This window comes from Mycobacterium sp. 4858, from assembly GCF_900240975.1.
Classification (GTDB): Bacteria; Actinomycetota; Actinomycetes; order Mycobacteriales; family Mycobacteriaceae; genus Mycobacterium.
Genome location: NZ_LT968776.1, coordinates 171,024 through 227,717, shown reverse-complemented (window position 1 = coordinate 227,717; position 56,694 = coordinate 171,024). Strand labels below are relative to the sequence as shown.

General features: G+C 69.1%; 55 protein-coding genes and 4 pseudogenes (2 of these 59 running past the window's edge). 37 read left to right on the top strand and 22 right to left on the bottom strand.

What is annotated here, in order from left to right; all coding sequences use genetic code 11:
* Both C1737_RS09250 and C1737_RS09245 read left to right on the top strand, forming a co-directional pair.
* On the top strand, positions 1-847 hold the 3' portion of the coding sequence (locus tag C1737_RS09250; protein ID WP_068097161.1) for a wax ester/triacylglycerol synthase family O-acyltransferase. It extends 554 nt beyond the left edge of the window; the window shows 847 of its 1,401 coding nt (coding positions 555-1,401); the start codon falls outside the window, past its left edge; its stop codon occupies positions 845-847.
* Between the two features lie 154 nt (positions 848-1,001).
* On the top strand, positions 1,002-2,672 hold the full coding sequence (locus C1737_RS09245) for an HAD-IIB family hydrolase (protein WP_233214727.1): 1,671 nt from the start codon (positions 1,002-1,004) through the stop codon (positions 2,670-2,672).
* Positions 2,673-2,712: 40 nt separating this feature from the next.
* Here C1737_RS09245 and C1737_RS09240 read toward each other — a convergent pair whose 3' ends face one another.
* Together C1737_RS09240 and C1737_RS09235 are read right to left on the bottom strand one after the other, a co-directional pair.
* Positions 2,713-2,928: a hypothetical protein gene (locus C1737_RS09240; protein WP_197509063.1), complete on the bottom strand. Its 216-nt coding sequence runs from the start codon at positions 2,926-2,928 to the stop codon at positions 2,713-2,715.
* 198 nt (positions 2,929-3,126) lie between these two features.
* Positions 3,127-3,549: an Hsp20/alpha crystallin family protein gene (locus C1737_RS09235; protein ID WP_067918629.1), complete on the bottom strand. Its 423-nt coding sequence runs from the start codon at positions 3,547-3,549 to the stop codon at positions 3,127-3,129.
* Positions 3,550-3,699: 150 nt separating this feature from the next.
* Here C1737_RS09235 and C1737_RS09230 point away from each other — a divergent pair, with 150 nt between their 5' ends.
* From C1737_RS09230 to C1737_RS09200, 7 genes are all read left to right on the top strand, one after another.
* Positions 3,700-5,805, top strand: a complete 2,106-nt coding sequence (locus tag C1737_RS09230; RefSeq protein WP_102419871.1) for an adenosylcobalamin-dependent ribonucleoside-diphosphate reductase — start codon at positions 3,700-3,702, stop codon at positions 5,803-5,805.
* 132 nt (positions 5,806-5,937) lie between these two features.
* Positions 5,938-7,098 (top strand): site-2 protease family protein, encoded by a 1,161-nt coding sequence (locus tag C1737_RS09225; RefSeq protein ID WP_102417932.1) that lies wholly within the window; start codon positions 5,938-5,940, stop codon positions 7,096-7,098.
* Positions 7,099-7,174: 76 nt separating this feature from the next.
* On the top strand, positions 7,175-7,531 hold the full coding sequence (fdxA, locus tag C1737_RS09220; protein ID WP_067918625.1) for a ferredoxin: 357 nt from the start codon (positions 7,175-7,177) through the stop codon (positions 7,529-7,531).
* 7 nt (positions 7,532-7,538) lie between these two features.
* Complete coding sequence (locus C1737_RS09215; RefSeq protein WP_067918623.1) at positions 7,539-8,219, top strand: metalloregulator ArsR/SmtB family transcription factor; 681 nt, start codon at positions 7,539-7,541, stop codon at positions 8,217-8,219.
* Positions 8,216-8,641, top strand: coding sequence for a hypothetical protein (locus tag C1737_RS09210; RefSeq protein ID WP_067918621.1), 426 nt, complete (start codon positions 8,216-8,218; stop codon positions 8,639-8,641). The genes C1737_RS09215 and C1737_RS09210 overlap by 4 nt, the downstream gene beginning before the upstream one ends.
* Before the next feature lie 31 nt (positions 8,642-8,672).
* A complete protein-coding gene (locus C1737_RS09205; RefSeq protein WP_067918620.1) occupies positions 8,673-9,017 on the top strand; it encodes a cupin domain-containing protein in 345 nt (114 codons plus the stop codon).
* Between the two features lie 3 nt (positions 9,018-9,020).
* Positions 9,021-9,962, top strand: coding sequence for a nitronate monooxygenase family protein (locus C1737_RS09200; protein WP_067918618.1), 942 nt, complete (start codon positions 9,021-9,023; stop codon positions 9,960-9,962).
* Positions 9,963-9,969: 7 nt separating this feature from the next.
* Here C1737_RS09200 and C1737_RS09195 read toward each other — a convergent pair.
* Positions 9,970-10,071, bottom strand: a pseudogene (locus tag C1737_RS09195) (transcriptional regulator); the annotation flags it as partial.
* A 4-nt stretch (positions 10,072-10,075) separates the two neighbouring features.
* A complete protein-coding gene (locus tag C1737_RS09190) occupies positions 10,076-10,576 on the bottom strand; it encodes a DUF1990 family protein (protein WP_067918616.1) in 501 nt (166 codons plus the stop codon).
* A 57-nt stretch (positions 10,577-10,633) separates the two neighbouring features.
* On the opposite strand from C1737_RS09190, the gene C1737_RS09185 reads away from it, so the two are divergent.
* Complete coding sequence (locus tag C1737_RS09185) at positions 10,634-11,518, top strand: aldo/keto reductase (protein WP_068097145.1); 885 nt, start codon at positions 10,634-10,636, stop codon at positions 11,516-11,518.
* Between the two features lie 94 nt (positions 11,519-11,612).
* Positions 11,613-12,236 carry a PaaI family thioesterase gene (locus C1737_RS09180; protein WP_102417931.1) on the top strand — a complete coding sequence of 208 codons (624 nt, stop codon included), beginning with the start codon at positions 11,613-11,615 and terminating at the stop codon, positions 12,234-12,236.
* Here C1737_RS09180 and C1737_RS09175 read toward each other — a convergent pair.
* Positions 12,227-13,807 (bottom strand): MmgE/PrpD family protein, encoded by a 1,581-nt coding sequence (locus C1737_RS09175; RefSeq protein WP_158243961.1) that lies wholly within the window; start codon positions 13,805-13,807, stop codon positions 12,227-12,229. The genes C1737_RS09180 and C1737_RS09175 overlap by 10 nt on opposite strands.
* A 130-nt stretch (positions 13,808-13,937) precedes the next feature.
* Between C1737_RS09175 and thrS the strand changes: the two genes are divergently transcribed.
* Genes thrS through C1737_RS09145 form a run of 6 tightly spaced genes read left to right on the top strand, consistent with a single transcriptional unit; the run spans position 13,938 to position 20,393 of the window.
* Positions 13,938-16,121 (top strand): threonine--tRNA ligase, encoded by a 2,184-nt coding sequence (gene thrS / locus C1737_RS09170; protein WP_102417929.1) that lies wholly within the window; start codon positions 13,938-13,940, stop codon positions 16,119-16,121.
* On the top strand, positions 16,114-16,680 hold the full coding sequence (locus tag C1737_RS09165) for an HIT domain-containing protein (protein ID WP_067918606.1): 567 nt from the start codon (positions 16,114-16,116) through the stop codon (positions 16,678-16,680). The genes thrS and C1737_RS09165 overlap by 8 nt, the downstream gene beginning before the upstream one ends.
* Complete coding sequence (pgsA, locus tag C1737_RS09160; protein WP_067918604.1) at positions 16,677-17,324, top strand: phosphatidylinositol phosphate synthase; 648 nt, start codon at positions 16,677-16,679, stop codon at positions 17,322-17,324. Before C1737_RS09165 ends, pgsA begins: the two co-directional genes overlap by 4 nt.
* Entirely contained in the window at positions 17,321-18,235 is a 915-nt protein-coding gene (locus C1737_RS09155) for a phosphatidylinositol mannoside acyltransferase (RefSeq protein ID WP_102419870.1), read from the top strand. The genes pgsA and C1737_RS09155 overlap by 4 nt, the downstream gene beginning before the upstream one ends.
* Positions 18,235-19,359: a glycosyltransferase family 4 protein gene (locus C1737_RS09150; protein WP_102417928.1), complete on the top strand. Its 1,125-nt coding sequence runs from the start codon at positions 18,235-18,237 to the stop codon at positions 19,357-19,359. The genes C1737_RS09155 and C1737_RS09150 overlap by 1 nt, the downstream gene beginning before the upstream one ends.
* A complete protein-coding gene (locus C1737_RS09145) occupies positions 19,359-20,393 on the top strand; it encodes an NUDIX domain-containing protein (protein ID WP_067918601.1) in 1,035 nt (344 codons plus the stop codon). The genes C1737_RS09150 and C1737_RS09145 overlap by 1 nt, the downstream gene beginning before the upstream one ends.
* Before the next feature lie 3 nt (positions 20,394-20,396).
* On the opposite strand, the gene C1737_RS09140 is transcribed toward C1737_RS09145, so the two are convergent.
* On the bottom strand, positions 20,397-21,716 hold the full coding sequence (locus C1737_RS09140) for a PE-PPE domain-containing protein (RefSeq protein WP_067918599.1): 1,320 nt from the start codon (positions 21,714-21,716) through the stop codon (positions 20,397-20,399).
* Between the two features lie 15 nt (positions 21,717-21,731).
* Positions 21,732-22,871, bottom strand: coding sequence for a PPE family protein (locus C1737_RS09135; RefSeq protein ID WP_102417927.1), 1,140 nt, complete (start codon positions 22,869-22,871; stop codon positions 21,732-21,734).
* A 285-nt stretch (positions 22,872-23,156) separates the two neighbouring features.
* Here C1737_RS09135 and pdxS point away from each other — a divergent pair, with 285 nt between their 5' ends.
* From pdxS to C1737_RS09115, 4 genes are all read left to right on the top strand, one after another.
* Positions 23,157-24,005, top strand: a complete 849-nt coding sequence (gene pdxS / locus C1737_RS09130) for a pyridoxal 5'-phosphate synthase lyase subunit PdxS (RefSeq protein WP_231980461.1) — start codon at positions 23,157-23,159, stop codon at positions 24,003-24,005.
* Positions 24,006-24,014: 9 nt separating this feature from the next.
* Entirely contained in the window at positions 24,015-24,851 is an 837-nt protein-coding gene (gene tesB, locus C1737_RS09125) for an acyl-CoA thioesterase II (protein WP_102417926.1), read from the top strand.
* Positions 24,848-25,444, top strand: coding sequence for a pyridoxal 5'-phosphate synthase glutaminase subunit PdxT (gene pdxT, locus C1737_RS09120; protein WP_067918591.1), 597 nt, complete (start codon positions 24,848-24,850; stop codon positions 25,442-25,444). Before tesB ends, pdxT begins: the two co-directional genes overlap by 4 nt.
* Positions 25,445-25,578: 134 nt before the next feature.
* Positions 25,579-26,334: a YebC/PmpR family DNA-binding transcriptional regulator gene (locus C1737_RS09115; protein ID WP_067751758.1), complete on the top strand. Its 756-nt coding sequence runs from the start codon at positions 25,579-25,581 to the stop codon at positions 26,332-26,334.
* Between the two features lie 20 nt (positions 26,335-26,354).
* On the opposite strand, the gene C1737_RS09110 is transcribed toward C1737_RS09115, so the two are convergent.
* The 7 genes from C1737_RS09110 to C1737_RS09080 form a co-directional block, all read right to left on the bottom strand.
* Positions 26,355-27,389 carry a hypothetical protein gene (locus C1737_RS09110; RefSeq protein WP_102417925.1) on the bottom strand — a complete coding sequence of 345 codons (1,035 nt, stop codon included), beginning with the start codon at positions 27,387-27,389 and terminating at the stop codon, positions 26,355-26,357.
* A gap of 28 nt (positions 27,390-27,417) precedes the next feature.
* On the bottom strand, positions 27,418-27,816 hold the full coding sequence (locus C1737_RS09105; RefSeq protein WP_067918587.1) for a hypothetical protein: 399 nt from the start codon (positions 27,814-27,816) through the stop codon (positions 27,418-27,420).
* 170 nt (positions 27,817-27,986) lie between these two features.
* Positions 27,987-29,585: a polyamine aminopropyltransferase gene (locus C1737_RS09100; RefSeq protein ID WP_102419869.1), complete on the bottom strand. Its 1,599-nt coding sequence runs from the start codon at positions 29,583-29,585 to the stop codon at positions 27,987-27,989.
* Positions 29,582-30,037 carry a DUF350 domain-containing protein gene (locus tag C1737_RS09095; protein WP_067918866.1) on the bottom strand — a complete coding sequence of 152 codons (456 nt, stop codon included), beginning with the start codon at positions 30,035-30,037 and terminating at the stop codon, positions 29,582-29,584. The genes C1737_RS09100 and C1737_RS09095 overlap by 4 nt, the downstream gene beginning before the upstream one ends.
* Positions 30,038-30,064: 27 nt before the next feature.
* Positions 30,065-30,496, bottom strand: coding sequence for a DUF4247 domain-containing protein (locus C1737_RS09090; protein WP_102417923.1), 432 nt, complete (start codon positions 30,494-30,496; stop codon positions 30,065-30,067).
* Entirely contained in the window at positions 30,493-31,005 is a 513-nt protein-coding gene (locus C1737_RS09085; RefSeq protein WP_067918868.1) for a DUF2617 family protein, read from the bottom strand. The genes C1737_RS09090 and C1737_RS09085 overlap by 4 nt, the downstream gene beginning before the upstream one ends.
* 50 nt (positions 31,006-31,055) lie before the next feature.
* Positions 31,056-31,670 (bottom strand): DUF4178 domain-containing protein, encoded by a 615-nt coding sequence (locus C1737_RS09080; RefSeq protein WP_067918869.1) that lies wholly within the window; start codon positions 31,668-31,670, stop codon positions 31,056-31,058.
* Between the two features lie 181 nt (positions 31,671-31,851).
* Here C1737_RS09080 and ruvC point away from each other — a divergent pair, with 181 nt between their 5' ends.
* The 6 genes from ruvC (at position 31,852) to C1737_RS09050 (ending at position 36,312) form a co-directional block, all read left to right on the top strand.
* Positions 31,852-32,406: a crossover junction endodeoxyribonuclease RuvC gene (gene ruvC / locus C1737_RS09075; protein WP_067918870.1), complete on the top strand. Its 555-nt coding sequence runs from the start codon at positions 31,852-31,854 to the stop codon at positions 32,404-32,406.
* A complete protein-coding gene (gene ruvA / locus C1737_RS09070; RefSeq protein WP_067918871.1) occupies positions 32,403-32,999 on the top strand; it encodes a Holliday junction branch migration protein RuvA in 597 nt (198 codons plus the stop codon). The genes ruvC and ruvA overlap by 4 nt, the downstream gene beginning before the upstream one ends.
* Positions 32,996-34,042: a Holliday junction branch migration DNA helicase RuvB gene (ruvB, locus tag C1737_RS09065; RefSeq protein ID WP_068097099.1), complete on the top strand. Its 1,047-nt coding sequence runs from the start codon at positions 32,996-32,998 to the stop codon at positions 34,040-34,042. The genes ruvA and ruvB overlap by 4 nt, the downstream gene beginning before the upstream one ends.
* Before the next feature lie 236 nt (positions 34,043-34,278).
* Positions 34,279-34,950 carry a hypothetical protein gene (locus C1737_RS09060; protein ID WP_102419868.1) on the top strand — a complete coding sequence of 224 codons (672 nt, stop codon included), beginning with the start codon at positions 34,279-34,281 and terminating at the stop codon, positions 34,948-34,950.
* Between the two features lie 160 nt (positions 34,951-35,110).
* Complete coding sequence (locus tag C1737_RS09055) at positions 35,111-35,494, top strand: DUF1304 domain-containing protein (protein ID WP_067918873.1); 384 nt, start codon at positions 35,111-35,113, stop codon at positions 35,492-35,494.
* A 131-nt stretch (positions 35,495-35,625) separates the two neighbouring features.
* Positions 35,626-36,312 (top strand): hypothetical protein, encoded by a 687-nt coding sequence (locus C1737_RS09050; RefSeq protein WP_067918874.1) that lies wholly within the window; start codon positions 35,626-35,628, stop codon positions 36,310-36,312.
* Positions 36,313-36,372: 60 nt separating this feature from the next.
* Here C1737_RS09050 and car read toward each other — a convergent pair whose 3' ends face one another.
* A complete protein-coding gene (gene car / locus C1737_RS09045) occupies positions 36,373-39,906 on the bottom strand; it encodes a carboxylic acid reductase (protein ID WP_102417922.1) in 3,534 nt (1,177 codons plus the stop codon).
* Positions 39,907-40,055: 149 nt separating this feature from the next.
* On the bottom strand, positions 40,056-41,396 hold the full coding sequence (gabT, locus tag C1737_RS09040) for a 4-aminobutyrate--2-oxoglutarate transaminase (RefSeq protein WP_068097089.1): 1,341 nt from the start codon (positions 41,394-41,396) through the stop codon (positions 40,056-40,058).
* A gap of 198 nt (positions 41,397-41,594) precedes the next feature.
* Here gabT and yajC point away from each other — a divergent pair, with 198 nt between their 5' ends.
* From yajC to C1737_RS09010, 6 genes are all read left to right on the top strand, one after another.
* Positions 41,595-41,936: a preprotein translocase subunit YajC gene (yajC, locus tag C1737_RS09035; protein WP_068097086.1), complete on the top strand. Its 342-nt coding sequence runs from the start codon at positions 41,595-41,597 to the stop codon at positions 41,934-41,936.
* Positions 41,937-42,046: 110 nt separating this feature from the next.
* Positions 42,047-43,708, top strand: a complete 1,662-nt coding sequence (gene secD / locus C1737_RS09030; protein WP_102417921.1) for a protein translocase subunit SecD — start codon at positions 42,047-42,049, stop codon at positions 43,706-43,708.
* A complete protein-coding gene (gene secF, locus C1737_RS09025; protein ID WP_068094003.1) occupies positions 43,708-44,982 on the top strand; it encodes a protein translocase subunit SecF in 1,275 nt (424 codons plus the stop codon). The genes secD and secF overlap by 1 nt, the downstream gene beginning before the upstream one ends.
* Before the next feature lie 5 nt (positions 44,983-44,987).
* A complete protein-coding gene (locus C1737_RS09020) occupies positions 44,988-46,637 on the top strand; it encodes an ABC transporter substrate-binding protein (RefSeq protein ID WP_102417920.1) in 1,650 nt (549 codons plus the stop codon).
* A 7-nt stretch (positions 46,638-46,644) separates the two neighbouring features.
* Positions 46,645-47,187 (top strand): adenine phosphoribosyltransferase, encoded by a 543-nt coding sequence (locus tag C1737_RS09015; protein WP_067923471.1) that lies wholly within the window; start codon positions 46,645-46,647, stop codon positions 47,185-47,187.
* Between the two features lie 43 nt (positions 47,188-47,230).
* The gene (locus C1737_RS09010; RefSeq protein ID WP_067923491.1) at positions 47,231-49,624 is read left to right on the top strand and encodes a bifunctional (p)ppGpp synthetase/guanosine-3',5'-bis(diphosphate) 3'-pyrophosphohydrolase; all 2,394 of its coding nucleotides are present in this window, start codon (positions 47,231-47,233) and stop codon (positions 49,622-49,624) included.
* Between the two features lie 30 nt (positions 49,625-49,654).
* Here C1737_RS09010 and C1737_RS09005 read toward each other — a convergent pair whose 3' ends face one another.
* Positions 49,655-50,380: a peptidylprolyl isomerase gene (locus tag C1737_RS09005; RefSeq protein WP_102419867.1), complete on the bottom strand. Its 726-nt coding sequence runs from the start codon at positions 50,378-50,380 to the stop codon at positions 49,655-49,657.
* Here C1737_RS09005 and C1737_RS09000 point away from each other — a divergent pair.
* Positions 50,271-50,873, top strand: a pseudogene (locus tag C1737_RS09000) (peptidylprolyl isomerase); the annotation flags it as partial. The gene C1737_RS09005 and the pseudogene C1737_RS09000 overlap by 110 nt on opposite strands.
* Positions 50,874-50,999: 126 nt before the next feature.
* Positions 51,000-51,653 (top strand): annotated as a pseudogene (locus tag C1737_RS08995) (serine/threonine-protein kinase); the annotation flags it as partial.
* A gap of 62 nt (positions 51,654-51,715) precedes the next feature.
* Here the strand turns inward: C1737_RS08995 and C1737_RS08990 are convergent.
* Both C1737_RS08990 and C1737_RS08985 read right to left on the bottom strand, forming a co-directional pair.
* A pseudogene (locus C1737_RS08990) lies at positions 51,716-52,552 on the bottom strand (serine/threonine-protein kinase); the annotation flags it as partial.
* A gap of 126 nt (positions 52,553-52,678) precedes the next feature.
* On the bottom strand, positions 52,679-53,578 hold the full coding sequence (locus C1737_RS08985) for a peptidylprolyl isomerase (RefSeq protein ID WP_102417919.1): 900 nt from the start codon (positions 53,576-53,578) through the stop codon (positions 52,679-52,681).
* A 117-nt stretch (positions 53,579-53,695) separates the two neighbouring features.
* Here C1737_RS08985 and C1737_RS08980 point away from each other — a divergent pair, with 117 nt between their 5' ends.
* Positions 53,696-54,370: an MBL fold metallo-hydrolase gene (locus tag C1737_RS08980; RefSeq protein ID WP_067923464.1), complete on the top strand. Its 675-nt coding sequence runs from the start codon at positions 53,696-53,698 to the stop codon at positions 54,368-54,370.
* Positions 54,367-55,638, top strand: coding sequence for a histidine--tRNA ligase (gene hisS / locus C1737_RS08975; RefSeq protein ID WP_102417918.1), 1,272 nt, complete (start codon positions 54,367-54,369; stop codon positions 55,636-55,638). Before C1737_RS08980 ends, hisS begins: the two co-directional genes overlap by 4 nt.
* Positions 55,639-55,681: 43 nt before the next feature.
* Here hisS and C1737_RS08970 read toward each other — a convergent pair whose 3' ends face one another.
* From C1737_RS08970 to C1737_RS08960, 3 genes are all read right to left on the bottom strand, one after another.
* Entirely contained in the window at positions 55,682-55,981 is a 300-nt protein-coding gene (locus C1737_RS08970; protein ID WP_068094016.1) for a hypothetical protein, read from the bottom strand.
* A 57-nt stretch (positions 55,982-56,038) separates the two neighbouring features.
* On the bottom strand, positions 56,039-56,266 hold the full coding sequence (locus C1737_RS08965; RefSeq protein ID WP_067923458.1) for a deoxyribodipyrimidine photolyase: 228 nt from the start codon (positions 56,264-56,266) through the stop codon (positions 56,039-56,041).
* An 86-nt stretch (positions 56,267-56,352) separates the two neighbouring features.
* Positions 56,353-56,694, bottom strand: partial view of a polyketide cyclase gene (locus C1737_RS08960; protein WP_068094019.1) — the 3' portion only. Its footprint extends 144 nt past the window's final position; 342 of the gene's 486 nt are visible here — the last part of the coding sequence; its start codon lies beyond the right edge, outside the window; it ends in the stop codon at positions 56,353-56,355.

The following is a 56,694-nucleotide window of genomic DNA, read 5'->3' as shown; positions in this document are numbered from 1 at the left end:
GTTGTTGTCGCCGCTACGGTCGCTCACCGGCGCCGCCGTGTCGGGGGCGGGGCTGGTCGGGCGGGTGGCCACCGGCGAGATCGCCACCGTGCTGGACGCCCTGGTCGGGCACACCACCGCGCTGCCCCTCGGGGCGCCCTACACCCGGTTCAACGCCCGCCTGGGCCCCGAGCGCGCGGTGGCCGCGGGCAGCTGGGCAAACGATCGCATCAACGCCGTGCGGCAGGCGGCCGGCGTGACCGTCAACGACGTCCTCACCGCGATGGCCGCCGGGGTGGTGCGCCGCTGGTTGCTGGATATCGGGGAGCTGCCCAAGCGGTCACTGGTGGCCGCCTGCCCCATCACGGTGCGCGACCGTGAGGGCGAATCGCCAGACGATCGACATGGCAACAGGTTCGGGCTCTGGATGTGCCCGCTGGCCACCGATCTGGATGACCCGCTGGCCCGGCTCGATGCCATTCACCGATCGATGTCGGAGGGAAAGCACTGGGTGGCCAAACGGGGAGCGGCGGCGTCACTGCTGACGAACGCCGGAAGCATCGCGACGACGGCGATCGGCCCGCTGCTGCCGTTCACGCCGAAGATCCGCACCGGATACAACCTGCCGATTTCGCACGTTCGCGGCCCGGCTGCCGAAATGTATTGGAACGGCGCGCGTATCGAGGAAATGTATCCGGTTTCGACGGTCTACGACGGCCATGGGCTCAACATCACGACGTGCTCCTACGCCGACCGGGTCGGATTCGGCTACGCCGCGGGCCGCGACGTGGTGCCCGACATCGAGACGCTGATACCCCTGACCGAGCAGTCGCTGGCTGAGCTGGAGGATGCGCTGGGCGCCGCCTGACGGCTCGGCGCCGTGACGCGTCCGGGCCACTCGTCAAAGCGGAACGGGACGAACGGCCCTAGAAGGCCACGGGCGGCCGGCCATACGTTGAGCATGGGCATCGGGAGATCGGATCTCCCGGCGCCAGCATTCGGATTGCGTTCGGCGAATACAGGTGGGCGAGGCTTTGGCGTTTTTCAAGGTGGTCGCGGTCGACCTCGACGGCACCCTCACGTCGGGCGGCAAACTGGATCCAGAGGTCCTGCGGGCGATCGACCGGGCACGCGGCGGCGGCCTGACGATCGTGGTGGTCACGGGCCGCATCGGGGCCGAATTGCACGCCGAGTTCCCTCAGTTGGCCGGCCACGTCGATGCGTTGGTGCTGGAGAACGGTGCCGTGGTGTGGTTCGACGGGGAGGCCCGGTCGCTCACGCCGGCGGTGGGTCCGGAGCTCGACGAAGCGCTCAACGATCGGGGGATCCCGTTCCGGCGGGGCGAGGTGCTGGTGGCCGTCGACGGTGAGCACGTCGCGGACGTCGCCGAGGTGATCGGTGAGCTGGGAATGGACTACCAGCTGGTCCGAAACCGCGCCGCCCTGATGGTGCTGCCGGCGGGCATCACCAAGGGCACCGGCTTGACCGCGCTCCTGGAGGCGATGAACCTGTCGCCCCACAACACCGTGGCCGTGGGCGACGCGGAGAACGATCTGTCGTTGCTCGGCGTCGCCGAGGTCGGTGCGGCGGTGGCCAACGCCGTCTCGTCGGTGCGGCGATTCGCCGACGTGGTCCTGGACGAGCCGGATGGAGGCGGTGTCGCCGGACTGCTGAACAGCCCGTATCTTTCTGGGGCGGAACGATTCTGCCCGTCGCGCCACTGGCTCGAGATCGGAACGTTCGAGGACGGGACCCCCACCAGGTTGCCGGGGAGCCAGGCGCGGATCCTGGTCACCGGCCCGGCCGCGTCGGGCAAGAGCTATCTCGTCGGCCTGATGGCGGAGCGATGGGTCTCGGCCGGCTACTGCGTTCTGGTCATCGACCCCGAGGGTGATCACCTGCAGCTGCAGCAGCTCGGCCACGTGCAGGTCGTCGACGGCGGCCACCACCTCCCGGAACCCGCCGAGCTGGTCAACGCGTTGCGTCCCAACTCCGGCATGGTGGTCGATCTGTCGGGACTCGCCGAGCCGGGCAAGACCGACTACGTGCATCGGCTTCGATCGACCGCCGAGGCGCACCGCGAACGGTACGGCTACCCGCATTGGGTGGTGTACGACGAGGCCCACCTCCTCGGCATGGGGGAGGAAGCTCATTGGGCACGCCGCGGCGGCTACGTCCTGTGCTCGTTCGTCCCGGCATCGTTGCCCGCCCACGAGGCCGACAGCAGCGACGTCGTGCTGGAGCTCACCCGGTCCGACGCGGCCACGGACCTCGCCTCCCGGCGCCGCGCCACCATCCGATTCGGCTCGGGGCCACCCCGCGAGTTCACCATCGGGGAACGCCACACCAGGCACGTCCGGCACCGCCACAAATATGCCGACATCCACCTTCCGCCGGAGCGGCGGTTCTACTTCCACAACCCTGACGGCCTGCCCATCGCCCCGGCCGCGACGATGCATGACTTCACGGTCGCGTTGCGGCATCTCGACCAGCAAGCGCTCGAATACCATCTCGAACGGGGCGACTTCTCCCACTGGCTGGAAGGCACCATCGCCGACAAGGAGCTCGCGACGCGGGTGGCGGCCTGGGAGGACGACCTGGAAGCCCGTCGCGCCGCCGATCTGGAACGCATCCGCCAGCAACTGGTGGACGCCGTCGAGAAACGTTACCTGCCTTCGGAACAACGCCACTGAGCCCGGCAGGGCCTCGCGTGGCGCGACCCGCGGGAAACGATCAGCCTCGCGCCAACCGCGAGGTACGGCCCACGTGGACCATGATTCGTTCCAGGACGCTGTTGGCCAGGTCGCCGTCGTCGGCAACGCGAGACAGGCCACGGCGCCGCAGGAACGTGTCCAGGCGTCGATCGGGGGACCAGTCGGCATAAATCGGGCCGAGATACCGCGACTGCAGGAATTCCGAAGCCAGGGCGTCCACGTCAGAGTCGGTCAACAACATCGTCGGGCTATTGCCCATAGCCGTGATGCTCCTTTGTTCGGCCGCAAATCGCACCAGCAAAATTACGTCAGACGTCGCCATTATTGCGTCACGCGAAGATTGCGGATAGGGCCCAAAGTCATCACCGGAATCCGCCCGCGCAACCAGCAGGTCGGGCCCGGGCGACGCTGCCCGGGCCCGCACTTCAGCCGGCTATTTGGCGGCGACTTTGACGTGCTTCTCCTCGGGTGCGGGCTGCGAAACCGGCACGGAAACAGTCAAAATGCCCTTGTCGTAGGTGGCCTTGATGTCGTCCTCGTTGGCGTTGGACGGCAGCGACACGGTGCGGACGAACGAGCCGTAGGAGAATTCCGATCGGCCGTCGAATTCCTTCTTCTCGCTGCGCTCGGCCTTGATGGTCAGCTGACCGTCGCGGACGGTGATATCGATGTCCTTGGCCGGGTCGATGCCGGGGATCTCGGCGCGCACCTCGTAGCGGCCGTCGACCATTTCGTCTTCCAACCGCATGAGCCGGGTGTCGAACATCGAACGGAGTCCGGCAAAGGACGGGAACGCCGAAAAGAACTCGGGGAACAGCGGGTGCGGTTTTTGGGCCGCGGGCAGGCTGGTGGTCATTGTCTTCTCCTACAGATGTTGTCACTTGTGTTGTCACTTGCCTGAAACGGACACCTTCGATCCGACCACGCGAGCCGGCGCCAGGGTAGGGACGGAAGTCCTTATCCCGTTTCGGGCGACGACTTTTGGCGCGACGGGGATACTCGGATGATGGTCGGGACAGCGCGGTCCGCACGGTGGCCGTCGAGCGTCCGGCGCCGGGACGGGCGCCTGGTGCCGTTCGACCTGGGCCGCATCGAAACGGCGATCGCCCGGGCAGCGCGCGAGGCCGGGCATCGCGACCCCGACCTGGCCGGTGCGCTCGCCAGTTCGGTAGCCGACGCCCTGGTGGGTCGGTCCCGCAGCGGTATTCCCACGGTCGAGGACATCCAGGATCTGGTCGAGGCGCAGCTGGGGGCGGCCGCCTTGGACGACGTGGCCCGCGCCTACGTCGTCTACCGCCAGCAGCATGCCGAGCTGCGCGCGACCAAAGAGCTGATAGGCGTGCGCGATGAACTGAAATTGAGTGTGGCGGCAGTGACGGTGCTGGGCGAACGCTATCTGCGGCGAGACGACCGTGGCGGGCCCGTGGAGTCGACCGGCGAAATGATGGACCGCGTCGCGAACCATGTCGCGGCAGCCGAGGAGCGGTACCGTCGCGGGTCCTCGGCCATGTGGTCCCAACGATTTTCGGCGATGCTTCGCGGCCTCGAGTTCCTGCCCAACTCGCCGACGCTCATGAACGCCGGTACCGAGCTGGGCATGCTCTCCGGCTGTTTCGTTCTCCCGGTGCAGGATTCGCTGCACTCGATCTTCTCCGCGCTCGCCCAAGGCGCGGACATCCACCAGGCCGGGGGAGGGACCGGCTACGCGTTCAGCCACCTGCGGCCCGCCGGTGACCTGGTGGCCCGCACCGGGGGCACGGCCAGCGGGCCGCTGTCGTTTCTGCGGCTTTTCGACTACGCCGCCGCGGTCATCTCGATGGGTGGTCGCCGGCGCGGCGCGTCCATGGCCGTGCTGGACGTGTCGCACCCCGACATCTACGACTTCGTCACCGCCAAATCCGGCTCGCCGAGCGAGCTCAACCAGTTCAACCTCTCGGTCGGGGTGACGGACGAGTTCTTGCGCGCCGTCGGGGCAGGCCGCAGCCACCGCCTGGTCAACCCGAGGACCGGCGCGACGGTCGCGACCGTCTACGCTGCCGACCTGTTCACCGCGATCTGCGAGGCGGCGCACCGGTGTGGGGATCCGGGGCTGGTGTTCCTCGACACGATCAACCGCGCCAATCCCACGCCGGCGCTGGGCCGGATCGAGGCGACCAACCCGTGCGGCGAAGTCCCGCTGTTGCCCTACGAATCGTGCAACTTGGGGTCCATCAACCTGGCCCGGATGGTCACCGGCGGTGGCGTCGACTGGGACCGCCTCGCGGCGGTGGCCGAACTCGCCGTGCGCTTCCTGGACGACGTCATCGACGTCAGCCGCTTCCCGTTCCCCGAGATCGAGGCGGCCACCACGGCCACACGCAAGGTCGGGCTGGGCGTGATGGGCCTGGCCGAGATGCTGGCCGGCCTGGGCATTCCGTACGACAGCGAACGGGGCGTTCGACTGGCCGGGCGGATCGCCCGCACCATCGGCCGGGTTGCGCACGCCGCCTCGGAGCGACTGGCCGAGGAACGCGGACCGTTTCCGGCCTTCGGCGACAGCCGGTTTGCGGGGTCGGCGCCACGGCGCAACGCCCAGCTCACCTCGATCGCACCGACCGGCACGATTTCCCTGATCGCCGGCACGAGCGCGGGGATCGAGCCGATGTTCGCGATCGCCTACGTGCGTGCCGTCATCGGGCGACGGCTGCTCGAAGTGAACCCGTGCTTCGACCGCCTCGCCCGCGACCGAGGCTTCTACCATCCCGACCTCATCGCCGAAATCGCCCGGTGCGGCGGCGTGCGCGGAGACCCGCACGTGCCCCCCGAGGTGCGCGCGGCGTTCCCCACCGCGGCGGAAATCGCCCCGGAATGGCACCTGCGGATGCAGGCCGCCGTGCAGCGGCACGTCGACGCCGCGGTCTCCAAGACCGTCAATCTGCCGGCGGAGTCGACGGTCGAGGACGTCCGCGCGATCTACCTGGCCGCGTGGAAGGCCAAAGTGAAAGGCATCACCGTCTACCGCTACGGCACCCGGGAAGGACAGGTGCTCAGTTACGTCGGTTCCGACCAGGCGCTGCTCGCCGCCGACGCCACGTTCAGCGGCGGTTGCCTGGGACGGAGGTGCGAGTTTTGACCGTGTCCAAAGTAGGCCGATCGGCGGCGCCAGCGAGGTCCAACGGCCCTAGTGACGACCCCGGCGCCGCCCTACTTTCGGAGAGGAGACGGCGGTCTAATCGCCCGGCCGCAACGACTTTGGAGGTTTGAGGTGCGCGATGCGATCCCGCTGCGGCGGATCGCCGGCTTTCCGGTGAATGTCCACTGGAGCGTGCTGGTCATTCTGTGGTTGTTCACCTGGAGCCTGGCAAGCACCCTTCCCGGCAGCGTCAAGGGGTATTCGCCGGTCGCCTACTGGGCGGCCGGAGCGTGTGGCGCGCTGGTGCTGCTGGCCTCGCTGGTGGCGCACGAACTGGCGCACGCCGTGGTCGCCCGCCGCGCCGGGGTGGCCGTGGGGAGCGTGACGCTCTGGCTGTTCGGCGGTGTGACGACCCTGGGCGGCGAGGCGAAGACACCCCGGGCGGCGTTGCGGATCGCGATTGCCGGCCCGGCCACCAGCCTTGCGCTGGCGGCCCTCTTCGGCGGCCTCGTTGTGGTGCTGCCGATGGCCGGCGCCGCCCCCATCGTGGTCGGCGTCGCCTCCTGGCTGGCGGGCATCAACCTGCTGCTGGGCCTGTTCAACCTGCTTCCGGGCGCGCCCTTGGACGGTGGCCGGGTGCTGCGCGCCTTCCTGTGGCGCCGCCACGGCGACAGCGTGCGCGCCAGCATCGGGGCCGCGCACGCCGGCCGGGTGGTCGCGTTCATCCTGATCGCGTTGGGCTTGGCCGAATTCCTGTTGGGCGGGCTCGTCGGCGGCGTCTGGTTGGCCTTCATCGGCTGGTTCATCTTCGCGGCCAGTCGCGAAGAGGAGATGCGGATATCGACCCAGCAGATGTTTTCGGGGGTGCGCGTCGCCGACGCCATGACGGCCCGGCCCCATACCGCTCCCGGGTGGATCACCGTCGACGACTTCGTCCAGCGCTACGTGCTCGGCGACCGCCACTCGGCGTACCCGGTCGTCGACCAGAGTGGCGCGGTCTCGGGGCTGATCACGCTGCGGCAGTTGCGGGACGTCGCGCCCGGGCGGCGCACCACCACCACCGTCGGCGACGTCGCGCAACCGCTGCACGAGGTGCCCTCCGGTGCTCCCCAGGAGCCGCTGACCGCCCTGCTGGAGCGCATGGCGCCCGCCGGTCCGCGCAGCCGCGCCCTGGTGTTCGAGGGCGACCAGGTGGTCGGCATCGTCACCCCCACCGATGTGGCGCGGCTGATCGAGGTATACCGGCTCGCCCATCCCGAAGACGCGAAACCGGCGTCGGCCCAAAGCGTTTAGGCCGTCGACCGCTATGCCGGCGGATGTTCTCCCTAGGCCCTCGTTTTTACAAGAGTCATTGTGTAAACTCAGCCGCATGACGTACGTGATCGGAAAGCCGTGCATCGACGTGATGGACCGTGCCTGTGTGGAGGAGTGCCCCGTCGACTGCATCTACGAGGGCGGCCGGGCGCTCTACATCCATCCCGACGAATGCGTGGACTGCGGCGCGTGCGAACCGGTGTGCCCGGTCGACGCCATCTACTACGAAGACGACCTGCCCGAGGAGCTCAGACCGTACCTGGCCGACAATGAGGCGTTCTTCGCCGAGACGCTGCCGGGCCGCGACGCCCCCTTGGGATCTCCAGGTGGGGCGGCCAAGCTGGGGCCGCTCGGTGTAGACACGCCTTTGGTGGCCGCTCAGCCGAGGGCCGACCAAGCGGAAGGAGCGTGAGGGTCCCGTGAAGTTGCCGCCCCCGTCGATCGGGGAATCCGCCAGCCGGCGCCGCGAGGTGCTGCGGGTCTTGCGCAGATCACCCGACCCCATGAGCATCGCCGCGATCGCCGAAATGCTGGGCGTGCACCCGAACACCGTTCGCTTTCACCTCGACAGCCTGGTCGGCGACGGGCAAGTGGAGCATGTCGAACCGGGCCGCAAGGGGCCGGGCCGCCCTCCGCTGATGTTCCGCGCCGTCCGGCAGATGGACCGCGGCGGCACGCGGCACTACCGCCTGCTCGCCGAGATCCTGGCCACGGCGTTCGCCGGAGAACGTGATGCGGGCGCCAAGGCCCAGGCCGCGGGCCGGGCCTGGGGGCACAAACTGGAATCCAGCCTGGAAGCGGTGCCCACGCGGCCCGCCAGCGCCGACGACGCCATCGACCATCTGGTCAACATGCTCGACGAACTCGGCTTCGCGCCCGAGCGCCGGGCGGCCGACGGGGACCAACAGGTCGGCCTGCGGCACTGCCCGTTCCTGGAGTTGGCCGAAAACCGGACCACCGTCGTCTGTCCCGTGCACCTGGGCCTCATGCAGGGCGCCATGGAGGCCTGGGGGGCGCCGGTGTCAGTCGAGCGGCTCGACGCGTTCGTCGAACCGGATCTGTGTGTGGCGCACCTGGCGTTGCAGAACGCGGCCACATGAGCACCGGCCCGGCGATCGCCGTCGCCGTCACCTTCGTGTGGCTCGGCATGGTGCTGGCCATTTCCTTCCTGGAAGCGCCGCTGAAGTTCCGCGCGCCCAACGTGACCTTGCAGATCGGGCTCGGCATCGGGCGCCTGGTGTTTCGCGCTCTCAACACCGTCGAGGTCTGCTTCGCCCTTGTCGTCCTGGCGATCGTGGTCGCCGGCCCGACGCGGGCGGGCACCGCCGCGGCGATCTTCGTCGCCGTCGGCGCGCTGGCCCTGCAGTTGATCGCGGTGCGCCCGCGATTGACGCGGCGATCCGACAGTGTGCTCGCCGGGTCGGAGGGGCCGCGTTCCCGAGCCCACTACGTGTATGTGGCCTTGGAGGTGGTCAAGGTTGGCGCGCTCGTCGTGGCGGGGATACTGCTACTGACGGCCTGATCGCCTCCGCTCAACCGCAAAGGACTCAGCTATGGAATCGATCTCGTTGACCGGCCTCGCATCCGAAAAGCTGGCCGAGGCCAAGGAATCGCACAGCGGGCGGGCTGCCCACACCATCCACGGTGGCCACACCCACGAGCTCCGGCAGACGGTGCTGGCTTTGCTTGGCGGCCACGAACTTTCCGAGCACGACAACCCGGGTGAGTCGACGCTGCAGGTGCTGCAGGGTCACGTCCGCCTGACCACCGGCGCCGACGCGTGGGACGGCAAGGCCGGCGACTATGTCGCGATCCCGCGGGAACGGCACGCCCTGCAGGCGGTCGAGGATTCGGTGGTCATGCTGACCGTCCTCAAGACCATCCCCTCGGCTCACTAGCCGATGCTTTCCACGCCCTGGTCACGGGACTTCGGGCTGCGGGTACCGATCGTCAACGCGCCGATGGGCGGGGTCGCCGGTGGCCGGCTGGCCGCGGCGGTCACGGCCGCGGGCGGTCTGGGCATGGTCGGCATGGGCAGCGTCGCGACGAGGGAACTGCTCCGGACCCAGCTGGAGCACGTGCGGGGCAGGTTCGGCATCGGCCTGGTCGATTGGGTGATGCGCACCGAGGCGGGTCTGCTGGACGACGCCCTGGCCGCGCGGCCGGCGCTGCTGTCGGTCAGTTTCGGCACCGACTGGTCATGGGTCGCCAAAGCCCACGACGCCGGGATCCCGACCGCCACCCAGGTGTACGACGGCCTCGGGGCGCGAGCGGCGGCCGATGCCGGCGTCGACATTCTGGTGGCCCGGGGCTCGGAGGGCGGCGGGCACGGGGAGACGAAGCTCGCGACCCTGCCGTTGCTCGACAGTGTGCTGGATGCCGTCTCGGTGCCGGTGCTCGCCGGCGGCGGGGTCGCGTCGGCGCGCAGCCTGGCCGCCGTGCTGGCCGCCGGGGCGAGCGGCGCGTGGGTGGGCACCCGCCTGGCCGCCTGTCCCGAGGCGCTCTCCGGCGACGGCAGCCGCCGCGCACTGATCGCGGCCCGGGCCACCGACACCGCGGTCACCCGGGCCTTCGACGTCGCCCAGGCCCGGCCGTGGCCCGCGCGATTCCCGTCCCGGGTGTTGACCAACGACTTCGTCGAGCGCTGGACCGGCAAGGAGGACGCGCTCGACCCGCAGGCCTGCGACCAACTCGCGGCGTCCATCGCGGCCGACGACCGCCGGGTCGCCCCGGTGGACGCCGGTCAGGGCGTCGGGATGATCCGCGACGACGCACCGGTCGCCGAGGTGATCGACGAAATGTGTTCGGGCGCAGAGCGTTTGCTGTCCGGCTGGGGCAAGTAGCGGCGGGCTACCCGTCGCCCGGGGTCAGCACGACGCAACAGCGGTCCTGCCCGGGGCATAGCCGGGCGTCGGGCCCGTGCGGCGCCAGGGCGTCGGCCACGCCGGTGATCGGCTCAGACGCCGCGCAGATAGCGCTTGGCGATGACGCGCTGGGCCACCGACACGACCGGCCTCGCGGCCTTGCTCCACCAGGTGGCCGGCCGCGAGAACGCCGTCACCTCCGCGAACACCGCGGAGGTGACGGGGTCATGCCGGACCACGAAGCGTTCCTCGCCGGATTCCGGGTGTCCGGGCAGGGTGCCGTAGGCGAATCCGCGGATGTCGGGTTCGTCGACGACATAGACGACCCGGCACGGCGCGGGCAGGAAACCCATGCGCACCACCACCACCGTGTCGAGCTCGGCGACCTCGGAGCTGGCCTTCACCCGCAGGCCGGCCCCGTGCTGCATGCCCCAGCGCATGACGGCGTGGGCGGCTTGCTCGAAGCGCTGCCGGCCCGTGCCGATCTGGGTTTCGGTGTGCAGGTGGCCGTAACCCGCGGGCAGCGTGCCGGAGGCCGTCGCGCCCACCTCGGTGTAGGTCAGCGGGAGCCCCTCGAGCGCTGCTAAGTCCACCCGCCCAGCTTGCCACGCCGGGATGCGCGCCGACATTTCCGGCGTACGGTCGTAAAAGTGACCGCACAGAACTCGAAAACCGTTGCAGAAGCGTCCGGAACGATCACCCTCGGCGGCGACCTGACCGTCAACCGGCTCGGCTTCGGCGCCATGCGCCTGACCGGGAAGGGCGTCTGGGGGCCGCCGGCTGACCGCGACGAGGCCGTCAGGGTGTTGCGGCGCGCCGTCGAACTCGGCGTGAACTTCATCGACACCGCCGACTCCTACGGTCCCTACATCGCCGAGGAGATCATTCGCGAGGCGCTGCACCCGTACGACGGGCTGGTCATCGCGACCAAGGCGGGCCTGCTGCGCACCGGACCGGACGTCTGGATCCCGCTGGGCAACCCGAGCTATCTGCGCCAGGAATGCGAAATGAGCCTGCGCCGCCTCGGCGTCGACACCATCGACCTGTTCCAGCTGCACCGCATCGACCGCGACTTCCCGCTGGCCGACCAGGTGGGCGAGCTGCTGACGCTGAAGAACGAAGGCAAGATCCGCCACATCGGCCTGTCGGAGGTCAACGTCGACCAGCTGGCGGAGGCCCAGAAGATCACCGAGATCGTCTCGGTGCAGAACATGTACAACCTGTCCGCCCGGGGCGCCGAACCGCTGCTGGACGCCGCGACCGAGCAGGGCATCGGGTTCATCCCGTGGTTCCCGCTGGCGGCCGGGCCGCTGGCAGCCGCCGACGGCCCGCTGCAGCGCATCGCCGCCGAGCACCACGCGAGCCCGTCGCAACTCGCGCTGGCCTGGTTGCTGAAGCGGTCGCCGGTGATGCTGCCCATTCCGGGCACGTCGAAGGTGGCGCATTTGGAGGAGAACGTCGCCGCCGCCGAGATCACGCTGTCCGACGAGGAGTTCGACACCCTCTCGGCGGCCGGGGCTCAACAGACGGTCTGACTCTCAGTTTGGCCCGCGAAACTGTATTCCACGACGCGTTTCGCGGGTCGGCCCGTCCGTAGTTGCAGTCTCGTGGCCCGGCTACGGTGTCCGGGTGACCAGCGGACAGGCCGGGCATCCCGGCGGTGGGTTCAATCCGCCGGAGCCGACGACCAAGGGCGGCCCCGACTACGGCAGGTTCATCGACGCCGTGCGCACCCTGCAGGACCACGCCCGCGCCGTGGACGCCCCCGACGCGGTGATCACCGAGGCCGCCGACCTGCTGGACAAGGTGTCGGCGCTGCTGAGCCCGTTCGACGCCGACGAATGGAACTCTCCGTCGGGGCGCCGGATGGACCTGCCGATGCGCGGCAACATCCTGAGCGTGCCCATGAAGGCCCGCAAGACCGACGACGGCCGCATCCAGGGCTCCGCCCGGTTCGGCCGGTTCCATCTCGGCCGCAACGGCGCCGTGCACGGCGGATGCCTGGGAATGTTGTTCGACAGCGTGCTTGGGTTGACGTCCTCGGTGCTGACCGGGGGTCCCTACCAGCGCACCGCCTCCCTCAAGATCGACTACCGCCACATCGTGCCGATCGAGAAGGAATTGCACTTCGACGCCGGCGTCGACCGGGTCGACGGTCGCAAGATCTTCGTGTCCGGCCGGTTGACCGACGGCGACACGCTGCTGACCGAAGCCGAGGCCCTGTTCGTCCGGCTCAAGCCCGGTCAGCCCTGACGAGCGAGCAGGCGCCACAGGTCGTCGGCGTCGGCGTCGATCGCCGCGAAGATGTCGTCGGACCGCTTTTGGCCCCACACCGCAGGTCCACTGCCCAAGAGCTTTTCGCGGCTGACCGCGTCGGGACTGGTCTTCACGTTGCCGGCTCCGCCGTGGGGAACATCGCATTCGGCCGCCAACTCCCGGCCGCCGCGCAGCCTGACCCGCACCCGGGCCGGGAAAGTCATCGTGAATGCGTCGAGTGCTGCCGGCGCCCACAACTGTCCTGTTGCCGCTCGCCCGGCCGCGCCGAGTCCGCCGTCCCGCAGGGCGCGGAGTAGAGCGATGCCGTCGCCGAGGGCGAAGCGAACGCCCTTGTGTTCCCGGCGAGTTCGCCGAAGGGCGCCGAGCAGCCGGCGCGTCGGCGTGCCGGCCGTCATGGCGCGAACCGGAAGAAGCGGTGCCATCGCTTCGGCCGTTCGCAGGGTGAGCGACCAGTCGTGCCGCAACGACACCCGGTCGGCGACCTCGGCGAGCTCGCGGTGGTGGCCGGCCAGCCATTCCTCGTTGACTTCGTCCGGTGTGAGCCGCCCGGCAACAAGCGTGGCGGCCACGGTCCACGGGATCGAGAAGTTGATGGTCACCGGTGTGGGCACGCGGCCGGCCGTGTACCCGTGCGACATGGCATCCATCCCGCACGTCAGCACGCCCGCATCGACGACCACGGACGCGACCTCGGCGGCTGGCGGCGGCCCGAGTTCGTGCAGCGCGTCGACGGCCGTGTCGACATAAGCGCAGCCCGGATACCGCTTGACGCTCAGAGTCCGTGTCGCCCAACCGGAGCCGAGACCACCCAGAAGTGCGGGCAGCGGCGCGTAGGAGAACGCATCGAAGAAGCCCTGCGGGTGGTCGAGGGCGTCCAGCGGACCGGTGACGCCGCTGGCGGCGAGTCGGGCGGCCCGGACGCCGGCCACAGTCGGTTCCGCGGCCGTCAGCAGCTTCGAATCGGGGGCCATGAAGCCCGGCACGGTGGGGCGCGGAGCCTGGTAGAGGGCAAGGGCCAGGGCATGGGCCAACCGTCCCGCATCGAGTCCGAGCAGCAGCCCAGCGCTGACGGCGGCTCCGGCGGCATGCACGAACGACCACAGCTGGCCATTGAGCGGCCCGAGCAGGCAGGCGCCCCCCAAGCGGGCCTCGAGCTCGTTGGCCGCCACCTGGGCGGTGAGTTGCTCGGCCGCCGAGGCGCCGGCCTCGGCGGCCAGGAGTACCGGTACCCAGACGGCGGAGTGGCCGGCGGGCGCGAAGCACATGTAGTCGTCGAAGTCGAGCGCGATCGACAACGCGGCCGCGGCGTAGAGGGCGTCGTCGACGGCGACGGAACGGTGCAATCCCGGCACCACCGCAGGCCCGTCGCCGGCCCAGCTTTCGACGCCGGCGAGCACACGCCGTGACGCGACGTCGCCGGCCGATGCGGCCGTGGCCGCGAACACGGATCGGCGTTGGGTACGGCACAGGTCGACCACCGCGTCGGGGACATCGTCGAGACGAAGGTCAGCGGCCCACCCGGCCAACCGTTCGATGGTGGTAACCACGCTGGCACGGTAGGCGCACTTCGATCGAGGGGTCAATCAGTGGCGGCCCGGCGGTGTGGGGCCGCGGTCGGCCACACGGATAGCATGGTCGCGATCGTTCCGACATGCCCAAGCCTGGAGAATTGACCCGATGAGTGCCGCCGCACAGCCCACCCCGCAGGCCGATGGCGGCGACCCGCAGCGCCCGGCCGAGCCGGGCTTGCGATCGCCGCAGGCCGATGGCGGCGACCCGCAGCGCCCGGCCGAGCCGGGCTTGCGATCGCCGCAGGCCGATGGCGGCGACCCGCAGGCCCCCATCCGGGTTCCCGCCGGCACTACGGCGGCCGCCGCGGTCCGCGAGGCTGGGCTGCCGGGCCGGGGGGCGCCGGACGCGATCGTGGTGGTGCGCGACGCCGACGGCAAGCTGCGCGACCTGAGCTGGGTGCCCGACGCCGACGTCGAGGTCGTCCCCGTCGCCGCCAACACCGACGAGGGCCGCAGCGTCATCCGGCATTCGGCCGCGCACGTGTTGGCCCAGGCCGTCCAGGGAATGTTCCCCCACGCCAAGTTGGGGATCGGGCCGCCCATCACCGATGGCTTCTACTACGACTTCGACGTGGCGGAGCCGTTCACCCCCGAGGATCTGGCGGCGCTGGAGAAGCGGATGCGCCAGATCGTCAAAGACGGACAGCTGTTCGAGCGCCGGGTCTACGAGTCCAAGGACCAGGCGCGCGCGGAGTTGGCGAACGAGCCCTACAAGCTCGAACTCGTCGACGACAAGTCCGGTGACCCAGACATCATGGAGGTGGGCGGCGACGAGCTCACCGCCTACGACAACCTCAATCCCCGCAGCCGCGAACGGGTTTGGGGCGACCTGTGCCGCGGACCGCACATCCCGACCACCAAGCACATCCCGGCGTTCAAGCTGACCCGAAGCTCCGCCGCCTACTGGCGGGGCGACCAGAAGAACGCCAGCCTGCAACGCATCTACGGCACGGCGTGGGAGTCGCAGGAGGCGCTGGACCGCCACCTCGAGCTGCTCACGGAAGCGCAGCGCCGCGACCACCGCAAGCTGGGCACCGAGCTGGACCTGTTCAGCTTCCCCGACGAGATCGGTTCCGGGCTGGCCGTTTTCCACCCCAAGGGCGGCGTGGTGCGCAGGGAGCTCGAGGAGTATTCGCGGCGCAAGCACATCGAGGCCGGTTACGAATTCGTCAACACTCCGCACATCACCAAGGCGCAGCTCTTCCACACCTCGGGCCACCTGGACTGGTACGCCGACGGGATGTTCCCGCCGATGCACCTGGACGCCGAACTGGGCGAGGACGGCACCGTGCGCAAGCCGGGGCAGGACTACTACCTCAAGCCGATGAACTGCCCGATGCACACGCTGATCTTCCGGTCGCGAGGGCGTTCCTATCGCGAACTTCCGTTGCGGCTCTTCGAGTTCGGGACCGTCTACCGTTACGAGAAGTCCGGTGTGGTGCACGGGCTCACCCGGGCGCGCGGGTTCACGATGGACGATTCGCACATCTTCTGCACCCGCGAGCAGCTGCACGGCGAATTGGCGTCGCTGCTGCGGTTCGTGCTCGAACTGCTGGGCGACTACGGCCTGGAAAACTTCTATCTGGAGCTCTCCACCAAGGACCCGGAGAAGTTCGTCGGCACCGACGAGATGTGGGAGCAGGCCACCAACTCGCTTGCCGAGGTGGCGGCCGAGTCGGGCCTGGAACTGGTTCCCGACCCCGGCGGCGCCGCGTTCTACGGCCCGAAGATTTCCGTGCAGGCCCGGGATGCGCTGGGCCGTAGTTGGCAGATGTCGACCATCCAGGTGGACTTCAACTTCCCGGAACGCTTCGAGCTGGAGTACACCGCCCCGGACGGAACCCGGCAGCGGCCCGTGATGATCCACCGCGCGCTGTTCGGGTCGATCGAGCGGTTCTTCGGCATCCTCACCGAGCACTACGCGGGGGCCTTCCCGGCGTGGCTGGCGCCCGTGCAGGTGGTCGGCATCCCGGTCGCCGACGAACACCTGCCCTACCTGAACAGCGTTGCCGCGCAGCTGAAATCGCACGGAGTGCGGGTCGAGGTGGACGGCAGCGACGATAGGATGGCCAAGAAGATCGTCCACCACACCGGCCAGAAGGTGCCGTTCATGCTGCTGGCCGGTGACCGCGACGTCCAGGCGGAGGCGGTGAGTTTCCGCTTCGGCGACCGCACCCAGATCAACGGCGTGCCCCGCGACAGCGCCGTCGACGCCATCGTGGCTTGGATCGCGGATCGCGAAAACGCCGTCCCCACAGCCGAACTCGTGAAGGTAACCGGCGGTGAGTGATCCCGACGACCGCGTCGATGACACCATCCTGGACACCGGTGTCGGCCAGAGCGACCACCTGCAACGGTTGTGGACGCCCTACCGGATGACGTATCTCGCCGAAGCGCCGATGAAGCGCGATAACGGCAAGACCGAGCAACCGTTCACCGACATCCCGCAACTGTCCGACGAGGAAGGCCTGGTGGTCGCCCGCGGCGAACTGGTCTACGCCGTCCTCAACCTCTACCCCTACAACCCGGGGCACCTGATGGTGGTGCCGTATCGGCGGGTGTCCGAGCTGGAGGACCTCACCGTCGAGGAGAGCGCGGAGCTGATGGCCTTCATACAGAAGGCTATTCGCGTCATCAAGAACGTGTCGCGGCCGCACGGCTTCAACGTCGGCCTCAATCTGGGCACCTCGGCGGGCGGGTCGCTGGCTGAACACCTGCACGTGCACGTCGTGCCGCGCTGGGGCGGCGACGCCAACTTCATCACCATCATCGGCGGGTCCAAGGTGATCCCGCAGTTGCTGCGCGAAACCCGCCGGCTGCTGGCCACGGAGTGGGCTAACCAGTCATGAGTAAGGTGCCGTTCCTGTCGCGAGCGGCGTTCGCGCGGCTCACCACACCGACCGCCCGGGCGTGCCTGCGGATCGGGCTGACACCGGACGCGGTCACCGTTCTGGGCACCATCGTGGCGGTGGCCGGGGCGCTGACGCTGTTCCCGATGGGCAAGCTGTTCATCGGCACGCTGGTCGTCTGGTTCTTCGTGCTGTTCGACATGCTCGACGGCGCCATGGCACGCGAGCGCGGGGGCGGCACCCGGTTCGGCGCCGTGCTGGACGCCACGTGCGACCGGGTCAGCGACGGGGCGGTGTTCTGCGGGCTGCTGTGGTGGGCGGCCTTCGGGCTGCACGACAAGCTGCTGGCGGTGGCGACGTTGATCTGCCTCGTCACGTCGCAGGTGATCTCCTACATCAAGGCGCGGGCCGAGGCCAGCGGGCTGCGCGGCGACGGCGGCCTCATCGAACGCCCGGAACGCTTGATCATCGTGCTGGTCGGCGCCGGGGTGTCGGACTTCCCGTTTGTGGCCTGGCCGCCGGCGCTGCCGGTGGCGATGTGGCTGCTGGCGGCGGCCAGCGTGGTCACCTGCCTGCAGCGGATGCGCACGGTGTGGACCTCGCCCGGCGCGACGGAGCGCATGCCGAGAACGGGTCAGCCATGATCGGCGGCCTGGTGACTCGCACCGCGACCGACTGGACATACGCGGCCGGCTGGATGGCTGTGCGGGCGATGCCGGAATTCGCGGCGCGCACCGCGTTTGACACGGGAGCGCGCTACGCCGCCCGCGGCGGCGGCCCCGAGCAGTTGCGCAAGAACCTGGCCCGTGTCATCGGCGTGCCGCCCGCCGAGGTGCCCGACGAGCTGATGCGGGCCTCGCTGGCCTCCTACGCCCGCTACTGGCGGGAGGCGTTCCGGCTGCCGACGATGGACCACCGCAAGCTGGCGAGCCAGCTCCACGATTCGGTCGACGGGCAAGACAATCTGGCGGCGGCGCTGGCCACGGGCCGCGGCGCGATATGTGCGTTGCCGCACAGTGGCAATTGGGACATGGCCGGGGTGTGGCTCGCGCAGACACACGGCACTTTCACCACGGTTGCCGAGCGGCTCAAACCCGAGTCGCTGTACCGGCGTTTCATTGCCTTCCGCGAACGCCTCGGCTTCGAGGTGCTGCCGCTGTCCGGGGGCGAACGGCCCCCCTTCGAGGTGTTGTGCGAGCGGCTGCGGGCCAACCGGGTGGTGTGCCTGATGGCCGAGCGAGACCTCACCCGCACCGGGGTTCAGGTCGACTTCTTCGGCGAACCCACCCGGATGCCGGCGGGCCCGGCGAAGCTCGCGATCGAGACCGGGGCGGCGCTGCTGCCGTCGCACTGCTGGTTCGAGGACGACCGCTCGAGGGTGTGGATGCAGCCGCCGCTGGATTGCAGCAGCGGCGACGTCGGCGCGATCACCCAGGCCTTGGCGGACCAGTTCGCCGAGAACATCGCCGCGTACCCCGAGGATTGGCACATGCTGCAACCCCAGTGGCTGGCCGACCTGTCCGACGCTAAACGGGCGCGCCTCCGGGAGACCTGATGCGAATCGGGATGGTGTGCCCCTACTCGTTCGACGTACCGGGCGGGGTGCAGTCGCACGTCCTGCAGCTGGCCGAGGTGATGCGCCGCCGCGGGCACGAGGTGAGCGTGCTGGCGCCGGCGTCGCCGCAAGCGGTCTTACCCGACTACGTCGTCTCGGCCGGCAAGGCCGTTCCGATTCCGTACAACGGCTCGGTGGCCCGGCTGCGGTTCGGCCCGGCGACGCACCGCAAGGTGAAGAGGTGGCTCATGCTGGGTGACTTCGATGTCCTGCACCTGCACGAGCCCAACGCGCCCAGCCTGTCGATGCTGGCCCTCAACATCGCCGAGGGGCCCATCGTCGCGACGTTTCACACCTCGACCACCAAGTCGCTGACGCTGACCGTCTTCCAGGGCATCCTGCGGCCGATGCACGAAAAGATCGTCGGGCGGATCGCGGTCTCCGATCTGGCCCGCCGCTGGCAGATGGAGGCCCTGGGCACCGACGCGGTCGAGATCCCCAACGGGGTGGACGTCGACTCGTTCGCCTCCGCGCCGCCGCTGGACGGCTACCCGCGGCCCGGCAAGACGGTGCTGTTCTTGGGCCGCTACGACGAGCCGCGCAAGGGGATGTCGGTCCTGCTCGATGCGCTGCCCAGGGTGGTTCAGCGGTTTCCGGACGTGCAACTGCTCATCGTCGGTCGCGGCGATGAGGACGAATTGCGTGGCCAGGCAGGCGAACTGGTGAAGCACATGCGCTTCTTGGGTCAGGTCGACGATGCCGGGAAGGCGTCGGCGATGCGCAGCGCCGACGTGTACTGCGCTCCGCACGTCGGCGGCGAGAGCTTCGGCATCGTTCTGGTCGAGGCCATGGCCGCCGGCACCGCGGTGGTGGCCAGCGACCTGGACGCCTTTCGGCGGGTGCTGCTCGACGGCGAGGTGGGGTGCCTGGTGCCCGTCGGTGACGGCGCTGCGCTCGCGGACGCCCTGGTTTCGGTGCTAGAAAACGATGTGCTGCGCGAACGGTTTGTGGCCGCCGGTTCGGCGGCCGTCCAGCGCTACGACTGGTCGGTGGTGGCCAGCCAGATCATGCGGGTCTACGAGACGGTCGCCGCGTCCGGCGCCAAGGTCGAGGTGGCCGGCTGATGACGTGGATGGTCGCCATCGCGGTGCTGGTCGGGCTGCTGGCCATCTTGGGCGCCTGGGCCTATCAGACGGCGAACCGGCTGGACCGGCTCCACGTCCGCTACGACCTGTCGTGGCAGGCGCTCGACGGAGCGTTGGCGCGGCGCGCGGTGGTCGCCCGGGCGGTCGCCATCGACGCGTACGGCGGCGCCTCCGAGGGCAGGCGGCTGGCCGCGCTGGCCGACGCCGCCGAGGCCGCGCCGCGGCAGGACCGCGAGGCTTGCGAGAACCAGCTGTCGGCCGCGCTCGCGATCGTCGACCCGGCATCGCTGCCGGCCGGGCTGATCGCCGAGCTGGCCGACGCCGAGGCCCGGGTGCTGCTGGCCCGCCGCTTCCACAACGACGCGGTCCGCGACACCCTTGCACTGCGCGAGCGGTTCCTGGTCCGAACCCTTCGCCTCGGCGGGACCGCCGCGCTACCCAGCTATTTCGAAATCGTCGAGCGGCCGCACGCGTTGGCCCACGGCGACCACGGGGTGCTCAACCACCGCACGTCGGCGCGCGTCGTCCTGCTCGACGAAACGGGCGCGGTGCTGCTGCTGCGCGGATCGGATCCGGCGATCGGCCGCGACCCACTCAAGAACGAAGCGCCGAAATGGTGGATCACCGTCGGCGGCGAGGTGCACAAGGGGGAGCGGTTGGCCGAGGCCGCCGCCCGGGAACTGGCCGAAGAAACCGGGCTGCGGGTCGCACCCGGCGAGATGGTCGGCCCCGTCTGGCGGCGCGACGAGGTGTTCGAGTTCAACGGCTCCCTGATCGACAGTGAAGAGTTCTATTTCGTCTACCGCACCCGCCGGTTCGAGCCCTCCGATGCGGGCCGAACGAATTTGGAACACAGCTACATCCACGGTCACCGCTGGTGCGATGCCGCGGACATCCTCCGGCTGGCGGCGGCCGGCGAGACGGTGTACCCGATGCAGCTCGTTGAACTGCTCAACGACGCGGCCGCGCTGGCCGGCGGCCGGGTCCCGGGCCCGCTGCAATCCATCCGCTGACCGCTAGAACCCGTCGATCGCGACATGGAGGTCGGGCGGCAGGCTCAACCCCGCTGCCAGCGACTCCGGTGGCAGGCTCAACCCTGCGGACAGTGATTCCGGAATCGCCTGCGCGCCAACCGGGCTCAGGCCACCGGCAACGGTGACCGAGAGGGTCTGGAACGGTCCGGGAAGGCCGGTGGCGTAACCGAAGTCGACGAACGGGCGCAGGAAGGGCTGGAGCAGGTCGGCCAGCGGGTTGCCGAAGACGGGGATCAGGCGCAGCGGGTCCAGGAGGGGCAGGTTTTGTGTGGGAATCAGGTAGTAGGTGGTCATCCCGATGTGCGTCTGGATGGCCGTGGCGACCTGCGCCGCGCTCAGAGTCGGGTAGGTCCCGTGCAGGTAGGGGAAGCCCAACAGGGCGTTGAGGTCGGCCGCAATGTTGAAGATCGACCGCGGGAAGTAGGCGACGGGGTCGTATTGCAGCGTGTAGATGGCGGTCTGGTAGAGGGTGTCCACCGGGGTCACCACGTGAAACGCCCCGAAGCCGGGGATGAAGTGCGTCAGGATACCGGTGCCCGGAACGTTTGGGTCGGAGAGCAACACGAACGACAGCAGGTCCGAACTCGGCCGGATGGCTGCGGGCAGGGCGTCCAGATAGCGCATTTCCAGGGTGGCGATGGTGGCGCTTTGCGAATAGCCCAGGACGACAACATGATTGCCTGCGCCGGTTTCGGTCAGGATCGCGTTGTTCAGTATCGTCACGCCCTGTCGGACCGACTGGCCGAACGTTTCGCTCGTGAGGCCGGTGACGGGCCAGAAGTCCTCCGGCGTGGTCAGGCCCTCCGGCGTATAGCCGGGGTAATGCGGCGCGATGTAGGTGTTGTAGACCGAAGTCACGTAGGAGGGGGTGGGTTGCGGGTTCCCGGTGCCGCCCATGATCAACGCCACGTTGGTCGACGACGTCGTCGTCGGGGTGCTTGGCGCTTGGCTGGCCAAGCTCAAGCCTCCACTCACCGTCTGTTGCGAGGGCAGCGCCGGCGTCAGTTGCGTGGCGGCCGCGTTGGAGGCTTCGGCCTGGGCATACGAATCGCTGCTGCCGAGCAGTGTCTGCACGAGCCGCTGATGGAAGGCTTCCGCGCGCGTCGCTAGCTCCTGGTAGCGCTGGCCGTACGTGGCGAACAGAGCCGCGGTGCGCAGGGACACCGCGTCCGCGGCCGGGGGGAACACCATGGTCGTCGGGGTGGCCGCCGCCCCGTCGGCGGCGGCGATCGCCGAACCGATTCCCTGCAAATCGCCGGCGGCCGCCGTCAACGTCTCCGGGGCCGTGATCACATACGACATCGCATCGCCGCCCGCCTAGCCGACCACCGGGCGCGCCACCACGCCGGAGCGCGACGCCTCGGCCGCCGGGGCAACCCCGGCCACCCCGCGCCCACCCGTGCTGACCGCGGGCTTGAACGGCACCCTCGGCAGGTTGGGCGTCACCTGGCTAACACCGGTGGCCGGTAACCCGGCAACCGGCCCAGCCGGCGACGTCGCCTGCACCTCGGTGGTCCAGCTCGGCGGAACCGACAGCGCCCCAACGGAACCCGCCCGTCCGACGTCCGCCAGCACCGCGGGGGCGCCGAGTTGGGACGGGCTCGTGGTCCCCATGGCCGAACCGGCGGACGCCAATACCGAACCCATCGACGGCATGCCGCCGACGGCGCCGCTCATCAACGGGTTGGCGCCACCCATGAACTGGCCGACGAGCTGGCTCATCAGCATGCTCATGGGTTGCAGCGCGAATTCGCCGCTCATCGAGAGCATCTCCAGCGGCGACAGCCCCGAGGCCGACGACGGCGAGAGCCCGAACGAGTCGAACAGCGACGACATCAGCTGGGCGTCCGACGTGACCGATTGCGTCTGGGTCGCCGCCGAATCCGCGGCGGTCGCGAGGCTGTCGACGGGCTGAGGGGCGGCGCCCAGGCCGTCGGGCGGTTCGGTGAAGGCCGTCAACTGGGCGGCCGCCGCCAGCGTGGCGGCGTCGTAGGCGGACATCGCGGCGGCGTCCTGGGCCCACATCTCCGTGTATTGCGCCTCGGTGGCCATGATCGCGGGGGTGTTCTGACCGAAGAAGTTCGTCGCGACCAACGTCATCAACTGGGCGCGGTTGGCGGCGATCACGGGCGGCGGCACGGTCATCGCGAACGCCGCCTCGTACGCGGCCGCCGCCGCCATCGCCTGGGTCGACACCTGCTCGGCCTCGATCGCGGTGGCCGCCAACCAGGTGACGAACGGGCTGGCCGCGGCCGCCATCGCGACGGCCGACGGACCCAGCCACGGGCCGCCCGCCAACGCCGCGACCACCGTCGCATACGACGACGCCGCCCAGCCCAGCTCGGCGGCCAACCCCGCCCACGCGGACGCGGCGGCCAGCACGGACCCCGAGCCCGGACCGGCATACATCAGACCGGAATTGATCTCGGGCGGCAGCAGCCCAAAATCCGGCACCATCCCGACCCCTCCTCAGCCCGGTCGACGGCCGCCGTCCCGCAACTACGTGGCCCCGCTATCCGTCGCCTCGCAGCAACGGTGTGAGCAAGCTAACGAAGACGTGTGTAGCAAGGGCTCGATTTCGGGGCCTAGGGCCAATCGGCCCTTTGTCGCTCGGCGGTTGGCAAATCCGTGTCGCGCCCCCCACTAGACTGGGGCGACAACGGTTGAAGGAGATCAGCAGTGGATACCGCCGCGTCACCGAACGGCAGCGGACGCACCGGAACCGCGCGGGTCAAGCGCGGCATGGCCGAGATGCTCAAGGGCGGCGTCATCATGGACGTCGTCACCCCCGAGCAGGCCCGCATCGCCGAGGGCGCCGGCGCCGTCGCGGTGATGGCGCTGGAACGGGTGCCCGCCGACATCCGCGCCCAGGGCGGGGTGTCGCGGATGAGCGACCCGGACATGATCGAGGGCATCATCGCCGCGGTCACCATCCCGGTGATGGCCAAGGCGCGCATCGGGCATTTCGTCGAGGCGCAGATCCTGCAGAGCCTCGGCGTCGACTACGTCGACGAGTCCGAGGTGCTGACCCCGGCCGACTACACCCATCACATCGACAAGTGGAAGTTCACCGTGCCGTTCGTGTGCGGGGCGACCAACCTGGGCGAGGCGCTGCGCCGCATCAGCGAGGGCGCGGCGATGATCCGGTCCAAGGGCGAGGCCGGCACCGGAGACGTCTCCAACGCGACCACGCACATGCGGGCGATCAGCGGTGAAATCCGACGGCTGACCTCGATGTCGGAGGACGAATTATACGTCGCCGCAAAGGAATTGCGCGCGCCGTACGAGCTCGTCGTCGAGGTGGCCCGCGCCGGCAAGCTGCCCGTCACGCTGTTCACCGCCGGCGGCATCGCCACCCCCGCCGACGCGGCCATGATGATGCAACTTGGCGCCGAGGGCGTCTTCGTCGGCTCCGGCATCTTCAAGTCGGGGGATCCCGCGCAGCGCGCCGCCGCCATCGTCAAGGCCACCACGTTCTACGACGACCCGGACGTGCTGGCCAAGGTGTCGCGCGGCCTGGGCGAGCCGATGGTGGGCATCAACGTCGAGCAGATCGCGCAGCCCCATCGGCTGGCCGAACGCGGCTGGTAAGAACAGTCAGTGGCGATCGAAGAGATCCTTGATCTCGAGCAACTCGAGGTCAACATCTATCGCGGTCGGGTGTTCAGCCCGGAGTCGGGATATTTCCAGCGCACGTTCGGCGGCCACGTCGCCGGCCAGTCGCTCGTCTCGGCGGTGCGCACCGTCGACCCGCGCTACCAGGTGCACTCGCTGCACGGCTACTTCCTGCGGCCCGGGGACGCCAACGAGCCCACGGTCTTCATCGTCGAGCGCACCCGCGACGGCGGGTCGTTCGCCACCCGGCGCGTCAACGCGATCCAGCACGGGGAAATCATCTTCAGCATGGGGGCGTCCTTCCAGACCGACCAGGAGGGCATCCACCACCAGGATGTGATGCCGGCCGCGCCCCCGCCCGAGGGGCTGCCCGGCCTGGACTCGATCAAGGTGTTCGACGACGCCGGATTCAAGCAGTTCGAGGAGTGGGACGTCTGCATCGTGCCGCGCGAACAGCTGCAGCTGTCGCCCGGCAAGGCCTCCCAGCAGCAGGTGTGGTTTCGCCACCGTGACCCGCTGCCGGACGATCCGGTGCTGCACATCTGCGCCCTGGCCTACATGAGCGACCTCACGCTGCTGGGATCGGCGCAGGTCAACCACCTCGACGTGCGCGAGCATCTGCAGGTGGCGTCGCTGGACCACGCGATGTGGTTCATGCGCGCGTTCCGGGCCGACGAGTGGCTGCTCTACGACCAGTCGTCGCCGTCGGCCAGCGGCGGCCGCTCGCTGTGCCAGGGCAAGATCTTCACCCAGTCCGGCGAGATGGTGGCGGCGGTCATGCAGGAGGGGCTGACCCGCTTCCAGCTCGGATTCCAGCCGTGAGCGGTCCCCGAATCGGGGTGCTGGCGCTGCAGGGGGACACCCGCGAACACCTGGCCGCGCTGGACGAAGCCGGGGCCGAGGCGATGCCGGTGCGGCGCCGCGACGAGCTGGAGAAGGTCGACGGGCTGGTCATTCCCGGTGGCGAGTCCACCACCATGAGCCACCTGCTGCTCGACCTCGACCTGCTGGAGCCGCTGCGCGGGCTGCTCGCCGACGGGCTGCCCGCCTACGGTGCGTGCGCGGGCATGATCCTGCTGGCCAGCGAGATCCTCGACGCCGGCGCGGGCGGCCGGGAGGCGCTGCCGCTGCGTGCGATCGATATGACGGTGCGCCGCAACGCCTTTGGGCGTCAGGTCGATTCGTTCGAGGGCGACATACCGTTCGCCGGTCTGGACGGCCCGGTGCGCGCGGTGTTCATCCGCGCCCCGTGGGTCGAGCGCGCCGGTGCCGAGGTGCAGGTGCTGGCCGAGGCGTCGGGGCACACGGTCGCGGTGCGGCAGGGCGCCAAGTTGGCGACGGCGTTTCACCCCGAGATGACGGGCGATCGCCGCGTCCACCAGCTCTTCGTGGACATCGTCAACGGCGTCGCCTGAACGCTGGCGCCCGCTGCATCGAGTGTGGGGCCTATGGACGAATTCGGGGCCGATCACGTACATAAAGCCCACGCTCGACGTGCACGTAGACTCGTCTGGCGAACTTTCGAAGACAGAAGAGGTAAGAGACACCGATGAGCGGCCATTCCAAGTGGGCCACCACCAAGCACCAGAAGGCCGTCAAGGACGCGCGCCGGGGCAAGGAGTTTGCCCGGCTGATCAAGAACATCGAGGTCGCCGCCCGTACCGGGGGCGGGGACCCGGCCGGCAACCCGACCCTCTACGACGCCATCCAGAAGGCGAAGAAGACCTCGGTGCCCAACGACAACATCGAGCGCGCCCGCAAGCGCGGTGCCGGCGAGGAAGCCGGCGGCGCCGACTACCAGACGATCATGTACGAGGGTTACGGGCCCAACGGCGTGGCGGTGCTGATCGAGTGCCTGACCGACAACCGCAACCGCGCGGCCGGTGAGGTTCGGGTGGCGGTGACCCGCAACGGCGGAACCATGGCCGATCCGGGCTCGGTGTCGTATCTGTTCACCCGCAAGGGCGTGGTGACCCTGGAGAAGAACGGGCTGACCGAGGACGACCTGCTGGCCGCCGTGCTGGACGCGGGCGCCGAGGACGTCAACGACCTGGGCGAAAGCTTCGAGATCATCTCGGAGCCAACGGACTTGGTCGCCGTGCGGACCGCCCTGCAGGACGCCGGCATCGACTACGAGTCCGCGGAGGCCAGCTTCCAGCCCTCGGTCAGCGTGCCGGTGGACGTCGACGGCGCCAGGAAGGTGTTCAAGCTCGTCGACGCCCTGGAAGACAGCGACGACGTGCAGAACGTCTGGACCAACGTCGACCTGTCCGACGAGGTTCTGGCCGCCCTCGACGAGGACTGAGGGTCGGCCGGTCGTCGGCATTACGAGGCCAAGTGGAGCTTTTCTGTCAGCGTCATCCAGTCGGCGCCCGAGACGGCATAAGCCGGAGGGTCGTTGATCATGGCCACGTTTTCGCCCCATAGGAATCGCTGCTTCAGCCCGCTGAAGTCCCGGCATCCGATGGTCAGTGGTTGGGAACCGGGAACGCCAAGGGTCACAGCGGGCATCGTGGAAAAGTACTGGCCGGCAACATCGTCGAGCCGGTAGGTGGCCCTGGTCGCGGTCACCTGCGAGAGCGATGCCGAGGCGGTAAGCGCGTTGCTGTCCGCGTCGATCACCCGGATCGTGTCGTCATCGACGTCGACGAACAGCTGCGGCTGTGACAGGGATTGCGTCAATCGCTGTTTCTTCATCAGCGCGAACGGCCCCATCTGCTGGATCAACAAAGGGTTCGGAAACAGCACACAGCGAACCGGATCCCCCGGTGCGGGTTCGCCCACAGCCAAGCCGCGCCAGCGGCCGCTCAGGGACAACATCGCGACGAACTCCGGCTGGGACAACCAGGCGTCGACGAGCGGCGCCGGCGGGGCACTGAGCGGTGTCGTCGGGCCAACGCGACAGTCGCGTCCGCCGAGAATGAATTGGTGGGGGCCCCGTCGCAGATGAAGCGCCAGCCCCGTACTCGCCCACAGGCCTAGCTGGGCGTCAGCGAATGAGTAGAAATCGCCCCGACCCCCGTCGATCGTGAGCCCCTCGGGTGTGACGTCCAGGTGGTACTTGCGGCGCCATCGCCAAAGGAACAGGGCGCCGAGGGCGAACCCCAAAACGGCCAACAACGCCAGCCAGCCGTAGGCGATCACCGGGCCGGGAACGTTCGGGAAGGACCGGTGGGAGCCGCGCGAGTTGCCAAAGGTGCGTCCAACCATCATCAGCACCACACTCAAAACGATCGCCCAAAAGCCGATCTGGATGTAGATCGTCGCGCGCTTGCCGGTCAGTTTGGCCCAATTGGGCGAGTAGATCGAGCAGGACGCCACGAACGGGCGCGACGCGGGAGACTGTTCGTTGATGCTCATGTCGACTCCTTGCTCTCCCGTCACCGGCTTATCCGTGGAACCCCGGGTCATAGTGCGGCGGCACGGGGCACCAACCCGGGCCGCAATTCACGCCCGAGGGATTGTCGGGCGGCGGATTGTCGCCGTCCCAGGTGTGTGAACTTTGCAGCGTCGGCTGTCCGTTGAGCGCGATCCGCGGAACGTTGCCCCACCCGTCGGCGACGATGTACCACGTGTGGCACACAGACATATCCCAGACGTAGTTCTGTGCGACACCGCGGGACGAATTCGGCCCGCTCGGCCACTCCATGGACTGCCCTGGACACCACGTGAACGGGCCCTTATTGGCATACGCGATGCCCTGGGTCAGTCCGATGCCTGCGATTGCAAGGCCGGCTGAGAGAAGCAGGCCGGCCGCGGCCCGCAACATTTTTCTGGCGATATCCATGTGCGTTCCTTCGGCTTGCGTCCGGCGGGTCGCCTAGGTGGCGTCGCTTTGCAAGTACACCGGTAGCGGTGGGCTACCGATCCCAACACCAGAAACCGCGAGATGTCCGGCGCTCGCTGCTCAGTGTGCGCCGCGGGACGCGAAAAAGCGCCGGCGAAGTTCGAAACGCCCTAGTCGTACCCGTGCCGCATGTCGTCGACGATGCGCGGATTGTCCAGCGTCGACGGGTCCAAAGCGCGGGGCCGGGTGTCGTCGGGAAACACTGTGGCGGCATCGAGCACGTGCTGGTTGAGGAAGCGCAGCGGCGGCGCGTTGGGCGGCACGACGGGCGTGGGGGCGCTGCCCCCGCGGCGCGCCAGGACGAAGCCCCAGTCGCCGAACGTCGGCACGTACACGTGGTACGGCGTCACCGTGTAGCCGGCCGCCCGGATCGAGGAGGCGGTGCGCCAGAACGCCGTCTGCGTCGAGAACGGGCTGCCCGACTGCACCACCATGAGCCCGTCGGCGGCCAGCGCGTGCCCGATGAGCGCGTAGAACTCGGTCGAATAGAGCCGGCCCAGGACCGGGGTGTCGGGGTCGGGAAGGTCGACGATGACGGCGTCGAAGCCCCCGGCCGGGATGACGTCCGGGTGCGGTGCGCGCAGCCAGCGCATCGCGTCGTCGATCACCACCTTGACCCGCGGGCTGTCCAGCGAACCGCCGTTGGCCGCGCGCATGGTGGTGCGCGCCAGCTGGATCACCGCGGGGTCGAGCTCCACCTGCACGATGTCGGTGATGCCCGGCTGCCGCAGCAGTTCGCGGGCCACCAGGCCGTCGCCGCCACCCAGCACGAGGACGGATCGGGCGCCGGCCCCGAGCGCGGGGTAGACCAGGCTTTCGGTGTAGCGGTACTCGTCGCGGGTGGAGAACTGCAGGCCGCCGTCGAGGTAGAGGCGCATATCGTTCCCGCGCTGGGTCACCACGATCTCCTGATACGCCGAGTGCCGGTAGGCGATGATCGGGTCGGCGTAGAGCCGCTGGCGGCTCGTCGTCTCGATGTCGGCCGAACGCGCCAGCAGCGTGGCCAACAGCGCGAGCGCCGCGGCCAGCGCGCACAGCGCCGTCAGCAGCTGCCTCCTCGATACGATCGGGCGCAGCACGAACACCGCCACAACCGCCGCGGCCAGCAGGTTGACGATGCCACTGGCCGCCGCGCCGCGGATCATGCCCAGCTGCGGCAGCAGCAGGAACGGCCAGACCAGCCCGCCCAGCAACGCGCCGAGGTAGTCGGCGGCGTTGAGGTTGGCCAGGGTCCGGCCGGTGTCGGGAGCCTGGTCTTTTTCGGGGCGTATCCGCCCCTGTTGCAGCATGGTCATCAGCAGCGGCACCTCGGCGCCGACCAGCCCACCGATCAGGGCGGTGCCCACCGCCAGCATCCACATCGACTCGTCGTCGATGAAGGCGAACACCGTGTACAGCGCCGCGGCCGACAAGCCGCCGACGATGCTCAGCAGCACCTCCACCGCGATGAATGCCATGGCCGCGTGCGCCAGCAGCGGCTTGATCACCAGGGCGCCCAGGCCGAGCGCGGCGATGTAGCCCGCGACGATCAGCGACGTGGCGACGATCCCGCCGCCGTTGAGGCTCGCCGCCAGCGTGAGCAGCGCGAGCTCGTAGACGATCCCGGACGCCGCGCACGCCGCGACCGCGGCCAGCAGCACGGCCCGCCAGCGCAGCGAGGAATCCGCGGGCCGGCGCACTTCCGGCGCCGGCAGATCAACCGATGTCATGACACGGCGGCGGCCGTGACACATCCCACCGCGAGCAGGATCAGCGCCACCGCGAACGATCCCGGATGCAGCTCCGGCTCGTCGACGTGCTCGTGGAAGCTGCCCGGGATCAGCAGATGCATTGCCACCAAAGCAATTCCGAGCAGGATCACGCCCATCAGCCCGTACACCGCCACGCCGACCAGCCCCTGACCCAGCTGGCTATAGCTGTTCGCGATGGCGGTGACGATGACGACGGTCAGGGCGATGTACATCGCGCCCGCGATGACCACGGCGTTGGGCCGACGGTCGATGAACACCAGTCGGCGCAGATTGCCGGGGGTCAACACGTCGACCGCGAAGAACCCGACGAGAAGTACCGCCATGCCGACACAGAAGTACAGGATCGTCGCGACTGCGCCTCTCAGGACGGGATTGAGGTCGACGGTGCCGATCTCGACGGCGAGGTACATGGTTCTCTCCTTTGTGGTGGTGGGCCGTCATTTGGTTCCGCCGGGGCCACCCGGGGTGCCCCCGGCGCCGCCCGAGGGGGAGCCGGGGGTGAAGCCGGGGCCGAGGAAGATGAAGGCGCCGTGGCTGTATCCGGCGTTCAGGCCCTCCACGCGGATGCTGCACGGGCGGTTGCCGTCGGGGCCGACGATCACGATGTTGTTGCTGTAGCGCAGGTACTCGTTGTCGCCGTTGGCGGCGCGGGCCTGGGGCGCCTCGTATTCGGCGAGCGTGTCGGCCACGTCGTCGGGGGAACCGCTGCACTCGTAGCGCGTCCCGTTCGCGTCGTGGGCGTACTCGTGATAGTGGCCGGCGATGTAGGACCCGATGTTCTTCTGCAGCAAGATGATTCCGGGCACCAGGCAGGCGACGGCGGCCACCGCGAGCGCGCCCGCGATCACGAACAGGCGGTTGCGGCTCATGGATGCCACCGGCTCGCCGTGTGCACCACCATGCCGCCCGACGCCACCCGGGCGGCCGGATACAGGTGCCAGGTCTGCCAGCGCCAGCCGGCGCCGTCGGCCTCGGCGGCCAACGCGGTCAGCGCGGCGTCGTCACCGGGAAAAGAGCCGCCGAGCCAACCCTTTTCGCGCGCGCACCGGTCACGGAGATCACCGGCAATGCGGCGGAAGGTCGCCTCGCCGTACGTGTCGGTGCGGGATTCCAGGGAGTAGCCGGCGGTGGCCGTGCGCTCCGGCAGGTCGACGCCGTGGCCGCGCGCCGTGCAGGAGACCTCCTCGGAGAACCGGCCCGCGGCGTGCTCCACCGTGACGACGTGCGAGGCGCCGAGGACCCCGAGCAGCAGCGCGCCGCCGGCGGGGTGGGCCAGCAGGCAGGTCGCCAGGGGTGGCGGTGCGGGCGCGTTGAGGGCGAGCCCGAGGTTTTCGCCCGAGACGTCCGAAGGCGCTACGGCGAGCTGGTGAAGCGGCACCGACGCGCTCCTAGGAGGACGGGAGCTGGTGAAGCGGCACCGACGCGCTCCTAGGAGGACGGGGAGGGCGGGGGCGCGGGATACACCGTCAGCTCGCCGGTCAGCACCGGCTTGCCGGTCGACACCTCCCACGGCGTGCCCGGTGCCCAGCGTTCGAACGAGAGCAGTGCGGACTCGTCGGAGTTGGCGCAGTCGACGAACTCCATCTCGCCGCCCGCCGGCAGACCCGTGGTGCCCTCGGTGGTGAACGAGGCGCGACCGCGTTCGGACTCGTGAAACGTCACCCCGTCGACGACATATTGGTCACCCGGCTGCAGCCGGACGTCCTTGCGGCTGACCCACATCGCCAGCTCGAGGCGCCCGTCGTCCTCCTCGACGCTGAACCAGATCGGCTGGTCGCCGCCCTCCAGCAGGTGCTCCCACCACACGAACGGGCCCTCGCGGTACGTCACCGACCCGCGCACCACGTAGTCGACTCCGCCGTAGCTGACGATGGCGCCCGGGCCGAGCTGGCGGGGGCCGAACTCCGGCATCGCGTTGAACGAGAGCGGGTCCTGACGTCCCCGGGGCGGGCCCGGCTGCTTGGGACGTCGCAAAGCGATGACGAGCACCACGATGGACGCGATGAACAGCACGATCGCGATAATGACCAGCAGTGATCCCACGCGAGCCCTTCCGTTGCCACCTTGCTCGAGCGAACGTCGGCTAAAGCTAACAGCTTTTCGGCGGATTCGGCGCTGGAACCTCCCGGCCGCGAATTGGGCGCTGCCGCCGCGTGTCCTCCGCGAGCCGGTCGGTCCCGCCCGCTAGGGTATCGAACAGCTGTTCTACAGGTGGGAGCGGGCAATGCGGGTGATGGGCGTCGACCCCGGGCTGACCCGATGCGGGCTGTCGGTCGTGGAAGCCGGGCGCGGGCGCAACGTGGTCGCGCTGGACGTCGACGTGGTGCGAACCCCGTCGGACGCGCCGCTGGCCAAGAGGTTGCTGGCCATCAGCGATGCCGTGGAGCACTGGCTGGCCACCCATCGGCCGGACGTCGTGGCGATCGAGCGGGTGTTCTCCCAGCTGAACGTGTCGACGGTGATGGGCACCGCGCAGGCCGGCGGGGTGGTAGCGCTGGCGGCGGCCAAGCGTGGCATCGACGTGCACTTCCACACCCCCAGCGAGGTCAAGGCCGCCGTGACCGGCAACGGCGGCGCGGACAAGGCCCAGGTCACCGCGATGGTCACGAAAATCCTTGCGCTGCAAGCCAAGCCGACGCCGGCCGACGCCGCCGACGCGCTGGCCCTGGCGATCTGTCATTGCTGGCGCGCGCCGATGCTGGCCCGGATGGCCGCCGCCGAGGCGCTGGCCGAACAGCAGCGGCACAAGTATCTGGCCAGACTGAAGGCCGCCCGATGATCGCCTCGGTGCGCGGCGAGGTGCTCGAGGTGGCGCTCGATCACGCGGTGATCGAGGCCGCCGGCGTCGGCTACCGGGTGAACGCGACGCCGTCGACGCTGGCGACGCTGCGCACGGGCACCGAGGCCCGGTTGATCACCGCGATGGTGGTGCGCGAGGACTCGCAGACGCTGTACGGGTTTCCAGACTCCGATACCCGCGACCTGTTCCTGACGCTGCTGACGGTGTCGGGCGTCGGGCCCCGGCTGGCGATGGCGACGCTGGCCGTGCACGACGCCGCGGCGCTGCGGCAGGTGCTGCACGACAGTGATGTCGCCGCCCTGACCCGGGTTCCCGGTATCGGGAAACGCGGCGCCGAGCGGATGGTGCTCGAGCTGCGCGACAAGGTCGGCGCGGTGACGGCCGCACCGGGCGGCGCGTCGGTGGTGAACGGGCACGCGGTGCGGGGACCGGTGGTGGAGGCCCTGGTCGGCCTCGGCTTCCCGGTCAAACAGGCCGAAGAGGCCACCGACAAGGTGTTGGCCGCCGAGCAGGACGCGACGACGTCCGGTGCCCTGCGCGCCGCCCTGTCGCTGCTGGGCAAGTCGAAATGACGGACGACTTCGCCGACCGCGAGCTGTCCCCGGCGCTGGCCGTCGGGGAGGGGGACATCGACGTCAGCCTGCGGCCGCGTTCGCTGCGGGAGTTCATCGGCCAGCCCCGGGTGCGCGAACAGCTGCAACTGGTGATCGAGGGGGCCAAGAACCGCGGCAGCACCCCCGATCACATCCTGCTGTCGGGTCCGCCCGGGCTGGGCAAGACGTCGCTGGCCATGATCATCGCCGCCGAACTCGGGTCGTCGTTGCGGGTGACGTCGGGTCCCGCGCTGGAACGCGCCGGTGACCTGGCCGCCATGCTGTCCAACCTGGTCGAGCACGACGTGCTGTTCATCGACGAGATTCACCGCATCGCCCGGCCCGCCGAGGAAATGCTGTATCTGGCCATGGAGGACTTCCGGGTCGACGTGGTGGTGGGCAAGGGTCCCGGGGCGACGTCGATACCGCTGGAGGTGGCGCCCTTCACCCTGGTCGGCGCCACCACCCGCTCCGGCGCGCTGACCGGGCCGCTGCGCGACCGGTTCGGCTTCACCGCACACATGGACTTCTACGAGCCGGCCGAGCTGGAGCGCGTGCTGGCCCGCTCCGCCGGCATCCTGGGCATCGAGCTGGGCGCCGAGGCCGCCGAGGAGATCGCCCGCCGCTCGCGCGGCACGCCGCGCATCGCCAACCGGCTGCTGCGCCGGGTCCGGGACTTCGCCGAGGTCCGCGCCGACGGGGTGATCACCCGCGACGTCGCCAAGGCCGCGCTGGCGGTCTACGACGTCGACGAACTCGGCCTGGACCGGCTGGACCGGGCGGTGTTGTCGGCGCTGACCCGCAGCTTCGGCGGCGGGCCGGTCGGGGTGTCGACGCTGGCGGTGGCCGTGGGCGAGGAGGCCACCACCGTCGAGGAGGTGTGCGAGCCGTTCCTGGTCCGCGCCGGGATGGTCGCGCGTACGCCCCGCGGCCGGGTGGCCACCGCCCAGGCGTGGACGCACCTGGGCATGAGCCCGCCGCCGGGGGTCACGGGGCTGGGGCAACCGGGCCTGTTCGACTAGCGGACCCGACCATTACCAAATCGTGACCTGTCGGACGAGCAAGTCCTCAAAGGCCCGCCGAGCGCGCGGTTCGGCCCGCTCAGGCCATCGCCACCACGGGTAATCGGGCGCGGGACACCTTCGGCGCGGCCGCCGCGGGGTCGCACAGCAAACACCTAGGTGGTCCGCAGTCGGTTACGTGCGGTCCGGCAGGGGTAACCAGGGTCACAGCAGCAATACCTGTGAAGGAGATTCTGATGAGGACCACGCGCCACGACTACGAACGCCCTCGCGCGCTGTACATGCCACGTACCCGCGGCGCGCTGACCGGGCTACTCCTTGTTCTTCTCGGCGCCTGGGGGGCGCTGGTGCCGTTCTTCGGGGCCAACGTCGACTGGGCCTACATGTCCGACCCGGCATGGACCTGGACCACGGCCAAGGGTTGGCTCGAGGTGCTCCCCGGCGCCGCGGCCGCGGTGGGCGGCCTGCTGGTGCTGCTCTCCGGCAACCGCGCGAATGCGGTGTTGGGCGGCTGGCTGGCGGTCGTTGCCGGCGCCTGGTTCATCGTCGGGCGCGCGTTCGCGCCGACGCTGGGCATCGGCGACGTCGGTCAACCGATGGCCGCGACGGACGTGAAACGTGCCCTGCTCGAGATCACCTACTTCACCGGCCTGGGGGCGTTGATCGTGTTCCTGGGCGGGGCGGCCGTGGGGCGCCTGGCGGTGCGGCATGCGCGCGACGTCGTGGTGACGGAACCGGCGATGGCGGCCGGCGCCGTGCCGGCGGGTGAACCGGCCATGTACGACGAGACGCGCGGCGTGACCGCGGCGCGGACGGACCGGGCGGCGGCTGAGCCCCGCGGGCACGGCTTCTTCGGCCGGCGCGCCGGCGGCGGCTTGTTCCACCGGCACCACCACGCCGGCGTGTAGTGCGGTAACAGTCACGCGAGGGGCGTCGGTAGCGCTGAGCTACCGGCGCCTTTTCGCGTTGGGACGGCCCGGGCAACCGCAAGTCGGTAAAGTCCACCGGCACGCCGAGACACGCGGATGCCTGCGTCGCGCCGCAGGCCTCGACCGACGAGGAGGAGCGATGCTCACTGCCGGCCTGATATTCGCCGCACTCGCGGCGTTACTGCACGTGTACATCTTCGTGATGGAATCGTTGACCTGGACCTCGCCGCGCACCCGCGCCGCATTCGGCACCACGGCCGAGGAGGCCGAGACCACCAAGCTGTTGGCGTTCAACCAAGGCTTCTACAACTTGTTCCTGGCGGTCGTGACCGGAGTCGGCGTCGTCGCGATTGCCTTGCGGCACAACGCCGTTGGCGCGGCGTTGATCTTCGCCGGCGTCGGGTCGATGGCCGCGGCCGCAGTGGTGCTGCTGTTGTCCGCGCCGGACAAGGCGCGGGCGGCGGTGAGCCAGGGCGCCTTTCCGGCCGTCGCGATCGTGCTCTTGCTCCTCGCGCTCCACTAGTAACACCGGCCTCACCAGCCCCAATGGCCTCGGGGCGCGGTGGCTTTCGCGCGCCCCATGGGTTACGACTGGAAAACGCCGGGTACCCATCTCCGGCCGGAAATAGGCCCGGTATTCAACGAGGGGATGTCATGAAATACGCAGAAGACGGCCAATCCCGCGGGCTGAGCATGCCTCGCTCGCGTGGCGCGGTCAGCGGATTGCTCCTGGTCATCTTGGGAGCCTGGGGGGCGTTAATACCGTTTGTCGGACCGCGCTTCAACTTCGCCTACACACCCGACCGGGAGTGGGCATGGAGTACGGCCCGGGGGTGGCTCGAGGTGCTGCCGGGAGCCGCGACCGTGCTGGGCGGTCTGTTGTTGATCGTCGCCGGAAATCGGGTGGCGGCGATGCTGGGCGGTTGGCTGGCGGTGCTGGCCGGCGCCTGGTTCGTCGTCGGTGGTCAGCTCGCGCCGCTGTTGGGCATCGGCTCCGCCGGTGACCCGGTCGCCGCCACCGAACGCAAGCGCGCGGTGTTGGAGGTCACCTATTTCTCCGGACTGGGTGCGCTGATCATCTTCGTGGCCGGTGTGGCGTTGGCGCGCACCGCCGTGCGCCTGGCGCGCGACGTGCAGCCGTTGGCGCCGGCGGGCGCCGCGGCGGCGCCGGGCGTCGCGCCGTACCGGGATTCGGCGTACGAGCCGGCCGAGGTTTCCTCGGGCGCGCTGACCAAGCCGCGCTCGGCGGCCGACCCGGAACCGAAGCGGGGGTGGCGTCGCCAGCGCTCGGCGTCGGGAGCCAACGCCGCGTACCTGCGCTGGCCGCACCCGCAGCAGTAACGCGTACACAAAGGGCAATCGCCCAGCCCCGACGGGGCTGGGCGATTGCTTTCTGGCGCTTTACAGCAGTCCGAGCAGCTGCAGGTCGGTGACGTACTTGACGATGACCGGCGCCGAGACATGGGGGATGTCTTTGTCGGGGCCGATCTTCGCCTCCTGCACCGCGGCGCGGAAGCGGTCGGTCGGTGCCATCGACCCGTTGATCGGCTTCTCGGGCTTCTGGTAGTTGTGCAGCAGCGGCAGCAGCGAGTACTGGCGTTGCCGCTCGGGCAGCGTCCGCATCGCCTGTTCGAACCGCCGCAGCCAGTCGCCGTAGTCGGCAATGCGCTGGATCCCGTAGCCGGCGTCGATCAGCCAGTCGACGTACTCGTCGAGACCGATGCCATCGTCGTACGGGTTCATCACGTGGTACGTCTGGAAACCGTCACCTCCGGGGACGTTGTCCAGCACCTGCGTGCCCAGCGTGGAGATCGACGAGGCGACGAACTCCACCGGCAGGCCGTCGTAGTGCGAACGCCGGCGGTTGCCCTCGGCGTCCAGTTCGTAGAACGAGCCGGGCGCGACACCGGTGGCGACCAGGCTCAGCATCAGCCGGGTGAACATGTCCGGCAGGTTGAGCTGTCCCGCATAGGTGGTGTCGGCCAGGATCATGTCGCAGCGGAACACCGCGACGGGCAGGCCGCACAGGTCGTGGGCCTCGCGCAGCAGCACCTCGCCGGCCCACTTGCTGTTGCCGTAGCCGTTGGCGTAGTTGTCGTTGATCGCCCGCGTCGCGCTGATCTGGCGGATGTCGGCGTCCTCGACGAACTGGCCCGGCGTTATCTGGTCGCCGACACCGATCGTCGACACGTAGGTGTAGGGCTTCAGCTTGGTGGTCAGCGCGATCCGAATCAGTTCGGCGGTGCCCAGCGCGTTGGGACCGAACAGCTCGCTGTACGGCAGCACGTGGTTGACCAGCGCGGCCGGGTCGATGATCAGGTCGACGGTGTCCGCGAGCCGCTGCCAGGTGTGGTGGTCGAGGCCCAGGTTGGCCTCGCCCTTGTCGCCGGCGATGACCTCCAGGTGGTCGGCGGCCAGTTCCTGGTAGTGCGCCACGAGCTTCGGGTCGCCCTGGGGAGAGCCGACGCCGAAGGTGTTGTCCAGCCGCGCGCGCGCCTCGTCGTCGGACTTGGCGCGCACCAGGGCGATCACCTTGCCGTCCACCAGGTCCATGCGCTCGAGCCACTCCAGCGCCAGGTAGCGGCCCAGGAAGCCGGTGGCGCCGGTCAGCAGCACCGTGCGCACCTCGGCGGCGGGCTTGGGCAGGCTGGGCGCGGCGGCCAGCGTCTCGGCCTCGAGGAACTTGTCCAGGGTGAGGTCGCCGGCGCGCACTGTGGTGGCATCGCGCCCATGCACGGCGGCGAACGTGGGCCGCTTGGTGCCCTGGCGCTCGCCCTCGATGTAGCGGGCGATGGCCTGCAGGTCGCTGGCCGGGCTGACGATGACGCCCACCGGCACGTCGACGTCGAAGATCTCGCGCAAAAGATTGCCGAATGTCAACGCCGACAACGAGTCTCCGCCGAGATCGGTGAAATGTGCGTCCGGGGTCAGCTCGGTGCCCGCCGTGCCGAGCATGGCCGCGGCGGCCCGGCTCACGGTCGCCAGCACGGGCGCGTCGGCGCCGTTGCGGCGCAATTCGGCCAGCTCGTTGGCCTGCCCCTCGGCGAGCTCGGCGTAAAGCTGCTCGAGCCGCTCGCCGTAGTGCTGCTTCAGCTTCGGCCACGCCAGCTTGCGGATCCCGGTCAGCAGACCGTTCTCCAGGCTGAACGGTGTGGTCTCGACAATGAAGTCGCGCGGCACCTCGTAGGACTGCAGGCCGGCCTGACGCGCGACGTTCTGCAGCGAGTCGGCGATCTTCCCCTTGAGCGTGTCCAGGTCCCAGCGGGCCAGGGCCTCTTCGGTCGGCACGACGACGGCCAGCAGATAGGGCTGCGCGCTGTTGCCGTAGACGTAGATCTGGCGCACCAGCGGGCTGTTGCCGAACTCGGCCTCCAGCTTGGCCAGGGTCACGAATTCGCCCTGCGCCAGCTTCAGCACGTTGTTGCGGCGGTCGACGTACACCAGCTTGTCGGGTGCGACCTCGGCGAACACGTCGCCGGTCCGGTAGTAGCCGTCCTCGTCGAACACGTTGGCGGTGGTCTCGGCCCGCTTGTAGTAGCCGGGGAACATGTTCTCGGTCCGCAGCAACAGCTCACCGCGCGGGTAGGGCCGGTCGGTGCTGAAGTAACCCAGGTCGGGCACGTCGACGAGCTTGTAGTCGATCACCGGCGGCCGCTGGATCTCGCCGTCGAACAGCACCATCCCGGCCTCGGTCGAGCCGTAGCCGTCCCTCAGGTGCATCTCGAGCAGTGACTCGACCCAGGTGCGCAACTCCGGGGAGGTGGGCGCCGAGCCCGTCATCGCGAAGATGAACCGCCCGCCCAGCAGGTACTGCCGCTGCTCAGCGAGCACCTCCGCTGCGACCGCCTGGCGGTCGGCGCCTTCCGACAGCCGCCGCTCGACCTGGCGCTGGAACTCGCCGAACAGGGTCTCCCAGATGCGCGGCACGAAGTTCAGCTCGGTGGGCCGCACCAGCTCGAGGTCTTCCAGCAGCGTCGAGAGGTCGCTCTTGGCCGCGAAGTAGGCGGTGCCGCCGTTGCCGAGCGTGCCGTAGAGGATGCCGCGTCCCATGACGTGGCTCATCGGCATGAAGTTGAGGGTGATCGACGCGGCGCTCTCCCCGAACCAGTTCCTGCTGCCCCGGCGCCAGATCTTGGCGACGTTGCTCTGGGGGTACATCGCGCCCTTGGGCGCGCCGGTGCTGCCGGAGGTGTAGATGAGCAGGGCCAGCGGGTCGGGCTCCTCGCTGGTCGGCAGCGGCGCGTCCGGCAGCGCCTTGCCGCGCTCGAGGACCTCGGTCAGCGTCTCCACCACCACGCCGGCATCCGCCAGTCCCGCGCGTGCGGTTTCCAGCGCCTCGCGCTCGTCGTCGACCTCGGGGTGGTAGTCGAACACCACCAGCTTCGCGGGCCGGTGACCGCTGAGGATCAGCTCGACCGCATCGGGCAGCTGGTTGGCGCTGGCCGCGATGACGGTGGGCTCGGTCTCGGTCACGATCGGCTGCAGCGAGGTCAGCGACGCGCTGGTCTGCAGCGGGACCGAGATTGCGCTGATCGTCGCCAGCGCCATGTCGATGGTGGCGTAGTCGACGCTGTTGAAGCCCAGCACGCAGACCCGGTCACCGACGTGCACCTCGTCGTTGGCCCAGGCGCGGCCGAGCGCCGCGACCCGCTCGCCAAGCTGACGGTAGGTGATGGTCTCGAAGCGGGGGAGCAGCTCGAGCCTGGTGCGCCCGGTCGCCGGGTCCGCGACGTACTCCGCCGCCCGGTGCGCGAGCGCCGGCCGGTCCGCATATCCCTCCATCACGGTCCGGATGACGTCCGGGAGTCGCATCCCCGGGGTCTCCAAGGCCGCTTCGACGGCCGGGTCCGGGCGCGCGGCGGCGAACTGTGGGTCGTTTGCGGTCAGGTCCTCGATGCGGCGCTCAAGCCGCTCGTCGTGGTTGATTGTCGACATAAACAATTCCCTCGCAATGAAAGATAGTGAGTAGTTTGGCGCCAACGCGCTAACGGATAGAACGTTAGCTAAAGTAATGGTATTCCACCATGACCGTGCCCCGGCCGGTGTTGTGAGATTGCCCACGCCACCCGATCGAATCCCCGGTTCTAGAGGTCGCCGAGCAGCCCGCCCAACACGTCGAGCCCCTCGCTCAGCAGCTCGTCGCTGATCGTCAGCGGCGGCAGGAGCCGGATGATGTTGCCGAACATGCCGCAGGTCAACACGACGACCCCGGCCGCGTGGGCGGCGGTGGACAGTTTCCGAGTGAGCTCGGCATCGGGCTCGGCCGACCCGGACTTCACCAACTCGATGGCGATCATGGCGCCCCGACCGCGCACATCGCCGATGCGGTCATCGCCGGCCTGCAGGCGCAACAGCGGTTCGGTGATCAGCCGTTCCAGCTGTTGGGCACGCTCGATCAGTCCGTCACTTTCGATCGTGTTGATGGTGGCCAGTGCGGCCGCACAAGCGACTGGGTTGCCGCCGAATGTGCCCCCCAAACCGCCGACGTGCGATGCATCCATGATCTGCGCGCGCCCGGTCACCGCCGACAGCGGCAGCCCGTCGGCGATGCCTTTGGCCGTGCAGATCAGGTCGGGTTGGATGCCCTCGTGTTCGCACGCGAACATCGCGCCGGTGCGCGCGAACCCGGTCTGCACCTCGTCGGCGATGAACACCACGTCGTTGTTGCGGCACCAGTCGAGCAGGGCGGGCAGGAATCCCTCGGCGGGCACGATGAACCCGCCCTCGCCGGCGATCGGCTCGATGATCACGGCGGCGAGGCTGTCGGCGCCGACCTGGCTCTCGATCACGTCGATCGCCCGGGCGGCGGCCTTCTCGCCGTCGGTCGCCAGCTCCTTGTCGAGCAGCCCGTCCCGGTAGGGGTAGGACACGGGGGCGCGATAGACCTCCGGCGCGAACGGGCCGAAGCCGCTCTTGTACGGCTTGGACTTGGCGGTCAGCGCCATCGCCAGGTTGGTGCGGCCGTGGTAGGCGTGGTTGAACGCCACGACGGCGGGCTTGCGGGTGTGGGACCGGGCGATCTTGACGGCGTTCTCGACCGCCTCGGCGCCGGAATTGAACAACACCGTGCGCTTCTCGCCGGAGCCCGGCGTGATCCGGTTGAGCTCTTCGGCGACGGCGATGTATTGCTCGTACGGCACGACCATGAAGCACGTGTGGGTGAACTCGGCGACCTGCGCGCGCACCGCCTCCACCACCCGGGGCGAGGAGTTGCCGACGGTCGTCACCGCGATGCCGGAAGCCAGGTCGATGAGCCGGTTGCCGTCGACGTCCTCGATGATGCCGCCGAACGCGCGCGCGACGAACACCGGCAGCGAGACGTTGACCCCGTGCGACACCGCCGCCGCGCGGCGTTTGGTGAGTTCGAGCGAAGCGGGACCGGGGATTTCGGTGACCAGCTGGCGGGTCTGCTCGAGGCCGGCCACGATTTTCTCCTCACCGCGGCGCGCCTGTCACGTCGCGACCCAAGCCTATCCGGCTGGGCTTCGACGGGCCTCCCGTGCACCGCGGGGCTCGGGTGCGACCTGCGGCAATGGCACACTGGCCGTAACGAGGTGCGCGGCCCGCGGGTCGTCCCGGCACCAAATGCCCTTCGATGCCACTACGAAAAGACAGGCCCGTTCATGGAGAGTTTGATCCTGTTCCTGCCCTTCCTGCTGATCATGGGCGGGTTCATGTACTTCGCGTCGCGACGCCAGAAGCGCGCGATGCAGGCGACCATCGACCTGCACGAGTCGTTGCGGCCGGGCGATCGCGTGCACACGACGTCGGGCTTGGAGGCGACGGTCGTCGCGATCACCGACGACACCGTCGACCTGGAGATCGCGCCCGGTGTGGTGACGACGTGGATGAAGCTGGCCATCCGTGATCGGATCCTGCCCGATGACGACGAAGACCTGGCCGGCGCCGACGACTCCGACGACCTGGCGGAATTCGACGAGGGCCACCTGCCCAGGGAATCCTGACGCGAATCCCGGTCCGACGCCGCGGCGCCGGACCGCTTGCGCGACGGGCGCGTGCACGACACTAGGCTCAGTCCGGGGTAAGAACCGATACTCGAGGAGATAGAAGGAACGTGGCATCGTCTTCGGCGCCGGTGCACCCTGCCCGCTACCTGTCGGTCTTCTTGTTGCTGCTTGTCGGCGTGTATCTGCTGGTCTTCCTGACCGGGGACAAGCGCGCCGCCCCCAAGCTCGGCATCGACCTGCAGGGTGGCACCCGCGTCACGCTGACCGCACGCACGCCGGACGGGTCGCGCCCGAGCCGCGACGCGCTGGCCCAGGCGCAGCAGATCATCAGCGCGCGGGTCAACGGGCTGGGCGTCTCGGGCTCGGAGGTCGTGGTCGACGGCGACAACCTGGTCATCACCGTGCCGGGAAACGACGGCAACGAGGCCCGCAACCTGGGGCAGACCGCCCGGCTGTACATCCGCCCGGTGCTCAACTCGATGCCGGCGCAGGCGGTCCAGCCCAAGCCCGCCCCGAAAGCGCCCCCGCCCGGCCAGGCGCCGCCGCCGGGCCAGCCGGCGCCGGGGGGACGTCCGCCGGCCGGCAACGCCCCGCCGGCGGACGTCCCCCCGGCTGACCAGCCCGCACCGCCGGACCCGCGCAAGGAACTCGCCGAGCGCATCGCCGACGAGAAGAAGTGGCGCCAGAGCACCCGCCAGGGCGTTCAGTTCCTCGCGCTGCAGTTCCAGGCCACCCGCTGCGACAAAGAGGACATCCTCGCCGGCAACGACGACCCGAACCTGCCGCTGGTGACGTGTTCGACCGACCACAAGGTGGCCTACCTGCTGGCGCCGTCGATCATCAGCGGCGACCAGATCCAGGACGCCACCTCGGGCATGAACCAGCGCGGCATCGGCTATGTGGTGGACGTGCAGTTCAAGCCCGCGGCGGCCAACACCTGGGCGGACTTCACCGCCGCGCACATCGGCACCCAGACCGCCTTCACGCTGGACTCCCAGGTGGTCAGCGCCCCGATGATCCAGGAGGCCATCCCCGGCGGCCGGACCCAGATCACCGGCGGTGATCCGCCCTTCACCGCCGCGACCGCCAAGCAGCTCGCCAACGTCTTGAAATACGGCTCCTTGCCCCTGTCCTTCGAGGCCTCGGAGGCCCAAACCGTCTCGGCCACACTGGGATTGACCTCGCTGCGGGCGGGGCTGATCGCGGGTGCGATCGGCCTGGTGCTGGTGTTGCTGTATTCGTTGCTCTATTACCGGGTGCTGGGCCTGCTCACGGCGCTGTCCCTGACCGCTTCGGGCGCAATGATTTTCGCGATCTTGGTGATCCTCGGGCGGCAGATCAACTACACATTGGACCTCGCGGGTATCGCGGGTCTGATCATCGGTATCGGCACCACGGCGGACTCGTTCGTGGTGTTCTTCGAACGAATCAAAGACGAGATCCGGGAAGGCCGATCGTTTAGATCGGCGGTGCCGCGAGGCTGGGTGCGGGCCCGCAAGACCATCGTGTCGGGCAACGCCGTCACCTTCCTGGCCGCCGCCGTGCTGTACGCCCTGGCGATCGGCCAGGTGCGGGGATTCGCCTTCACGTTGGGTCTCACCACGATCCTCGACGTCGTGGTCGTGTTCCTGGTGACCTGGCCGCTCGTCTACCTGGCGTCCAAGTCGCCGACGTTGGCGAAACCCGCGTACAACGGCCTCGGCGCGATTCAGCAGGTGGCCCGCGAGCACCGGGCCGCGGCGCATGTCAAGACGGGACGGGGAGCGTGATGGCCTCCAAGGGCGAGGGTCAGACCGACGCGACGGAAGCGACCGAGATCACCGAAGCCGGCGCGGTGGAGCCGGCCTCCGACACCGCCATCGCGCAACCGCGGCACAGCTTCCTCGCGCGGCTCTACACCGGCACCGGCGCGTTCGAGGTGATCGGCCGGCGCCGCCTCTGGTACGGGATCAGCGGGGCGATCGTCGCCGTCGCCCTGGTCAGCATCGTGTTGCGGGGCTTCACGTTCGGGATCGACTTCAACGGCGGCACCACGGTGTCGATGCCCACGGCCGGCTCGTCCGGCACCGTCACCACCGCCGCCGTGTCCGACGTCTTCCGGAAGACCATCGGGCGTGACCCGGAGTCCGCGGTGATCGTCGGCAACGGCGCCTCGGCCACGGTGCAGATCCGCTCCGAAACCCTGTCCAACGACCAGACGTCCAAGCTGCGCAACGCCCTTTTCGATGCCTTCCAGCCGAAGGGCGCCGACGGCAAGCCCAGTAAGCAGGCCATCAGCGACGCGGCGGTGTCGGAGACGTGGGGCGACCAGATCACCAATAAGGCGCTGATCGCGTTGGTGGTGTTCCTGGCGTTGGTCAGCCTGTACATCACGGTGCGGTACGAGCGGTACATGGCCATCTCCGCGCTGACGACCATGGTCTTCGACCTGACCGTGACCGCGGGGGTCTACTCGCTGGTCGGTTTCGAAGTCACCCCGGCCACCGTCATCGGTCTGCTGACCATCCTCGGTTTCTCCCTGTACGACACCGTCATCGTGTTCGACAAGGTCGAGGAGAACACGCACGGCTTCCAGCACACCACCCGGCGCACCTTCGCCGAGCAGGCCAACCTGGCGATCAACCAGACGTTCATGCGCTCGATCAACACCAGCCTGATCGGGGTGCTGCCGGTGCTGGCGCTGATGGTCGTGGCGGTGTGGTTGCTGGGCGTCGGCACGCTGAAGGACCTGGCGCTGGTGCAGCTGGTCGGCATCCTGGTCGGCACCTACTCGTCGATCTTCTTCGCCACTCCGCTGCTGGTCACGCTGCGCGAGCGGACCGAGCTGGTGCGGACGCACACGCGTCGCGTCACGCGGCGCCGCAAGGCCGGGCCCGAGCCCGCCGAGGAGGCGAAGCCCGCCGGCGACGAGTCGTCGTCGCCGCCGGCCGCGACGGTCTCCGCCCCCTCCGACAAGCCCAACAAACCGGCACCGGGTGCGCGTCCGGTGCGCCCGACCGGAACCCGGCGTCCGAGCGGCAAGCGAAACGCCGGCCGGCGGTAGTCGCCATGGCCACCAGGTATCGCCTCGCTGGAGGCGCTATCGGATTGGCCGCAATGCTCGTGGCTGCCGTCACGCTGGTCGCATGCTCCGGCAGCGCCGCCTCCCAGATCGACTACGTGGTCGACGGCCCGCTGGTCACCTACAACACCAACACCGTCGTCGGCGCCGCGTCGGCCGGGGCGCAGGCGTTCGCCCGCACCCTCGTCGGCTTCAGCTACCACGGCCCGGACGGGCAGACCGTCGCCGACCGTGACTTCGGCACCGTGTCGGTGGTGAGCGGTTCACCGCTGGTGCTCGACTATCAGATCGCCGACAACGCCGTCTATTCCGACGGCAAGCCGGCGACCTGCGACGACCTGGTGCTGGCATGGGCGGCCCAGTCCGGCCGGTACCCCGAATTCAATGCGGCAACCCAGGCCGGTTACGTCGACATCGCCAACGTCGAATGCATGCCGGGGCAGAAGAAGGCCCGGGTGTCGTTCATTCCCGATCGCGGAATCGTCGACTACAACCAGCTGTTCACCGCCACGTCGCTGATGCCGTCGCACGTCATCGCCGACCAACTCCACATCGACGTGACCGCCGCCCTGCTGAGCAACAACGCCCCGCTCGTGCAGCAGATCGCCCGGCTGTGGAACACCATCTGGGACCTCAAGCCCGGACTGGACCTGAAGAACTTCCCGTCGTCGGGGCCGTACAGGATCGAGCGCATCCTCGACGGCGGCGCGGTGGTGCTCGTCGCCAACGACCGATGGTGGGGCCCCAGGGCGGTCACCAAGCGGATCACCGTCTGGCCGCAGGGACCGGACATCCAGGACCGGGTCAACAACCGCAGCGTCGACGTGGTCGACGTGGCGGCGGGATCGTCGGGAACGCTGACCACACCGGACAACTACGACCGCGCCGATTCGCCCTCAGCCGGCATCGAGCAGCTGATCTTCGCGCCGCAGGGGCCGCTCTCGCAGCCCAAGGCCCGGCGCGCGCTGGCGCTGTGCACGCCGCGCGACACGCTTGCCCGCGATGCCGGGGTGCCGATCGCCAATTCCCGCCTGAACCCGGCCGCCGACGACCCGGCGACGGCCGGTGACGGTGCCGCCGAGGCCGCCCAGTTCGGCAAAGCGGACCCGGGCGCCGCCCGCGACGCGCTCGGTGGCGCGCCGTTGACGGTGCGCATCGGCTACCACGGGCCCAACGCGCGGCTTGCGGTCAACGTCGGGGTGATCACCAAATCCTGCGCCGCGGCCGGCATCACCGTCGCCAACGTCTCCCTCGACACGTCGGGTCCCCAAGCGCTTCGGGACGGCAAGATCGACGTTCTCTTGGCCAGCACCGGCGGGGCCACCGGCAGCGGGTCGACGGGGTCGTCGGCCATGGATGCCTACGACCTGCACAGCGGCAACGGCAACAACCTGTCGGGTTACGCGAACCCGCAGGTCGACAGTGCGATCGGGGCGCTGGCGGTCTCGGCCGACCCCGCCGAGCGGGTCGGGCTGCTGGGCGAGGCGGCGCCGATACTGTGGGGTGACATGCCGACCTTGCCCCTCTACCGGCAGCAACGCACTCTGTTGATGTCGAAGAAGATGTACGCCGTGAGCAAGAATCCGACGCGCTGGGGCGCGGGCTGGAACATGGACCGATGGGCCCTCGTTCAATGAGGCTCCCGTGACGAGTGTCGGCGGGAGCGCGCCGGTGGCCGGCGTGATCGCCTCGCTGCTGCGCGAGGTGTCGGACTTTCCCAAGCCGGGGGTCCAGTTCAAGGACCTCACCCCCGTGTTCGCCGACCCGCGAGGCTTGACGGCGGTCACCGACGCGCTGGCCGAGATCGCCTCCGGGGCCGACCTGGTGGCCGGAATCGACTCGCGCGGGTTCCTGGCCGCGGCAGCGGTCGCTGACCGGCTGCGCACCGGGGTGCTGGCGATCCGCAAGGGCGGAAAGCTGCCGCCGCCGGTGCACGCCGAGCACTACGACCTGGAGTACGGCAGCGCCACGCTGGAAATCCCCGCCGACGGCATCGACCTGCGCGGCCGCCACGTCGTGATCATCGACGACGTGCTGGCCACCGGGGGCACCCTCGCCGCGGCCGCCCGGTTGCTCGAGCGCACCGGCGCCACCGTGATCGCAGCAGCCGTGATCCTGGAGCTGACCGCGCTCGGGGGGCGTCAGGCCGTGGCGGAGTTGCCGGTGCACAGCCTCAGTCGCGTCTAGCCCGGCCCGCTGCACGATATCCTCGAGGTCGGAGGTGACCAACGTGGCGGACGACAAGAGCGCGGCGCAGGCGCTTGACGCGCCCACCGACGTCGGCGACGCCCTGTTGGTCGGTGAGCCGACCACGGCGCAGGCCGCCGAGCCCCTGGAGCCGCCGACCGAGACGCTGAAGGCCCCGAGCAGCGCGTCGCGGCGGGTCCGTGCCAGGCTGGCGCGGCGGATGACCGCCCAGCGCAACGCGGTCAACCCGGTGCTGGAGCCGCTCGTCGCGGTGCACCGGGAGGTCTATCCGAAGGCCAACCTCTCGCTGCTGCAGCGCGCCTTCGAGGTTGCCGACCAGCGGCACGCCACGCAGTTGCGCCACTCCGGCGATCCCTACATCACCCACCCGTTGGCCGTCGCGAACATCCTGGCCGAATTGGGCATGGACACCACCACTTTGGTGGCCGCGCTGTTGCACGACACCATCGAGGACACCGGCTACACGCTCGAGCAGATGTCCGAAGAATTCGGCGACGAGGTGGCCCACCTCGTCGACGGCGTGACCAAGCTGGACCGGGTGGTGCTGGGCAGCGCCGCCGAAGGCGAGACCATCCGCAAGATGATCACCGCCATGGCCCGCGACCCCCGGGTGCTGGTGATCAAGGTCGCCGACCGGCTGCACAACATGCGCACCATGCGCTTCCTGCCGCCGGAGAAGCAGGCCCGCAAGGCCCGCGAGACGCTGGAAGTCATTGCGCCCCTTGCGCATCGTCTCGGCATGGCAAGCGTCAAGTGGGAGCTGGAAGACCTGTCCTTCGCGATCCTGCATCCCAAGAAGTACGACGAGATCGTCCGGCTGGTCGCCGGCCGCGCGCCGTCCCGGGACACCTATCTGGCCAAGGTGCGCGCCGAGATCACCAACACCCTGAACGCCTCGAAGATCAAGGCGACGGTGGAGGGACGCCCGAAGCACTACTGGTCGATCTACCAGAAGATGATCGTCAAGGGACGCGACTTCGACGACATCCACGACCTGGTGGGCATCCGGATCCTGTGCGACGAGATCCGGGACTGCTATGCCGCTGTCGGCGTGGTGCATTCGCTGTGGCAGCCGATGGCGGGGCGGTTCAAGGACTACATCGCCCAGCCCCGTTACGGCGTCTACCAGTCGCTGCACACCACGGTCGTCGGGCCGGAGGGCAAGCCGCTGGAGGTGCAGATCCGCACCCGCGATATGCACCGCACCGCCGAGTACGGCATCGCCGCGCACTGGCGGTACAAGGAGGCCAAGGGGCGCAACGGTCTTCCGCATCCGCACGCCGCCGCCGAGATCGACGACATGGCGTGGATGCGGCAACTGCTCGACTGGCAGCGGGAGGCCGCCGACCCCGGCGAGTTCCTGGAGTCGCTGCGTTACGACCTTGCGGTACAAGAGATCTTCGTGTTCACGCCCAAGGGTGACGTCATCACGCTGCCGAACGGCTCGACGCCGGTGGACTTCGCCTACGCCGTACACACCGAGGTCGGCCACCGGTGCATCGGCGCCAGGGTCAACGGCCGGTTGGTGGCGCTGGAGCGGAAGCTGGAAAACGGCGAAGTCGTCGAGGTTTTCACGTCGAAGGCGCCCAACGCCGGCCCATCACGCGACTGGCAGCAGTTCGTGGTGTCGCCGCGGGCGAAGGCCAAGATCCGGCAGTGGTTCGCCAAGGAGCGCCGCGAGGAGGCGCTGGAGGCGGGCAAGGAGGCGATGGCCCGCGAGGTGCGCCGCGGCGGACTTCCCTTGCAGCGCTTGGTCAATGGCGAATCCATGGCCGCGGTGGCCCGTGAACTGCACTACGCGGACGTGTCCGCGCTCTACACCGCGATCGGCGAGGGGCACGTGTCGGCGCGCCACGTCGTGCAGCGGCTGCTCGCCGAGCTCGGCGGGATCGACCAGGCCGAGGAGGATCTCGCCGAACGGTCGACGCCGACGACCATGCTGCGGCGCCCGCGCAGCAGCGACGACGTCGGGGTCTCGGTGCCCGGCGCCCCGGGCGTGCTGTCCAAGCTGGCCAAGTGCTGCACGCCGGTGCCGGGCGACGCGATCATGGGCTTCGTCACCCGCGGCGGGGGAGTGAGCGTGCACCGCACCGACTGCACCAACGCCGCGTCGTTGCAGCAGCAGTCCGAGCGCATCATCGAGGTGCACTGGGCGCCGTCGCCGTCGTCGGTGTTCCTGGTGGCCATCCAGGTCGAGGCGCTCGACCGGCACCGCTTGCTCTCCGACGTCACGCGGGTGCTGGCCGACGAGAAGGTCAACATCCTGTCGGCGTCGGTCACCACCTCCAATGACCGGGTGGCGATCAGCCGGTTCACCTTCGAGATGGGTGACCCCAAGCACCTCGGGCACCTGCTCAACGTGGTGCGCAACGTCGAAGGCGTGTTCGACGTCTACCGCGTGACCTCCGCCGCCTGAGGCGGCCTGACGGCCCCGCCGGCGACTCCGCTAGCCGATGCGCACAGAGTTGATGGTGACCGGATTGGTGGGCGCCCCGCTCTGCCGGTTGCCCGCGATGCCCGCCTGGGTGATCTTGTCGAGGACCGCCAGGCCCGCCTCGGTGATGGTGCCGAACACCGTGCTCTGCGGAGCCAGCTCCGAGTCCCGGAAAACCAGGGAGAATTGGCTGCCGTTGGTGTTGGGTCCGTCGGTGGCCATGATCACGGTGCCGCGCGGGTACATCACGGTCGCCCGCAGGGCGGGATCCCCGGCGGGGTACTGGTCGGTGGGGTATTCGTCGGCGAATTGATAGCCGGGGCCGCCGGAGCCGTCGGACTCCGGCCCGCCGCACAGCAGCGATCCCCCGTCGGTGGAGTCGATCAGCCGCGCGCACTGCGTGTTGTCGAAGAATTGCTGCTTGGCCAGGCTGACGAAGCTGTTGACCGTGCACGGGGATTCGTAGTTGCTCAGCTGGATGCCGATGTCACCGAAGTTCGTGGAAAGGGTGGCCGGGATCTGCGGAGGGTCGGTGGAGACCCGGCCGGCCGGCGGCGGGTTGACGGGCTTGACGACGGCGTCCGGCGCGCTCGGATACTGGCAGTTGGCGCCCAGGTCGGCCGACGGCCTGGGCGCCAACTGCCAGTACCCGGCGTCACCGCAACCGGCCGCCAAGCAGGTCAAGCCGCCGCGCACCGGCAAGGTGCCGACCGACCCGGCCCAGGTGAGCGCCAGCATGGTGACCAATCAGGGCCGCATCGGACTGATGCTCGCGAACAACGAATCACCTTGCACGGTAAACAGTTTCGCGAGCCTGATCGGCCAGAAGTACTTCGACAACACCAAGTGCCACCGGCTTACCACTTCGCCGGATCTGGGCGTCCTGCAATGCGGCGACCCCAAGGGCGACGGCACCGGCGGTCCGGGCTACCAATTCGCCAACGAATACCCGACCGACCAGTACCCGCCGAACGACCCGAATGCGCAGCAGCCCGTGCTCTACCCGCGCGGCACGCTGGCGATGGCCAACGCCGGCCCCGGCACCAACGGCAGCCAGTTCTTCATGGTGTACAAGGACTCCCAGCTACCGCCCCAATACACCGTGTTCGGCACCATCCAGCCCGACGGGCTGGCCACGCTGGACAAGATCGCCAAGGCCGGCGTCGCCGGCGGCGGTGAGGACGGCGCACCGGCCTCCGACGTCACCATCACGTCGCTGCTCCTGGACTAGCAGCCAAACACCGCAACGCCGACGCTGATTCGCGCGACCTGCGGGCGGTCCACCGCTTAAGGTCGTCGGGTGGGGTCAGAGTCTTTCGGGCATTACCAATTGCTGGACGTCCTGGGGCGCGGCGGCATGGGGCAGGTCTATCGCGCCTACGACGCCGCCACCGATCGGGTCGTGGCCCTGAAGGTGCTGCCCCCGAACCTGGCCGAGGATCAGGAGTTTCAGCAACGATTCCGCCGCGAGGCGCGCATCGCGGCGAGCCTCAACGACCCGCACGTAGTGCCCATCCACGGCTACGGCGAGATCGACGGTCGGCTCTATGTCGACATGCGGCTGATCGAGGGCCGCGACTTGCTGCAGTACATCGACGAAAACGGAGGACGGCTCAGTCCCGAGCGCGCGGTCGCCGTGATCGAACAGGTTGCCGCGGCCCTCGATAGCGCCCACCAGGTCGGTCTGGTCCACCGCGACATCAAGCCGAAGAACATCTTGGTCACCAACGCGCGCGACTTCGTCTACCTGATCGACTTCGGCATCGCCCGCACCGTGGCCGACACCGCGCTCACGCAGACGGGACACACGATGGGGACCGTCGCCTACATGGCACCCGAACGGTTCAGGGGCACAACGGATCACCGCGCCGACGTCTATTCGTTGGCCTGCGTGCTGCACGAATGCCTCACCGGCAAGCGTCCCTACGCCGGCGACAGCCTCGAGGAACAACTCCACGCGCACCTGAACGTCCCCCCGCCGCGACCGTCGACCACGTCAGCCGGCGTGCCACCGGCCCTCGACGCGGTGGTCGCCCGTGGAATGGCCAAAGACCCCGAACACCGCTACCAGTCGGCGATGGAACTCGCCGAGGCCGCCAGAGCGGCTCTGGCCGGTGCGCCCGGCGGCGGGGGGCTCGACGTCATGGGCGCACCGGCCAGAGCCGCTCTGGCGGCCTCGGCGAGTTCCATCGCCGACTGGTAGCGGTGTTCGGGGTCTTTGGCCATTCCACGGGCGACCACCGCGTCGAGGGCCGGTGGCACGCCGGCTGACGTGGTCGACGGTCGCGGCGGGGGGACGTTCAGGTGCGCGTGGAGTTGTTCCTCGAGGCTGTCGCCGGCGTAGGGACGCTTGCCGGTGAGGCATTCGTGCAGCACGCAGGCCAACGAATAGACGTCGGCGCGGTGATCCGTTGTGCCCCTGAACCGTTCGGGTGCCATGTAGGCGACGGTCCCCATCGTGTGTCCCGTCTGCGTGAGCGCGGTGTCGGCCACGGTGCGGGCGATGCCGAAGTCGATCAGGTAGACGAAGTCGCGCGCGTTGGTGACCAAGATGTTCTTCGGCTTGATGTCGCGGTGGACCAGACCGACCTGGTGGGCGCTATCGAGGGCCGCGGCAACCTGTTCGATCACGGCGACCGCGCGCTCGGGACTGAGCCGTCCTCCGTTTTCGTCGATGTACTGCAGCAAGTCGCGGCCCTCGATCAGCCGCATGTCGACATAGAGCCGACCGTCGATCTCGCCGTAGCCGTGGATGGGCACTACGTGCGGGTCGTTGAGGCTCGCCGCGATGCGCGCCTCGCGGCGGAATCGTTGCTGAAACTCCTGATCCTCGGCCAGGTTCGGGGGCAGCACCTTCAGGGCCACGACCCGATCGGTGGCGGCGTCGTAGGCGCGATAGACCTGCCCCATGCCGCCGCGCCCCAGGACGTCCAGCAATTGGTAATGCCCGAAAGACTCTGACCCCACCCGACGACCTTAAGCGGTGGACCGCCCGCAGGTCGCGCGAATCAGCGTCGGCGTTGCGGTGTTTGGCTGCTAGTCCAGGAGCAGCGACGTGATGGTGACGTCGGAGGCCGGTGCGCCGTCCTCACCGCCGCCGGCGACGCCGGCCTTGGCGATCTTGTCCAGCGTGGCCAGCCCGTCGGGCTGGATGGTGCCGAACACGGTGTATTGGGGCGGTAGCTGGGAGTCCTTGTACACCATGAAGAACTGGCTGCCGTTGGTGCCGGGGCCGGCGTTGGCCATCGCCAGCGTGCCGCGCGGGTAGAGCACGGGCTGCTGCGCATTCGGGTCGTTCGGCGGGTACTGGTCGGTCGGGTATTCGTTGGCGAATTGGTAGCCCGGACCGCCGGTGCCGTCGCCCTTGGGGTCGCCGCATTGCAGGACGCCCAGATCCGGCGAAGTGGTAAGCCGGTGGCACTTGGTGTTGTCGAAGTACTTCTGGCCGATCAGGCTCGCGAAACTGTTTACCGTGCAAGGTGATTCGTTGTTCGCGAGCATCAGTCCGATGCGGCCCTGATTGGTCACCATGCTGGCGCTCACCTGGGCCGGGTCGGTCGGCACCTTGCCGGTGCGCGGCGGCTTGACCTGCTTGGCGGCCGGTTGCGGTGACGCCGGGTACTGGCAGTTGGCGCCCAGGTCGGCCGACGGCCTGAACGCCGGCAGCGGTGGAACGGGCGGCGTCGGTCCGGCGGGCGTCGTCGACTCCGGGGAGCTGGTGGGGGCGGAGGAGGTGGTGCTCGAGGCGGTGTTGCTCTTGTGCTCGTGTTTGGTGTTGATGACCGTGAGCACCACGGCGACGACCACCGCCACGGCCGCGAGCGAGCCGGCGGCGATCAACACGATCCGGCGCCGCTTGGCTTGCCTGGCGCGGCGCTCCAGTTGGCGCTCCAGCTTGCGCTTGGCGTTGGCACGTCGCTGTTCATTGGTGGGCACGGCCGTATGCCTCCATGGTTGGTCGGTCTTGGGGCCCGCAAAGGCGTCGGTGGCCAGCTCAGGCTAATGTGGGCGCCGCGACCGGTGTCAAGTGGGGCCCGTGGGAAACTGGGAACCGTGTTGATCACCGGATTCCCCGCCGGCATGTTGCAGTGCAACTGCTACGTGCTGGCCGAGCGGCCCGGGACGGACGCCGTCATCGTGGATCCGGGGCAGCGGGTGATGGGCTGGTTGCGGCGCACCCTCGACGAGAATCGGCTGACCCCGGCCGCGGTGTTGCTCACCCACGGCCACATCGACCACATGTGGTCCGCGCAGAAGGTGTCCGACACGTACGGCTGCCCGACCTACATCCACCCCGAGGACCGGTTCATGCTGAAAGACCCGATCTACGGCCTGGGTCCGCGGGTGGCGCAGCTGGTGGCGGGCGCCTTCTTCCGCGAGCCCAGGCAGGTCGTCGAGCTGGACCGGGACGGCGACAAGCTCGACCTGGGCAGCGTCACGGTCAACGTCGACCACACGCCGGGCCATACGCGCGGGTCGGTGGTCTTCCGGGTGGTCGGGGCGACGAAAGACGGGAAAGACTTAGTGTTCACCGGCGACACCCTGTTCGAGCGCTCGGTGGGCCGCACCGATCTGCACGGCGGGAGCGGCCGTGACCTGTTGACCTCGATCGTGGAAAAACTTCTGGTGCTCGACGACGACACGGTGGTGCTGCCGGGGCATGGCAATGCCACCACCATCGGCGCCGAGCGGCGGTTCAACCCGTTCATCGAAGGCCTGAGCCCGTGACGGAGTTCTCGGCGTTTTCCGCCCCCAAGGGGGTGCCGGACTACGTCCCGCCGGACTCGGCGCAGTTCGTGGCCGTGCGGGACGGGTTGCTGGGCGCCGCCCGACGGGCCGGCTACGGCGACATCGAGTTGCCCATCTTCGAAGACACCGGCCTGTTCTCCCGCGGCGTCGGCGAATCCACCGATGTGGTGTCCAAGGAGATGTACACGTTCGCCGACCGCGGCGACCGTTCGGTCACGTTGCGGCCGGAGGGCACCGCCGGCGTGGTGCGCGCGGTGATCGAGCACGGCCTGGACCGCGGCGCGTTGCCGGTCAAACTCTGTTATGCCGGGCCGTTTTTCCGCTACGAACGTCCGCAGGCCGGCCGCTATCGGCAGCTGCAGCAGGTCGGCGTGGAGGCGATCGGCGTCGACGACCCGGCGCTGGACGCCGAGGTGATCGCCGTCGCCGACGCCGGCTTCCGCTCGCTGGGGCTGGACGGCTTCCGCCTGGAGATCACCTCGCTGGGCGACGACAGCTGCCGGCCGCAATACCGGGAACTGTTGCAGGAGTTCCTGTTCGGGCTCGACCTCGACGCCGAGACCCGCAGGCGCGCCGAGATCAACCCGTTGCGGGTGCTCGACGACAAGAGGCCCGGGGTGCGGGCCATGACGGCTGACGCGCCGGTGCTGCTGGATCACCTCTCCGACGTCGCCAAGCAGCACTTCGACACCGTGCTGGCCCACCTGGACGCGCTCGGGGTGCCCTATGTGATCAACCCGCGCATGGTGCGTGGGCTGGACTACTACACCAAGACCACCTTCGAGTTCGTGCACGACGGGCTGGGCGCCCAATCCGGCATCGGCGGCGGCGGCCGCTACGACGGCCTGATGCACGAACTCGGTGGGCAGGACCTGTCGGGCATCGGGTTCGGGCTCGGCGTGGACCGCACGCTGCTGGCGCTTCGCGCCGAGGGCAAGAGCGTCGGGCAGACGACGCGCTGCGACGTGTTCGGTGTGCCGCTGAGCGAGCAGGCCAAGCTGAGGCTGGCGGTGCTGGTCGCGCAGCTGCGCGCCTCCGGCGTCCGCGTCGACATGGCCTACGGCGACCGCGGCCTCAAGGGGGCGATGCGCGCGGCCGACCGTTCCGGTGCCCGCATCGCGCTGGTCCTGGGGGACCGGGACATCGAGTCCGGCACGGTCGGGGTGAAGGACCTCGCCACCGGGGAGCAGGTGCCCGTGGCCATGGATTCCGTTGTCGGCGAGGTGCTTTCGTCTCTGCACCGCTAACCGCGGCCATCCGCCCGGCGGCTATGCCGCCGGGGTGTTCGCGTCAGTGTGGCTGGTTGGCCACAAAGCACCGCACTCGGGTGGCGGCGTCGTCCGGCTTGACTCCCATATCCACTAATCGCTGGACGATTTGGGCGGAAGGCACACCGCCATTGAAATCCGTCGCTATCACCAGGACGCTGGGAAACCAGTTTTCTGCGGATACTCCGGGCGGCGGGGGCTTCGCGTCGCCTCCGATGCAATGAACGTAGCCATCCACGCCCGTATCGGCGTGGGCTGGCGTTGCCGCCATCGGCACCCCGATGGCCATGCCGACTGCCGTGGCGACATAGATGAACCGCATGCCGCAATATACCCCCGAACCGCCCGGTTCCCGAAGTGGATCGGGGACGGGGACGCGTCAGCTTTTCTTGCTTGGAATGACGATGACGACGATCAACGTGAGGATCGAGAAGAACAGGCCGAGAATTCCCCAGCCCAGCGGATTGCGTCCCTTCATCATTGCGATTAGTGCGCACACAATTGCGGCGATCACGCTGCCGATGGCGACGAAAATCCCCTTGATGCCGCGCAGGATAAAACCCGCCGCGATTGGGTCCGAACTCGCCACAATCACCGAGTGCAACATGTCAGGTCCTTTCTTGAGGGGCCCCGACGTGATACCCACCCGAATGCGCGACAAAACCGCGTCGCGAATTGAGTGCGCGCCGGGAACTACCCGCGTGGATAACCGCGGCGGACCGTGCGGTCGAGAATTCCCAAAGTCGCCCGCAACGCACCCTCGGACAGGATCGGGAAAATTCCGGCTTCTCGCCACTTCGGGTCGATGTTCGACCAGTCGTAGAACGAGGTGACGACCGTTCCCGAGCCGTCTTCGGTCGGCTGGAGCTGATAACCGTAGACGTGGCCGATCGGTGGCTGGATTTGCCCGAGAACCGTCCAGGCGATCAGGCGATCCGGTTCGAATTCGGTGATGTCGACGGTGACGTCGTATTTACCGAATTGCGGAAAGTCGTTCAGTGCCTCGCGGTCCATGTGCACCACGAACCGGTCGCC

Excerpts from the sequence above, each read along its gene's own strand:
- C1737_RS09235 (WP_067918629.1), bottom strand. The coding sequence starts at position 3,549 with ATGACCACCAGCCTGCCCGCGGCCCAAAAACCGCACCCGCTGTTCCCC.
- C1737_RS09230 (WP_102419871.1), top strand. The coding sequence starts at position 3,700 with ATGGTCGGGACAGCGCGGTCCGCACGGTGGCCGTCGAGCGTCCGGCGC.
- fdxA (WP_067918625.1), top strand. The coding sequence starts at position 7,175 with ATGACGTACGTGATCGGAAAGCCGTGCATCGACGTGATGGACCGTGCC.
- C1737_RS09210 (WP_067918621.1), top strand. The coding sequence starts at position 8,216 with ATGAGCACCGGCCCGGCGATCGCCGTCGCCGTCACCTTCGTGTGGCTC.
- C1737_RS09205 (WP_067918620.1), top strand. The coding sequence starts at position 8,673 with ATGGAATCGATCTCGTTGACCGGCCTCGCATCCGAAAAGCTGGCCGAG.
- C1737_RS09200 (WP_067918618.1), top strand. The coding sequence starts at position 9,021 with ATGCTTTCCACGCCCTGGTCACGGGACTTCGGGCTGCGGGTACCGATC.
- thrS (WP_102417929.1), top strand. The coding sequence starts at position 13,938 with ATGAGTGCCGCCGCACAGCCCACCCCGCAGGCCGATGGCGGCGACCCG.
- pgsA (WP_067918604.1), top strand. The coding sequence starts at position 16,677 with ATGAGTAAGGTGCCGTTCCTGTCGCGAGCGGCGTTCGCGCGGCTCACC.
- C1737_RS09155 (WP_102419870.1), top strand. The coding sequence starts at position 17,321 with ATGATCGGCGGCCTGGTGACTCGCACCGCGACCGACTGGACATACGCG.
- C1737_RS09150 (WP_102417928.1), top strand. The coding sequence starts at position 18,235 with ATGCGAATCGGGATGGTGTGCCCCTACTCGTTCGACGTACCGGGCGGG.
- C1737_RS09145 (WP_067918601.1), top strand. The coding sequence starts at position 19,359 with ATGACGTGGATGGTCGCCATCGCGGTGCTGGTCGGGCTGCTGGCCATC.
- C1737_RS09140 (WP_067918599.1), bottom strand. The coding sequence starts at position 21,716 with ATGTCGTATGTGATCACGGCCCCGGAGACGTTGACGGCGGCCGCCGGC.
- C1737_RS09135 (WP_102417927.1), bottom strand. The coding sequence starts at position 22,871 with ATGGTGCCGGATTTTGGGCTGCTGCCGCCCGAGATCAATTCCGGTCTG.
- pdxS (WP_231980461.1), top strand. The coding sequence starts at position 23,157 with ATGGCCGAGATGCTCAAGGGCGGCGTCATCATGGACGTCGTCACCCCC.
- C1737_RS09115 (WP_067751758.1), top strand. The coding sequence starts at position 25,579 with ATGAGCGGCCATTCCAAGTGGGCCACCACCAAGCACCAGAAGGCCGTC.
- C1737_RS09110 (WP_102417925.1), bottom strand. The coding sequence starts at position 27,389 with ATGAGCATCAACGAACAGTCTCCCGCGTCGCGCCCGTTCGTGGCGTCC.
- C1737_RS09105 (WP_067918587.1), bottom strand. The coding sequence starts at position 27,816 with ATGGATATCGCCAGAAAAATGTTGCGGGCCGCGGCCGGCCTGCTTCTC.
- C1737_RS09100 (WP_102419869.1), bottom strand. The coding sequence starts at position 29,585 with ATGACATCGGTTGATCTGCCGGCGCCGGAAGTGCGCCGGCCCGCGGAT.
- C1737_RS09095 (WP_067918866.1), bottom strand. The coding sequence starts at position 30,037 with ATGTACCTCGCCGTCGAGATCGGCACCGTCGACCTCAATCCCGTCCTG.
- C1737_RS09090 (WP_102417923.1), bottom strand. The coding sequence starts at position 30,496 with ATGAGCCGCAACCGCCTGTTCGTGATCGCGGGCGCGCTCGCGGTGGCC.
- ruvC (WP_067918870.1), top strand. The coding sequence starts at position 31,852 with ATGCGGGTGATGGGCGTCGACCCCGGGCTGACCCGATGCGGGCTGTCG.
- ruvA (WP_067918871.1), top strand. The coding sequence starts at position 32,403 with ATGATCGCCTCGGTGCGCGGCGAGGTGCTCGAGGTGGCGCTCGATCAC.
- ruvB (WP_068097099.1), top strand. The coding sequence starts at position 32,996 with ATGACGGACGACTTCGCCGACCGCGAGCTGTCCCCGGCGCTGGCCGTC.
- C1737_RS09060 (WP_102419868.1), top strand. The coding sequence starts at position 34,279 with ATGAGGACCACGCGCCACGACTACGAACGCCCTCGCGCGCTGTACATG.
- C1737_RS09055 (WP_067918873.1), top strand. The coding sequence starts at position 35,111 with ATGCTCACTGCCGGCCTGATATTCGCCGCACTCGCGGCGTTACTGCAC.
- C1737_RS09050 (WP_067918874.1), top strand. The coding sequence starts at position 35,626 with ATGAAATACGCAGAAGACGGCCAATCCCGCGGGCTGAGCATGCCTCGC.
- car (WP_102417922.1), bottom strand. The coding sequence starts at position 39,906 with ATGTCGACAATCAACCACGACGAGCGGCTTGAGCGCCGCATCGAGGAC.
- yajC (WP_068097086.1), top strand. The coding sequence starts at position 41,595 with ATGGAGAGTTTGATCCTGTTCCTGCCCTTCCTGCTGATCATGGGCGGG.
- secF (WP_068094003.1), top strand. The coding sequence starts at position 43,708 with ATGGCCTCCAAGGGCGAGGGTCAGACCGACGCGACGGAAGCGACCGAG.
- C1737_RS09020 (WP_102417920.1), top strand. The coding sequence starts at position 44,988 with ATGGCCACCAGGTATCGCCTCGCTGGAGGCGCTATCGGATTGGCCGCA.
- C1737_RS09005 (WP_102419867.1), bottom strand. The coding sequence starts at position 50,380 with ATGCTGGCGCTCACCTGGGCCGGGTCGGTCGGCACCTTGCCGGTGCGC.
- C1737_RS08970 (WP_068094016.1), bottom strand. The coding sequence starts at position 55,981 with ATGCGGTTCATCTATGTCGCCACGGCAGTCGGCATGGCCATCGGGGTG.
- C1737_RS08965 (WP_067923458.1), bottom strand. The coding sequence starts at position 56,266 with ATGTTGCACTCGGTGATTGTGGCGAGTTCGGACCCAATCGCGGCGGGT.